The sequence below is a fragment of the Shewanella sp. A32 genome (assembly GCF_029167175.1).
In the GTDB taxonomy this organism is placed as follows: domain Bacteria; phylum Pseudomonadota; class Gammaproteobacteria; order Enterobacterales; family Shewanellaceae; genus Shewanella; species Shewanella yunxiaonensis.
In genome coordinates, this window is the sequence record NZ_JARFTS010000025.1 from 1 (window position 1) to 56,484 (window position 56,484).

Consider the following 56,484-nt stretch of genomic DNA (forward strand, 5'->3'; position numbering starts at 1 on the left):
TCAGTGAGTTTTAAATCGTTTTGCGATTCGTTCACTGCGAGTGCCCACACAGATTGCTTGATATTTTGTTAAAGAGCATGCCTCTGAACACTACTTCAAAGGCGCCGACTTCATCGGCTCAGGGCTGCGTATTCTACACATCCCGATTTTAGCGTCAAGCCATTTTTTCTGATGTTTTCTGCAATTGATGAATTGGCAGACAACACTTGATACATAAGGCTTTTTGCCCGCTGTGTTTACCCATTTCAATTCTGCTTACAGCACTGAATGGCGACACAACGAGGGCGCATTATAGGGAGCTAAAAAGATAGCGCAAGGGCTTTTTTATCGAAAGATCGATCTTTTTCGATCATTACAGGTTAAGCACATAACACTCACTGATTATCCCCAGTTTTATCCACAACCAATGCAGGAATGAGAATATTTGCCTTGGGGAATCCACCAAAAAAAAGAGGCGACTTAACGTCGCCTCTTAGAATCGCCCACTTGCAGTATCAGTTACGATAACTTGCCGTGGCAGTGCTTATATTTTTTTCCTGAACCACATGGGCAGGGATCGTTACGGCCAATCTTATCGCCATGACGGATGACAGGTGCTTGGGGCATACCCGCTGGTGGTTGGTCATCTGCGGTCAATGATTCAGATTCAGCGTGCTGATATTCATGACGGATGCGCGCTTGTTCTTCACGACGGCGAGCTTCCATTTCATCAACGTCTTCCTGCGCCTGTACCTGTACTTTGGACAGAATGCTGATCACGTCATGTTTCAGTTGATCGAGCATCTGCTGGAACAACTCGAAGGATTCCCGCTTGTATTCCTGTTTCGGGTTTTTCTGTGCGTAACCACGCAGGTGGATCCCCTGACGCAGATAATCCATCGCAGACAGATGCTCTTTCCACAGGCCATCCAGTGTCTGCAACATAATAGCTTTTTCAAACTGGCGCAGTACCGCTGGGCCTACCATCTGCTCTTTGGCGTTATATGCATCCTGCCATTTCTCGACAATACGCTCACGCAGTGTCTCTTCGTGCAGTTCATCTTCCTGATCCAGCCATTCCTGAATCGGTAACTTGAGCGCAAATTCCTGTTCCAAGCGTTGTTCCAGACCAGCAATATCCCACAACTCTTCTACTGATTGTGGTGGAATATATTGATCGACAATGCCATTAATCACATCCGCACAGATCGCTTCGATAGATTCCTGAATACTTTCAGCGTCCATCAACGCATTACGTTGTGCATAAACCACTTGGCGCTGGTCATTGGCAACATCGTCATATTCGAGCAACTGCTTACGAATATCGAAGTTGCGCGCTTCAACTTTACGTTGGGCATTTTCAATAGCCCGAGAAACCCAAGGATGTTCGATGGCTTCGCCCTCTTCCATCCCCAGCTTCTTCATCATTCCGGCCATACGGTCTGAAGCGAAAATACGCATCAGTGTATCTTCCAGCGACAGATAGAAACGGGAAGAACCTGGGTCACCCTGACGGCCTGAACGACCACGCAATTGGTTATCGATACGGCGGGATTCGTGACGTTCGGTACCCAGAATATGTAGGCCACCGGCGGCAACAACTTCGTCGTGACGTTTCTGCCAGTCTTCACGAATGCGGCTGATTTCTTCCTCGGAAGGATTTTCCAGTGCTTCGATCTCAGACTTCCAGTTACCACCCAGTACGATATCGGTACCACGACCCGCCATGTTAGTCGCAACGGTTACCGTACCGGAGCGCCCGGCCTGAGCCACAATCTCCGCTTCATGTTCGTGGAACTTGGCATTCAATACCTGATGCGGAATTTTTTCCTGTTTCAGCAGGTGTGACAGCAGTTCTGACTGTTCAATCGAAACCGTACCAACCAGCACGGGCTGGCCACGCTCACGGCAACCTTTGATGTCATCAATAATTGCCGCATATTTTTCTTTCGCTGTGAGGTAAACCAAATCGGCCATGTCTTTACGGATCATGGGACGGTTGGTTGGCACCACGACGGTATCCAGGCCATAAATATGCTGGAATTCGAACGCCTCGGTGTCAGCAGTACCGGTCATCCCCGCCAGTTTTTCATAAATACGGAAATAGTTCTGGAAGGTAATGGATGCCAGCGTCTGGTTTTCATTCTGGATCTTGGCACCTTCTTTCGCTTCGACCGCCTGATGCAGACCTTCGGACCAACGACGCCCTGGCATCGTACGACCAGTATGCTCGTCCACAATAATGACTTCGCCATCCTGCACGACATAGTCCACGTCTTTTTCGAACAGGTTATGTGCCCGCAAAGCGGCATGAACATGGTGCAATAACGAAATGTTAGCAGCTGAATAAAGCGAGTCACCTTCAGTGAGCAGACCCGAGGTAATCAACAGCTGTTCGATTTTTTCCTGACCACGTTCGGTTAGGTTGACTTGCTTGGCTTTTTCATCGACAGAAAAATCACCGGTACCGGTATATTCTTCGGAGTCTTCTTTGTCTTGCTTGATCAGGTTCGGGATCAGCTTATCGACTTTAACGTAAAGCTCTGAACTGTCTTCTGCGGCACCGGAGATGATCAGTGGGGTACGCGCTTCATCGATCAGGATCGAGTCCACTTCGTCAATTAGTGCGTAGTGCAGTGGACGCTGTACACGTTCCTGAGGCGAAAACGCCATGTTGTCACGCAGGTAATCGAAACCAAATTCGTTGTTGGTACCGTAGGTAATATCTGCACCATAAGCCGCCACTTTTTCCTGATGTCCCAGTCCAGCAACGTTGATGCCGACAGTCATGCCCAGGAATTCAAACAATGGACGGTTAGTTTCAGCGTCACGACGGGCCAAGTAATCGTTAACGGTAATGACATGCACGCCCTTACCGCTGATAGCATTGAGATAAGCCGGTAACGTTGCTGTCAGGGTTTTACCTTCACCGGTACGCATTTCAGCGATGCGGTTACTGTCGAGTACTAACCCCCCTAACAACTGCACATCGAAATGACGCATTTCGAAAATACGTTTGGAGGCTTCACGGACGGTAGCAAAGGCTTCGGGAGTGATCTGTTCGAGCGTTTCACCGTTGGCGAGACGTTCGCGGAATTCTGCGGTTTTGGCCTTCAGTTGCTCATCACTGAGCTTTTCATATTCCGCTTCGAGCGCATTGACTTTCGCAACAACTTTGCCGAGCGCTTTAAGGGTACGTTGGTTACGGCTACCAAATATTTTTGTCAGTAATTTACCTAACATCTGAATCACTTTTTAGTTGTAGGCCAGCTCTCAGCTGAGTCTGGCGGCCAATTCCGATTAGCCTGCGTGGCGATAAACAAACTTCTGAGGGTCAATCTGCTGACCGTTACGCAGTACTTCGTAATGTACATGGGGTCCGGTTGAACGCCCTGTACTTCCCATCACGGCGATCTTCTCGCCTTTGGCAACCACATCACCTACAGTTACTGACAAAGCTTCGTTATGGCCATAACGGGTACGGTACCCGTCACCGTGGTCGATTTCCACCAGATTGCCATAGCCAAACATCTTTCCGGCCCATGTCACTACACCAGCGGCAGTAGCGACAACATCCGAACCCTCCGTACCAGCAAAGTCGATGCCTTTGTGCATCGCGCGTCGGCCAGTGAAAGGATCATTGCGTAAACCGTAGGGCGAGGATAACCAGCCTTTATCGACTGGGCGCCCTGATATATAACGCTCCTCATTGATATTGAGGTTGGAAGTCACCGTTTCAAGTAGTGACAGCTTAGCGTTATTTTTATCAATTCCTGCTGCCAACCGATCCATATCTGCAATCAGTTGGTCTAATTCTATCGTGGAGCCAATATCACTCCCACCACCGACACCTACTTCGGCATTAAAATCGAACTGGTCTTCAAGTTGATTATTCTCAGCGAGTTGCTGGCCTAGAGCTTCAAGACGGGTCAGCTTGGCTTGCATACGAGCAACATGCGCCACGAGGGTAGCTAATTGAGATTCGGTGGCTTGTTTGAGTTGTTTGACTTGTTTTTGTTGCTGTTCGCGGGCTTGCCGCTCTTGGTCAACATTGGCCTGCTGAGATTCAAAGCGCTGATGATTGTATTGATAGAGTCCTGTGCCTGCCGCAATAAGCAGCATAGGCAGCAACAGCCAGTACTTCCCCGGCTGCCAGCGTGTCACGCCATTTCGACCCTGAATAAAAACTGTTACACTCATAGCCTCAGTAAGCCATCTTATTATCATAATGAAAAAGCTCCCCCAAGACCTTAGTCAGTTGGTACACCAGTCAGGCTCAATGCCGAGTCTGGCCGAGAGAGCAGAGCTTTTGTTATATCTGGACAAGTACGTCAAACAACTTTTGACGGGTCCAGTCAGCGCACAGCTAACAGTTGCCAATTTGCGCCAGAATGTCTTGGTGATCGAAACACCGACATCGGCCTGGGCTGCCAGAATCAACTTTCAGAAAGCGAAACTGTTACAACAGCTCCAGCAAGAGGCGCTCCCAATGCTTACCGCTATTGAGGTGAAAGTCAACCCGGCACTTGCGTCTATCGATACAAAACCCAAGGTGACTCACAGGGCATTGAGTGAAACCGCAGCGGCACACATCAATGCATTAGCCGAGCATACGGACGGTACACTAGGCCAAAAATTAAAACGGCTGGCTGCACTAGCCAGCCGTCAGGGCTCAAAAGACTAACCTATGCCATTACCACACCGGTCGGCATACTAAAGCTGACCGGAGCATCGGTTTCATTATCGAAGCTTACCACTTCCCAGGCTTCCTGGTTGGCAAGCAGGGCTCGCACCAAACGGTTATTTAATGCATGACCCGTTTTGAACGCACGGAATTCGCCAACAATCGCATGACCCGCTACATACAGGTCACCGAATGCATCGAGAATTTTGTGCTTAACAAATTCATCCTCATAACGCAGGCCATCGGGGTTGAGGACGCGGTATTCATCAAGCACAACGGCATTTTCCATACTTGCACCCAAGCCAAGATTATTGGCTCGCAGATATTCAACATCGCGCATAAAACCAAAGGTTCTGGCGCGACTGATATCCTTAATAAAGGCTGCAGATGAAAAATCCATCACGATATGCTGTTGACTACGAGCAATTTCGGGATGTGCAAAGTCGATTTCAAAGTCTACTTTGAAACCTTTATAAGGTCGCAACTCTGCCCACTTATCGCCGTCTTCCACACGTACGGTTTGCTTGATTCTAAGATACTTTTTAGCGACTGATTGCTGCTTGATCCCCGCGCTTTGCAGCAGGAATACGAAAGGACTAGCACTACCGTCCATCACCGGAATTTCCGGTGCATTTACTTCAATCACAGCATTATCAATGCCCAGACCCGCTAAAGCAGCAAATAAATGTTCAATCGTCGCAATACGGACGCCTTCGTCGTTCACCAATGCGGTACACATGGTAGTCTCACGCACCATTTCCGCTTTGGCCGGAATGGTGACATGCGGCTGCAGATCCGTACGGACTAGCAGGATCCCTGTATTCACTGGTGCGGGTCTCAGGGTCAAAGTTACCTTTTTGCCAGAATGTAATCCGACACCGGTCGCTTTTACCGTATTTTCAAGTGTTCTTTGAAAAATCATTTAGTTACCCGTAAAAATTGCAACAATAAAACATTATATTCGACACTAAAAGCCGGACCACGGTCGCAGCTGGTCGGATATCCTAGCATAATCAAACCATTTCACAAAAAAAATCCTGTCGCTGCAATAATCATCGGTACTTGGCCAACGATTAATCAGATCCAGTTCACAAACTGTTAGTCCGCCTGCTTACGCAAAAATGCCGGGATATCCAAGTAATCCAGTTCATTCTTGTGGCTAGGTGCAGGTTGTGGTGCAGTCACAACATTACTCTTAGTCGATTGCGCGGCAACAGGTTCTTCGGGCTGAACATAGGTTTCGACACGAGGTTCAACCACAGGTTCAGTTCTAACTTGCTTGGAAACCAACTGAATATCTGGCTTTCTGTCGGCACCAATACCGGTAGCCACTACAGTCACGCGCAGCTCATCGCTCATTTCTGGGTCGATTACCGCACCAACCACGACGGTTGCAGTATCGGAAGCATAAGCTTTGACGTGGTTACCCACGGTTTCGAACTCTTCGATACTCATGTCCATGCCAGCGGTGATGTTAACCAACACCCCACGCGCACCGGCCAAATCGATATCTTCCAGCAATGGGCTGGCAACGGCGGCTTCAGCCGCTTCCTCGGCGCGATCTTCGCCACGAGCGACACCCGTTCCCATCATGGCATTACCCATTTCAGACATCACGGTACGTACGTCAGCAAAGTCCACGTTGATCAGGCCTGGGCGAGTGATCAGTTCAGCAATACCCTGCACCGCACCTAACAATACGTTGTTAGCCGCAGCAAAAGCGTCCAGCAACGTTGTACCACGGCCCAAGACTTTTAACAGTTTTTCGTTAGGGATGGTGATCAGCGAATCCACGTGTTTAGCCAGCTCGGAAATGCCCTGCTCGGCATAAGCCATACGCTTTTTGCCTTCGAACGGGAACGGTTTAGTCACCACTGCGACCGTCAGAATGCCTTCCTGACGTGCAATCTCTGCCACCACCGGCGCCGCACCAGTACCTGTACCACCCCCCATACCGGCAGCGATAAAAATCATATCGGCACCTTTGATAGCTGCGCGGATGCTTTCTTTATCTTCCTCAGCAGCAGCACGGCCCACTTCTGGATTGGCGCCAGCACCAAGACCTTTGGTGACATCGCGACCGATCTGAATAGTGGTGCCCGCCGCGGATTTTCGCAGCGCCTGTGCGTCGGTGTTGGTTACCATGAACTCAACACCTTCAATATTATGCTTCACCATATGTTCGATAGCGTTACCACCGCCACCGCCGACACCGATGACTTTGAGCACTGCATCGCTCAACGCATCATTTTGAGTATCCATAATCTCAAACATGACCTTATTCTCCATCTACCTGCGTTAATGCGAGTTAAAACTCGCCTTTAAACCAACTCTGGACCCGATTCCATAAGCTGGTTACCCCTGGGCGCTCCGGACGTTCGAACTGACGTTCAATCACCCGCCGAGCACCGTAATGGAGCAGCCCGACACCTGTCGAATAAATTGGCTGATCCACATATTCATACAACCCTTTTACCGGTAAAGGTGATGCCACCCGCACCGGCATGCCGAAGGTTGCCTCGGCAATATCCACCGCACCTTCAATAGAAGCGGTACCGCCGGTGATCACAATCCCGGCGGCAATCTGATCTTCAAGACCACTGTCTTTCAGTTGCTTGAACACCAGCTCAAATAATTCCTGATAACGCGGTTCAACGACTTCGGCCAAAGTGTGACGAGACATGGTACGCGACGGCCGCCCGCCAACAGAGGGTACTTCAATGCTATCTTCACGACTTACGGTGGCACTACGCGCACTAGCGTACTGCACTTTAATCTGCTCCGCATGCGACAGCGGCGTACGGAAGATTTTGGCAATATCGTTGGTTACCTGATTACCGGCCACCGGAACGACTGCACAATGGCGTAAGGCGCCATTGGTATAAACGGTAATATCGGTAGTACCACCGCCGATATCGACCAGACAGACACCCAGATCTTTCTCATCGGCAGTCAGCACGGCGTCAGCAGAGGCAATACCGGAGAACACCAAATCGTCTACCTTCAGACCGCAACGCTCGACACTCTTGGTGATGTTCTTGGCCATGTCGTTAGCGCAGGTCACGATATGTACTTTGGCTTCCATCCGCATGCCAGACATGCCAATCGGGCTTTTAATCCCTTCCTGCACGTCAATGGCATATTCCTGTGGCAACACATGCAAAATGCGCCGCTCAGTGGGGATTTTTACCGACCGGGCGGTGTGGATAACATTTTCCACATCTTCCTGGGTCACTTCTTCGTCGTTGATCGACACCATGCCGTTTTCATTCTGACAGGCGATATGCTTGCCGGAGATACTCAGATACACCGACGATACCTGACAATCTGCCATGAGTTCAGCCTGGTCCAACGCCCGCTGCACACTGCGGACGATGGAATCCAGATCGTTAACGCCGCCCTTGTCCATACCGCGGGAAGGATGGTTGCCGAGTCCCACTATGCTGATCTCGCCATCAGGCAGCACTTCACCAATGATCACTGCGACCTTGGAGGTACCGATATCCAATCCGACGATCAAATTTCTATCTTGGTTCTTGGTCATCAATCACCGACTCTCTTGTTGTGACTCTTGCCAGCCTACCGCCAATCCCGTGTCATAACGCAAATCCACTCTGGCGACAGTTTTATCCTGCTTCAATAACTCCGGATACACGTTGATAAACCGTTGTACCCGCGACATCCTATCTTCCCGCCCCAGCTCCAGCACGATGCCGTTGCCAAGCACAGCTTCCCACGCCAACCGTGGTGTCAAACTCAATTTTTCCAACCGGAAGCTATTGATACGCAACAGTTCGTCCAGTTGCTGAAAAGCCTTCAATACTTCGGCACCGCGTTTTTCAGGCCCGGACAACCACGGCAACGCCTCAAGTCCTGGCCGGGATGGAGCCTGAAACACTTCACCGTGTTCATTCAACCATGCGTCCTGGTTCCAATGCGCTACAGGCACCTGCTCCTGCAGATAAACCTTTAGCTTGGCTGGCCAATCTCGGCGCACCGAAGCCCGGTAAACCCAGGGCAGATTTTCTAATGCTTGCTGCACCTGTGTCACATCTGCACTAAAAAAACTGCGTTTCATTAAATCCTGCAGCGCAGCGCGAATATCGCTGTCACTGGTGTACTGCCGGTCACCCTTGATCGCTACTGCATCTATCGGTAACGCATCAGCATCGTTCAGTAACAGATTTAACTTCCAGCCCGCCAATAGCAGACCAAATATCACTATCAGCAAAAAGGCGACACCGCTGCACAAGTACCAGTTGACCTGTGCGAGCTGCGATGTTTTTTTCTGCCATTTTTGCTTCAGTGTCATCGACTTATCTCATGTCACTGCAGCGCAAAAGCGGCCCTATTATGCAACGCCGTCATCAGTCTCATCTTTCGCAAATCCCAGGCAAGTACGCGCCAGCTCGCGGGAAACCGCACCAATATTGCCGGCGCCCTGAGTCAACAGCAGATCACCGTCTTTGACGACTGACTGCAGAATTTCCGCTAACTGCTCAGGAGATGCCACATAAATCGGATCGACCTGTCCCCGCAGACGAATGCTGCGACACAAAGCCCGACTATCTACCCCGGCAATAGGCGCTTCACCCGCCGGATAGACCTCCAGCATCAACAGACAATCCACCTGTGACAGCACATCCACGAAATCTTCATAGAGATCCCGGGTACGCGTATAGCGGTGCGGCTGAAACACCATGACCAAACGCTCATCCGGCCAGCCAGCACGCGCAGCACGAATAGTGGCAGCGACTTCACTGGGGTGATGCCCATAATCGTCCACCAGCATCACCTTGCCATTAGGAGTTTCGTAATCCCCCAAGTGCTGGAAGCGGCGGCCAATCCCCTGAAACTCGGCTAACGCCTTGATGATGGCTTCATCTTCAATATCATCTTCTGTCGTGACTGAAATTGCCGCCAACGCATTCAGTACATTGTGTCGGCCCGGCAAATTCAACAACAGTGGCAGATCATCCTTACCCTTACGTCTCACGGTAAAGCGGCATTGACCACCTTGTTGACTGAAGTCCAGCGCCTGGACATCGGCTTCGCTGTTAAAGCCGTAGGTCACCATGTGACGGCCAATCCGCGGTAAAATGTCACGAATAGTTGGGTCATCTGTACACAGCACTGCCACACCGTAAAATGGCAAGTTGTGGAGAAAATCCACAAACGTGCTTTTCAGCTTTTCAAAATCGCCGCCATAGGTGTCCATATGATCGGCTTCGATATTGGTCACTACTGACACCATCGGCTGCAAATGCAGAAACGATGCGTCACTCTCATCGGCTTCGGCAATCAGATAGCGGCTATGCCCCAATCGGGCATTGGTACCGGCACTGTTGAGCAAACCACCGATGACAAATGTCGGGTCACGACCCGCCTGGGCATAAATACTGGCAATCAAACTGGTTGTTGTGGTCTTGCCATGAGTGCCCGCAATGGCGACGCCGTGACGATAGCGCATCAACTCGGCCAGCATCTCAGCGCGGCGCACTACAGGTGTACGGTTAGCTTTGGCTGCCAATAATTCAGGGTTATCCTGATGAATCGCACTGGAAACCACGACTACATCAACGTTCATTACGGCTTCGGCACTGTGACCTATCACCACCCGCGCCCCAAGCGCAGATAAACGGTCGGTCACCGCGTTGTGTGCAATATCAGAGCCGCTGATCTGATAGCCTTCATTCAGTAATACTTCGGCTATGCCGCCCATACCGGCACCACCAATACCCACGAAATGAATACGCCTTACCCGGCGCATTTCCGGGATAGTGGCTCTCACCTGAGCGTATTTTTCTGCAATAGTTGTCATTTTGATCCTTTCTCTGCCAGTGCACTGCACACGGCTGCCACCTTATCGGTAGCATCCAGAACTGCAACAGTCCTGGCCTTCTGGCCCATCTGGACCAATTGTTCTCTGTCTTCTGCCAGCGCTAACACCGCCGCTGACAAGCTCTCTATATTCAACTGTGATTGCGGTAACAACTTAGCTGCACCGGCATCTACCAATACTTGGGCGTTGCGGGTCTGATGATCGTCCACCGCGTGTGGTAATGGTACAAAAATCGCTGGCAATCCCACGGTTGCCAGTTCAGATACGGTCAACGCCCCGGCACGACAAATCACCAGATCTGCCCAACGATAGGCCGCTTCCATATCATCAATAAAATCTGCGACTTTAACCCGGTCATCCTGACCCCAATGTTTGTACTGTGCCTGTACTGCGGCTTGATTACCTTTTCCCGCGTGATGCCAGACAGTTACTGACAAGGACTGGCTGACTCGGGCAATCGTCTCTGGCAACAGCTCATTAAATACCTTGGCACCCAAACTGCCACCAACCACTAACACCTTTACCGCTTCAGTACTGACCGCTTTGGGCGATTCACCTAGCGCCACCAATTCTGCCCGGATCGGGTTGCCCACGACCTGGGCCTTAACCTTGGTAAAGGTGTTGGCAAACGCACACAGCACCTGTGTGGCAATGCGAGACAACAGTTTGTTGGTCAGCCCCGGCACGGCATTCTGCTCATGAAGCACTAACGGTATACGCGCGATTTTCGCCGCTACACCGCCGGGACCGCTGGCAAAGCCGCCCATGCCGAGCACCACATCCGGCTTAAATTCATGGATCACTTTCAATGCCTGCAAAATCGAATGCAGCACTTTAAACGGCGCCGACAATTTACGAAACAGGCCATTTCCCCGCACGCCTTTGATATCAATAAAATCAATATCAAAGCCATGCTGCGGTACCAGTCGAGCTTCCATGCGGTCAGCGGTGCCCAGCCAGCGGATCTGCCAGCCTTGCTGCGCCAGTCGCCGGGCAACCGCCAGCGCCGGAAAAACATGTCCTCCGGTTCCACCAGCCATTACCAATAAGCGTTTGCCGCTCGCCGCTACCGTCATTACTTCACTCTCCCCTGTACCGCCTGAATCAAACTTAAACGTCGCTCATAATCGATACGCAACAACACCATAGCTGCAGCGGTCATCACCCATAAACTACTGCCACCGTAACTAATAAACGGCAGTGTCAGCCCTTTCGTGGGCAACATGCCGATACTGGCGCCAACGTTCACTACGGTCTGGAAACAGATCCAGATCCCAATGGCATAGGCCAGATAGCCTTCAAAAGGCCGCTCCATTGCTAGGCACTGATGCCCCAAGCGCAGCGCCCGTAATGACACGAATAACAAGACTGCCAATACCGCAATAATGCCGACGAAGCCCAGTTCTTCACCTATGATGGCGAAGATGAAATCCGTATGCGCTTCCGGCAGGTATTCCAGTTTCTGGATACTGTTACCCAGTCCTTGTCCCAACCAGTCGCCACGGCCATAGGCCATCAATGACTGTGTCAACTGATAACCGCTGCCAAATGGATCCTGCCAGGGGTCCAGAAACGACGTCACGCGGCGCATGCGGTACGGTTCCAGCAACACCAGCAGAACAAACGCCATGGTGCCTGCGAGGATCAACGCAAAGAAGTCCAGCAAACGTGCCCCGGCAAGAAACAGCAACCCCACGGTCACCACAAACAACACGACCACAGTGCCTAGATCCGGCTGCATCAGGATCAACACTGCGTATACTGCAAATACCGCGATCGGCTTGTAAAAGCCCTTGGCGTTCTCGCGCACTTCCTGATGGCGACGCACCAAATAGCCCGCCATATATACCGAGAACACAAATTTCGCGACTTCGGCTACCTGGATGCGGATGGGGCCCAGCGATAACCAACGGGTAGCACCATTCACTGAGGTTCCCACCAGCAACACGGCAACCAGCATCAAGCCAACGACCAGCAACATTAACGGACTTAACTGCTGCCAGCGTTGCATCTCCACTTGCAGCACCACTGCCGCTATCACTACACAACCGGCAAGATAACCGACATGCCGTTCTACAAAATAGAACGGATTGCCGGTGAGGCTTTGAGCTTCCGGCATTGACGCCGACATCACCATCACAAAACCAAATCCGATTAACGACAACACGGCGAACAACAGCCTCCGGTCATACAACTGCATGCCCGGAGCACTGCGATCAGCAAACCAGCCCGACCATGGCCATTTAATGCCACCGCCGAACAGGTTAAGCTGGCGTTCGTCAGTCTTGCTGCTCATCCAGCGCCTCCACCAGATGGCGGAAATCATCGCCTCTGGCCATAAAGTTGCTGTACATATCGAGACTGGCACACGCCGGTGATAACAACACAATGTCGCCAGAGTTTGCCAGTTCATGGGCTTTCGCTACCGCGTCAGCCATCGTTTTGACTTTGATTGCGCCCTCTTTCTGTGCCGCAATCTTGTCGCCGTCGCGGCCCAAGGTGATCAAGGTACTTACGCCTTTCAACGCCGCTTTCATCGCAGTGAAATCGGCGCCTTTGCCGTCGCCGCCGGCAATCAAAATAATGTCGCCGAGATAATCACTGAACCCCTGCAACGCGGCCAAGGTAGCACCGACGTTGGTAGCTTTGGAATCATTGACCCAGGTCACACCTTCTTTTACTGCCACCAATTCGCACCGATGCGACAGCCCTTTAAACTCTTCAGCGACTTTCGCCATGACCGTCTTATCAACACCGGCGGCATCTGCCAGCGCCATGGCCGCCAGCATATTGGCCTGGTTATGCGTTCCCAACAGTGCTACATCCATCACATTCATGATTTCGCTGCTGCCGTGAACAATTTTGCCATCGGTAATTCCCCACTCATCACCGTCGGGGTTATCGAGTCCGAAGCTATTGTTATTCATCGGATTCAATGGTTTGGTCAATTCATCATCGCGGTTGTAGATCGCGAGTCGGCTCTGATCGAACAACCGCAGTTTGGCGCGGCGATAGGCTTCGAGATCGCTATACCGATCCATATGATCTTCGCTGATGTTCAGACAGGTCGAGGCCAGACAATCGAGACTATTGGTGGTTTCCAACTGAAAACTGGACAGCTCCAACACGTAATGAGTCGCCGGATGTTGCAACAACTCCAGTGCCGGTACGCCGATATTGCCGCCGACAGCAACCTGTATGCCTGCCTGCTGGAGCATTTCGCCTACCAGAGTGGTGACCGTAGACTTACCGTTGGAGCCAGTAATCGCTAGTACACAAGGAGGACGATCAGCGATAGCGCGGGCAAACAGCTCCACATCGCCAATAACTTCGATGCCCATATCCAGTGCCACACGCACTTCCGGGGTATCCAGCGGAATTCCGGGACTGATAATGATCTGTTTGGCTTGCACTAACGCGCGGCAATCAAAACCACCGAAATTACATTCCAGTTGTGGATATTCGGCTTTGATTTCATCGCCACCGGGTGGATTCCGGCGGCTGTCCATCACCAATGGCAAAATTCCCTGTGACATCAGATAACGCACCACTGATTTACCTGTGGCACCCAATCCCAGCACGATATGTGAATAACGCCCGTTCATACCCTTACCTCAGCTTGAGGGTCGCCAGACCCAACAGCACCAGAAACAGCGAAATAATCCAGAAGCGGACAATCACTCGCGGCTCTGGCCAGCCCTTCAATTCATAATGGTGATGGATTGGTGCCATACGGAAAATCCGCTGGCCGCGCAATTTGTAGGAACCCACCTGCAAAATGACCGAAACCGTTTCCATCACGAACACGCCACCCATGATCACTAACATGATCTCCTGGCGCACCAACACCGCCATCGCGCCTAATGCGGCGCCCAGCGATAATGAGCCCACATCGCCCATAAAAACCTGTGCCGGATAGGTGTTAAACCATAAGAAACCCAGTCCTGCACCAACAATAGCGGTACAGACAATTACCAGTTCACTGGAACCCGGCAGATGCGGGATGTTCAAGTACGCAGCAAACTGCGCATGACCAGACAAGTACGCCACTAGCGCAAATGCTGCGGCCACCATTACCGTCGGGGTAATCGCCAGGCCATCCAGACCATCGGTCAGGTTAACGGCGTTACTGGAACCCACGATGGTGAAATATGTCAGCACCACAAAGAAGATCCCCAGCTGTGGCATCATTTCTTTAAAAAATGGCACCACTAACTGTGTATCACCGGGGACTGCAGCAGAGACGTATAAGTAAATACCCACTATCAGTGCAGCAACCGACTGCCAGAAATACTTCCAACGCGCCGCCAATCCTTTGGGATCTTTACGGATCACCTTGCGGTAGTCATCCATAAAGCCAATTAGCCCGTAAGCGGCCAGCACAAATAACATCACCCACACATAACGGTTATCCAGGTCACCCCACAGCAGGACACTGATAAAAATGCCTGCCAAAATCAGTAAGCCACCCATAGTAGGCGTGCCGCGTTTACTAAAGTGCGACTCTGGACCGTCATTTCGCACGACCTGCCCAATTTGTAATAACTGCAGTTTGCGGATCAGCTTGGGGCCCCACCACAGCGAAAAACTCAAGGCCGTCAATAGCCCAAGAATGGCCCTGAAGGTGACATAAGAAAACACATTAAACCCGGTATAAAACTGGGTCAGATATTCCGCCAGATAAACCAGCATTTACACTAACTCCCCGCGCCCGAAGGCTACTACAAGGGCTTCTACCACCCGCTCCATACGCGAGCTACGAGACCCTTTAACCAACACGGTGACTTTCCCTGACAGCCGGTTGAGATATGTTATTAATGCGTCTACCAATGGGCTGATCCCCTGATAATGCTCCGTGGCAAAAGCGGCACTGGTGTGTTTAGTCAGTTCACCGCAGCAAAAAAGCGCATCGATCCCGGCATCGCGGGCACGCTCTCCAAGCTCTCGGTGTAAAAGCGCAGCATTGTCGCCTAATTCCCCCAAATCGCCCAGTACCAAAATGCAATTTCCGTCAATTTCTTTCAGCCAATTTATCGCCGCATTTACAGAATTGGGATTAGCGTTATAACTGTCATCCACCAGCGTGATACGTCCTAGCTGCCTTGGCAGCATTCGCCCCTTCACAGGCTTCATAGCTGCCAGCCCGGTCGCGATATCCGCCAGGGTCAACCCAAGTCCGAGACACAATCCGGTTGCCGCCAACGCGTTAAGCACCTGATGGCGGCCTGCCAAGGGTAACACCACCGGCTGAACCTGAGCTTGCCAGTGCATATCAAAGCGGTAACAGCCATTACCATCATGCTGCAGATTAACCGCCCGCAGCGCTGCCGGCGCATCAATCCCAAACTCAATCTGCTGGTGACCAGCAGCCGCTGTACGCATGACTGCTGCATAGTGATCGTCGGCGTTAATAACGGCGATTCCTTGCGGCTGTAGATGCAGAAAAATCTCAGATTTGGCTTTGGCGACTCCAGCCTCAGAGCCGAAGCCCGCCAGATGGGCGCTGCCGACATTATTCACTAACGCCACGTCAGGACGCACAATCGCCGAAGTGTAATCAATTTCCCCCGGATGGTTGGCACCTAATTCAAACACGGCATATTGATGTTGCGGTTCCAAGCGCAGCGCGGTTAACGGCACGCCGATATCATTGTTGAAATTGCCCGAGGTATAGAGCACTGATGCGTGTTGTGACAGGATGGTCGCCACCATCTCTTTGACGCTGGTTTTACCATTAGAACCAGTCAGCGCCACACAGCGAGGATTGAGCCGATCACGCACCAAGGCACCCAGCTGGCCGAGCGCCTTATGAGTATCCGGTACCAGAATTTGTGGCAGATCTAACGGTAACAAGCGACTCACCAATAACGCGCCCGCCCCTGAATTGACGGCTGTCTGCGCATAATCGTGACCGTCAAATCGCTCACCCTTCAGCGCAATAAACAAACCGCCCGCGGCTATGTCACGACTATCAGTACTGACACTACCTATCGGCACATCTGCCGATGTCTGGGATAACAGTTGTCCCTGTAACGCGGTTGCGATGTCACCTAAGGTCAGCGAGATCATTGTTGGCCCCCGCACAGTTCCCGGGCAAGAGCCCGTTCATCGTAATGATGTTTCACTCCGGCAATTTCCTGATATGTTTCATGCCCTTTACCTGCCAGCACGATTAAATCTCCGGCTTGCGCCTGGCTGACAACCTGATGAATGGCTTGAACGCGATCCACTTCAGTCAGCACCTGTTGCGGATGCGTCAGACCCGCTATGATGTCATTAATAATTTGTTGAGGGTCTTCACTGCGGATGTTATCGCTGGTGATCATCACGCGATCAGCCAACCGCTCAGCGATTGCCGCCATCTGCGGCCGCTTGCCTGTATCACGGTCACCACCGCAACCAAAAACACACCACAGCCGCCCGGTGCAGTGCTCACGGGCCGCAACTAACGCTTTTTCCAAGCCATCAGGGGTGTGAGCGTAATCCACAACTATCGAAAATCCGGTGGGCGCTACGAAACATTCCATACGCCCCGGCACAGGTTGCAGCTTTGGCGCTAAAGCCAACATTTGTTGCAAAGGATAACCAAGCGCATATAACGCCGATAACGCCGCCAACAGATTTGACAGGTTGAACTCACCCAACAAAGGTGTTTGCAGTTGGCCTTCCCCCTCTGGCCATTTGATGCGAGCCTGGATCCCTGCATGATGATAATCCGCCTCCAAAGCAAGCAAGCTGGCACGCGGATCATCATGAATACTGAATCCCAGCAGTCGTTGCCGGTCCATGCTGTCAAACCAAGTGGAGCCAGTGTGGTCGTCGAGATTGAGCGCCGCTTTTTTCACTGTTGGGAACCGTAATAAACGCTGCTTTGCCGCTGCGTACGCTTCCATACTCTTATGAAAATCCAGGTGATCGCGACTGAGGTTGGTGAACACGGCAATTTCAAATGGCACCGCATCGACCCGCCCCTGCACCAACCCATGGCTCGACACTTCCATGGCACAGACATCCACGCCGGCTTCACCCATCTGTTTGAACTGTGACATCAAGGTAATGGCATCAGCCGTGGTGTTGCCGGTGTCTTGTAACTGCCCGGGGCGACCGTTGCCCAAGGTGCCCATGACGCCAGCTTGCTGACCATATAATTCCACCCACTGCGCAATCAGCTGTGTTACCGAGGTTTTACCATTAGTGCCAGTCACCCCAACAATGCGCGGCTTACCGGCTATCAAACCGTAATATTGTGCGGCGATTGCCGATACCTGCCGATTCAGGCGGAAGAATTCGATCACCAGCCCATCAGCAGTACCGACTTTCCCATGGTCATCCGGGTTATCGGTATGCTTTAACACCGCAGCTGCGCCGTTTTTGAAGGCCGCCGCGATATACTCGCGACCATCCGTCTTAAATCCAGGCACCGCAATAAATAAGCCGCCATCAACAATCTTACGGCTGTCGAGTGTCGGCGCATTCACCACTTCACTGCCGGCATAATGAAACCAAGGGGCAAGAAGATCTTTAAGCAACATCACTCTTTCCTCCTGGGAGTGCCGGCTAACTGTACCTGCTGTTGCGGCGTGACAGGTTCAACGTTCAGCATTTGTAAAGCCCCTGACATCACTTTGCCAAAGACCGGGCCAGACACATCACCACCATAGTAGTGATCGCCTTTGGGATCGTTGACGACGACTACCATCGCCAGACGTGGGTCATTTGCGGGCGCAACACCGGCAAATAGTGCTACGTAATCATCACCATACCCACCAGCGACGGCTTTACGGCTGGTGCCTGACTTACCGGCCACAGGATAACCGTCAATATGCGCTTTGGTACCGGTACCGCCTGCTTCAGTGACACCCACCAGCATTTTCAATACTTCCTTCGCCGATGTTTCAGACAGCACCCGAACGCCTTCAGGTGCCTGTTTCAGTTTCAGCACCGAAGCCGGACGTAAAATACCGCCGCTGCCAAGCGTGGCATACATGCGGGCCAACTGCAGCGGCGTGACAGTCAGGCCATAGCCGAAGGCCAAGGTCGCCCGTTCAAAATCAGACCAACGATGACGATCAGGTATCAGCCCGGTGCTTTCGCCGGTGAGATTCACGCCGGTGTAATTGCCAAGCCCCAGCGACTGGTATGTTCCCAGCAACTGCTGAATCGGCATTTCCAGCGCCAATTTACTAATCCCCATGTTGCTGGATTTGATCAGAATGGTAGCCAGTGAAATATCGCCGAGATTGTGGCCATCACGCACAATTGAGCCACCGATACGCATCCAACCCGGAGAGGTATCAACCAAATCACCCGGTTTGACAATTCCGGCTTCCAGCGCCGCCGCCATCACAAAGGGCTTAACCGTGGAGCCTGGTTCATATGCGTCGGTTACCGCCCGGTTACGCATGCGGAAACTTTCGAGATCATCTCGGGCATTCGGGTTGTAGGACGGAGTATTCGCCATTGCCAGAATTTCGCCGGTACGCACATCAATCATCACCAACGATGCCGATGCGGCCTGATACATTTCTGTGGCGCGCTTCAGCTCCCGATAGGCCAGTTGCTGAATGCGCTGATCCAGACTTAACACCAGATCATTAGAACGTTCACCCTGCTGGATGATGCCGAGGCGTTCCACCACCTGACCATCGCGAGATTTACGCACTTGCTCTTTGGCGGGCGTACCGGTCAGCCAGTTATCATAGGTATTTTCCAGACCTTCAATGCCGACATCGTCAATATTGGTAATACCCACTAACTGCGCAGTAATTTCACCGGTGGGATAGTAACGACGGGATTCAGACTTCAGGTAAATACCGGGGAGTTTCAGTTGCTTAATATAATCAGCGACGGTGGGCGTAACCTGCCGTTGAATATAGATAAAACGTTTAGTGGCGTTAGATTTAACCCTATCAACCAGTTCAGTTTCCGGTTGGTGCAGGACATCAGCTAACGCCTGCCAACGGCGCATATCAGCGAAGCCGTTTTCATCGCTAACCACTTTGGGATCCGCATAAATCGCTTTTACCGGCACGCTTACGGCCAGCATTTCACCATTGCGGTCTGTGATAAGGCCACGCTGAACTTCTGAAGAAGTCGTGCGCAGTGTACGCATATCGCTTTCATGACGCAGCATTTCCGGCTGCAGGACCTGGATATACGCAGCTCGACCGACCAGAGAAACAAACAACAGGCACACCGTTACTACCACCGCCTTGAGTCGCCAGTGTATAGGTTGAGGCTTGAAAATCCTTTTTGCCTGTTTTCTCATGGAAGTCTCACTATGACCTCTTCATTGGGTAACGGACGTACCATATCCAGTTCTTTGGTCGCGATACGGGTCACGCGACTGTGTTCCGCCAGCGACTGCTCTTCCAACAGTAAATTGCGCCATTCAATATCCAGTTGGTCGCGTTCCTGCTGCAATTTACTCAGCTGACTGGTCTGATAGCGGCTGATATGACTGGTGTAAACAACAGCGACAGCGTTACCAATGACCAGACATGACAACAGCATCAGCCATTTGTGATGCCAGATGTCGGCCACCACAATGCGCGCTAGATTAGGCTGTTGCTTGGAGGCCTCCATCTCAATCCCCTAAGCGTTCCGCGACGCGCAACACCGAACTGCGAGCACGGGCGTTCACATCAAGTTCTGCATCTGAAGGTTTGATGGCTTTGCCAAGCGTTTTCAGTTTGCGATTCTGTTGCAACTGCTCTTCTGTTACGGGCAAACCATAAGGAACTTCTGCCGCCTGACTGTGGTGGCGCATAAAGCGTTTGACTAACCGATCTTCCAGCGAATGAAAGCTAATCACTGATAAGCGGCCTGCGGGTGCCAATACGGCTAAAGCACCATCCAGCGCCTGCTGGATTTGATCCAGTTCGCTATTGATGTAAATACGGATCGCCTGAAACACCCTGGTAGCGGGATGTTTGTTGCGTTCACGCTGCTTAGTAATGCGTTCAATGAGTGAGGCCAGATCTTTGGTGCGTAAAAAAGGCGTGGTGTCACGATCAGCCGCGATACAACGGGCGATATGCCGGGCATTTTTCTCTTCGCCATAGGTTTTAAATACCCAGGCCATGTCTTCAACATCAGCGCGAGCCAACCACTCTGCCGCAGTTTCACCCTTACTGTTGTCCATGCGCATGTCTAATGGGCCATCACGCAAGAAACTGAAACCACGGTCCGCATCATCAAGTTGTGGAGAAGAAACGCCAAGGTCTAACAGTACCCCGTCGATCTTGCCGGTCAATCCTAAGTCATCGATGTAGCCTGCCAGCCCACCAAAACCACCGTGAATAATAGAGAAACGCGTATCATCAGCCAGCGCCTCAGCCGCAGCAATGGCTTGCGGGTCACGGTCGATAGCGATTAAGCGGCCATTGGGTCCAAGCCGACTAAGAATTTGACGCGAGTGACCACCACGACCAAAAGTACCGTCGACATAAATGCCATCAGGGCGGATATTCAAACCGTCGATTGCTTCCTGCAGCAAAACCGACTGGTGCGCGTAATTCTGACTCATCAATCTCTTCTTTAGTTATATCGCTGCTTCAGAGTGAAAAATCCGCCAACCGCTCACTGGCTTCCAGTCCATCGCTTTGGATCAAATTCAGACTATCGGCCAGCTGCTGCTGCCATGTCTGCTCATCCCACAACTCAAATTTGTTCAACTGACCGACTAACATCGCCTTTTTATCGAGTGCGGCATATTGCCGCAGTGGCGGGGTCAGCAAAATACGGCCATTACTGTCCAGTTCGCAGTCTTGGGCATAACCTAACAACAGCCGCTTTATTGCTCGCTCTTGAGGTTGGAGATCAGAAAGTTTCAGCAACTTTGCCAGCACTTTGGCCCATTCTTCGGCGGGGTAAATCAACAGACATGGTGACTGAATATCAACGGTCACGACGAGCTTGCCTTGTTCTTGGGCGCGCAAATCTTCGCGGAATCGCGTTGGCATCGCGATCCGTCCTTTGGCATCCAAATTCAGCGCACTGGCCCCGGAAAACACTCGTCAGTCCCCTTTGATCCTTTTTGATCCACTATTTTCCACAAATTCCCACAAGTGCTAAGTGTAGGGATAGTCAATAAAGCTTGTCAAGGGACGGGATCCCGTTTAAAGCCAGTCTCCAAGCGGGTTAGACTGGCATGATTCAAAGTTTGGGATCTGCGTAAAAAAGTGGATTTTTGTGGATGTACACAACTATTTCTTGCTAATTAACGTGATAGATACACTGGTCGATGAAAAAGCTAACCACGATTGTGGAGAAAACAGCGCTGTAAGTGGCCAGACTGAGACACTTGAGGAATCATTTTGAGCGAGATTAAAGAACAAATTATGCACAACAAATGGACAAAAAAGACTAAAATGTGATCAGGATCGGTCGATAATAAATTTATAGGGACATTTTAACCCATTTTTATCATCGCCGTTAAGAGGAACCGGTATGGGATTAGACAGTATCTACGCCATGGTAGCGCAACCGGCTAAAGCCACCTATGAACCGCAGAAAGATGTTCAGCAGGTGAGTACAGCTACGGCTATCGCCGCGTATAACCCGGATGATCCGCAATTCCAACAACCGGTGAATAATGATCGCAGACTCCGCTACGATCGCCGTAAAGAGCAAAAGCCATTCGCCCGTGAACGTCGTAAATCCAGTCGTAGACAGGCGGACCAACCACCACCAGCAAAAGCGGTCGAAGAAGGCAAAGGGACTTTTATTGATATTGATGTTTAAAGCAAAACCTTAGACATCAACAATAAAAAAACCCCGCTATGCGGGGTTTTTGCTGAATATGCAGCGATTAAATCTTGTAAGATACCTGCAAACCTGCCAGCCATACATGGCCTGTAGATTCACCATTAAACGTCACTTGAGCTAAACCTAGCATATTCTGGGTTTCGTTAATGGGAGCAGAACCATGAGTACGCAGATAACTGACGCCCAAATCGATATTCAGATTTTTGGTAGCAGCGTAACCCACCCCAACACTGACCCAGTGACGATCACTATCCGGAATTGTGATGGTACGATTTTCATCACTTACAGCGGTCTTATCCAAGGCGACACCGGCACGCAATAACCAGGATTCATTGATGTGATACATAGTACCGAGCGCAAAGCGCCAGTTATCTTTGAAGTGTTCTTCTTTAACAACATCACTGGTGATATTGCCCAATGGCTTTTGCTCACCTGGGAAGTAGGCCACTAACTCGTCAAACACACTCCAATCGGTCCAGTTGACACTGGCTTGCATTGACCAGTTATCAGTCAACTGATGGAAAGATGACAGTTCGGCAAAGGCAGGCAGTTCCAGTGGCAGGTAACCGTCTACTTGGCTGGAGCCACCGGTGTACAGTAAGCCACTGGCATGGCCACTGAGGGTCAGATCGACTTTGCTGTGATAAGAAACCCCGATACGGTTGTTAGGATCAATTTGCCAGCTGGCACCCACCTGGTAACCGTAGCCGTAATCATCACCTTTCAGATACTTCAGTTCAGTACCAGCTGGTGGCAAACTGGACGCCAATGATGGCACATAAGCCCCCACAGCACTGATCCATCCAGGCGTGGATGCACCAATTTCCCCTTTGCCATAGACGTAACGCAAACCGCCGCCGACGGTGAAGCGTTGGTCGATGCGATAGGCAATGTTTGGATTCACTTCAACCGTAGTGACCGACGTTTTGTTGCCGAAAATAGCCGCTGCTGCAGTGCTATCAAGCTCGGTGGATAAACCATAGTTGGAGTTAATTGCCAGACCCCATGTCCAACGGTCATTCAATTGGCTGGAATAATAGAAATTTGGCACTAATGCGTTATTGGCCACATCGTCCACATCCGCATTCATGGAAATTGACTGTGGCAATAATGCTGAATCAATAGTAAGAGTGCCGGGAGTGCTTACAGAAGGCATAACGTAAACAGCACCAACCGACATTTGTCGACCTTCTAAGTAACTCAGCATGGCTGGATTACGCGCCTGAACGGAAGCATTTTCAGCTGAAGCACCTTCACCGGCAAACGCGCGGCCGAGTCCGGTCGCGGAGGATTCTGCTAATTGGAAACCTGCCGCCTGAACCTGAGTCTGAGCTGCGATCCCCAAAATCGCTATTGATATGGCTAAAGTAATCTTTTGTTTCTTCATTGTTATTCTCGTCTAGTCTGTTGAGTATAATTGTTGAAATACTTGTTATTATTTTGGCGATGCAGTTTACCGCGACAGAAGATCTTTGCAAGCATTGCCAATAATTCAGAGTTTTATTCTGCTTTAGTGAAAATATAAGTGATAAATTTTTATCAAACACTCGTTTTAAACAATTAAATTTCAAAAAATCAGGAACAACAATACTCTTAAATATCTTTATAAATTTTCAATATTTTTATTAATATATTGTTTTTATTTATTTTTTATTTGAATTATAAATAAACAAATGTTCTCAATTTTTAAATTAATTCTTCAGTATAAATCACTGCCATTAATTGCTGCCGATAAAAAACTTAGCAAGGCACGTAGTTAATATATTGAAATATTTAGATATTTATTGCATTCATAATAAAAAGAAGACAACTCGAGTAACTTTACTTCAAGCTTATATGAGTAACATCGGATTATTGGTAGTACAGGTGTACGCTGAAAATAAAAAAGAGCCCGCAGGCTCTTTTTTATTGCTGATTAACTTACCCGCGCCAAGCAGGTAGTTTTCCTTCATATTCAGCAATTTGGGCTTCATGTCCCAAGGTCAAGCCGATGGCATCCAAGCCATTCAACAAATTGTGACGTGCAGACGGTGCAAGTGTATAGGCAAAACGCTTACCACTCGGCGCAATAACCTCTAAGGCCTGTAAATCCACCGTCACTTTGGCGCCAACCTTCGCAGTCACTTCCTCAAACAGCTGATCGACCTCATCAGCGGCCAATTTAACTGGTAACAAGCCATTGTTAATCGCATTACCATAAAAGATATCAGCGAAACTCGGGGCAATAATCGCACGCAGTCCATAGTCAGCCAGAGCCCATGGTGCATGCTCACGGCTGGAGCCACAACCGAAGTTTTCCCGCGCCAATAAGATAGAAGCCCCTTGGTAACGTGCCTGATTCATTACAAAATCAGGATTTGCCTGAGTTCCTGCATCGTCCAGATAGCGCCAATCATGAAACAGATGCACCCCAAAGCCATCTTTAGTGACTTTAGACAGAAACTGCTTAGGAATAATTTGGTCGGTATCTACGTTGGCATTGTCCAGAGGCACGGCAATCCCGGTATGAACAGTAAAAGCCTGCATCTTATTTCTCCTCTGCACTCTGGCGAATATCAACGAAATGACCCGCAATTGCGGCGGCGGCGGCCATTGCCGGGCTTACCAGATGGGTGCGGCTTCCGCGTCCCTGACGGCCCTCAAAATTACGGTTACTGGTAGATGCACAACGATCACCAGGGGCCAAGCGGTCATCATTCATTGCCAGACACATTGAACAGCCAGGCAAGCGCCATTCAAAACCGGCATCAGTGAAAATCTTATCCAAACCTTCTGCTTCTGCCTGAGCTTTCACTTGACCAGATCCTGGTACCACAATCGCATTCACACTAGCGGCGACTTTACGGCCGCGGATTTGCGCTGCCGCACTGCGCAGATCTTCAATGCGCGAATTAGTACAGGAACCAATGAAAACTTTATTAACCGCCACATCTGTCATCAAGGTACCGGGGATCAACCCAATATACTGCAGTGCCTTTTCCATGCTGCCACGCACTACAGGATCGGCTTCATCGGCCGGATTTGGCACAGGTTGGTCAATAGCGGTGACTTGTCCAGGATTTGTCCCCCAGGTCAGTTGCGGTGCTATGTCAGCGGCTTCCAACACTACTGTCACATCAAATTTGGCATCTGCGTCGCTGTGCAGCTGCTTCCAAGCAGCTACCGCCTGTTCCCAGGCTTCACCTTTAGGTGCAAATTCTCGACCCTGCAAGTAATCAAACGTGGTTTGATCTGGCGCAACCATGCCAGCTTTAGCGCCCATTTCGATAGCCATGTTGCACAGTGTCATGCGGCCTTCCATCGATAACGCGCGGATGGCGTCACCACAGAATTCGACAACATGACCGGTACCGCCATCCATGCCAATCTTACCGATAATGGCCAGGACGATATCTTTGGCAGTAATGCCTTCACCGACCTGTCCACGGACTTCGATTTTCATGGTTTTGGCTTTCAGCTGCCGCAGTGTCTGGGTTGCCAGCACATGCTCCACTTCAGAGGTACCAATACCAAAGGCCAAGGCCCCAAACGCACCGTGAGTAGCGGTATGCGAATCGCCGCAGACGATGACAGTACCGGGCAAAGTGATCCCTAACTCCGGCCCCATCACATGCACAATCCCTTGTCTGGGATTATGAATGTCGTAAAGGCGGACGCCGAAGTCCTGGCAATTCTGTTGCAGGGTTTCCACCTGAGTCCGAGCCATCGGACTCAGGGCGTCCAGACTGGCACTGCGAGTAGAGGTGTTGTGATCCATCGTGGCAAAAGTCTTTTCGGGGGCGCGCAGTTTACGACCCGCCATTTTTAAGCCACTAAATGCTTGCGGTGAAGTCACTTCATGAACCAGGTGCCGATCAACATAGATGATTGGCGCTTCGCCTTCAGGAGTGGCCACCACATGGGTATCCCACACTTTTTCGTACAATGTTTTTCCCATGTCACACACCTTCCCGGATCGCATTGGCGATAAAGTCGCCCATCTGCTTGGTTGTTTTTGCCTGGTCACGTTGTGCAGCGGGTAACAGCTCACCAGTAAGGAAACCCTCGGCCAAGGCTTTGCCGACTGCTCGCTCAATAGCACAAGCCGCATCTTCCTGTTGCAGAGAATAACGCAGCATCAGTGCGGCAGAGAGGATCTGCGCTACCGGATTAGCAATCCCTTTGCCGGCAATATCCGGGGCGCTGCCGCCAGCAGGCTCATATAAACCGAAGCCGCTGCCATTAATGGAGGCAGAGGACAGCAGCCCCATGGAACCCGTCAACATGGCAATTTCATCAGACAGAATGTCACCAAACAGGTTAGAGCACAGCACCACATCAAAATCAAATGGGCGCCGCAGCAATTGCATGGTGGCATTATCGATGTACATATGCTCCAGCGTGACATCGGGGTAATCTTTTGCCACTTCTTCGACAACTTCACGCCACAGTACGGAACAGGCAAGTACGTTGGCTTTATCAATTGAGGTGACTTTTTGCTTGCGCAGCCGGGCGGTTTCAAAGGCAATCTTCGCGATGCGGCGAATTTCACGACGACTGTAGCGCATGGTGTCAAACGCTTCTTCAGTTTCGCCTTCGCCCTGACGACCTTTGGGTTTGCCAAAGTAGATACCGCCAGTCAATTCGCGCACACACACGACATCAAAGCCTTGGGAAGAGATATCGGCACGCAGTGGCGACAATGCCTCCAAGCCATCATGTAATTTTGCCGGACGCAGGTTACAGAACAGCTGAAAATGACCACGCAGTGGCAATAAGGCTCCACGCTCAGGCTGACTGTCGGGTGGCAAATGCTGCCATTTGGGGCCTCCCACAGAACCAAACAATATGGCATCGGCCTGGTCGCAACCTTTCAGTGTTGCTTCGGGTAACGGACATCCATGGTTATCAATAGCCGCGCCACCAACATCATATTCACTATATTCAATGTCCAGACCGAAACGCTTTTCTACCTCTACCAGCACTTTGCGAGCCTCGGCCATCACTTCCGGGCCAATACCGTCGCCCGCCAATACGGCTACTTTGTAACTCATACGCCACCCAATTCCTTCTTTTCCATAATTTTCTGTTTTTGATCGGCAACCTGGTCCGCGCGGTGGATCAGGTTCATCACATATACCAGTGCGGATGCAGATGCTTCAACCACATCTGTGGCTAAGCCCACGCCGTGGAAATTCTGCCCGCGGTAACGCGCGGTAATATCCACCTGTCCCAGCGCATCCTGGCCTTCACCTTTAGCACTCAGCTTGTAACTGTTGATATTTACTTCAGTGCCGCTGGCCTTGGCAATCGCATGATAAGCGGCATCCACCGGGCCGTTACCGCTGGCGGTAGCGTTGACACTTTCACCACCAATATTCAATTGTACAGTGGCAGATGCTTCACCCTTGATAGAGTCCGACGCAATCGCCAACTGCTCCATCTGATAATATTCATCGCCCTCAATCTTACCTTCCATGAACACCAGCGCTTCCAGGTCATAATCAAATACCTGACCTTTTTTATCGGCTAATTTCAGGAATTTGTCGTACAGCACATCCAGTGAGTAATCATTTTCGCCATAACCCATCTCCTGCATCCGGTGTTTAATCACATGGCGGCCAGAACGAGAGGTCATGTTCAGATTGTTACGATTCAGCCCGATGCTTTCCGGCGTCATGATTTCATAGGTATTTTTCGCCTTCAACATGCCGTCCTGATGAATACCAGAGGAGTGGGTAAAGGCATTGGAGCCGACAATCGCTTTGTTAGGCTGCACCGGCATATTGCATATCTGGCTCACTAACGCGGAAGTCCGATAAATTTCTTTGGCATTAATACTGGTTTCCAAGCCCAGGAAATCTTTACGGGTGGCCAGGATCATCGCAATCTCTTCCAGAGAACAGTTACCGGCACGCTCACCAATACCATTGACGGTACATTCGATTTGGCGAGCGCCCTGCTGCACTGCAGCAATAGAGTTTGCCACGGACAACCCCAGATCGTCATGGCAGTGTACGGAAATCACCGCCTGATCGATATTGGGGACCCGATTAAACAACGTCTGGATTATGCCACCAAACTCGTTGGGAATAGTGTAACCCACGGTATCGGGAATATTGATGGTACGCGCCCCGGCAGTAATTGCGGCTTCAACCATGCGGCACAGATTATCGATTGGCGTACGACCAGCATCTTCGCAAGAAAACTCGACATCATCGGTGAAACGACGGGCATATTTAACGGCGCCAACGGCCATTTCCAATACCTGGTCAAAAGAGCGTTTCAGCTTGCTTTCAACGTGAATGTTGGACGTGGAGATAAACGTATGAATACGGAACTGCTCTGCCACCGCCAGCGCCTGGGCTGCCGCATCAATATCTTTTTCCAGTGCGCGAGACAAAGCACAAACACGACTGTTTTTGATAGTACGAGCAATGGTTTGCACCGATTCAAAATCACCGGGAGAAGACACCGGGAAGCCCACCTCCATGATGTCTACCCCCAGGCGTTCAAGTGCCAGGGCGATCTGCAATTTGTCTTTTACGGACAGACTGGCTGCCAACGCCTGTTCACCGTCACGCAATGTGGTATCAAAAATAAATACTTTGTCAGACATCTGATTTCTCCATCGGTAGATATCGGTCATATCAATACATTAATGCTGAAAACAAAAAACCCCGCGTATTCGGCGCGGGGTTTTGAGTTTTCCTTTCACTATCTGGTAGACAGCATCAACTCCTCCGCGCAGCGCTTGCGAGAGTAAGGAGGAGGAGAGAGAGTGATTTGCTGTAGTTTTTCATACCAAATATACTAAAAATTCGTCTGTCATTTGTCACTGTGCCACCGGAACTATTCAACGGTGCGGTCCAATAATTAACCGGCTTAAGCGCTGCTGTCAACCCAATTTTCATTTCTGAGACAATTTCATTTAGTCATCTGCCAAATCTATTAAATTTGCAGCGTTATCGGCACCAGATAACAATAAAATCGTTAAAAATGTCATACCATTGATTTCCTGTGCAACAAAACCGTTAAAACACGTTATAATCGCCGCTCGATTTTTCACCACTGGATTGCAAAGAAAAAACGGAGAGTAAATGGACTTTCGCATTTTGGTATTGAGTTTGCTGTTTGTTATCACACCAGCGCTCGCCGATACCAATGAAGCTCTGGATGAACTGGTTTCTTTGGTCTATCAATATCCCAGTCAAGCTAACCAACAGTTAGATTCACTGAAAAAGCAATCTCTTACTGATAAACAGCTATTGCGGCTACAACTGCTTAAATGTCATGTATTGCTTCAACTAGGAGAACATGAGGCAGCAATTAAGTTAGCCCAGGAAGCACAAAAAAAAGCACGATTTCTAAAATTGGAACCAGCCATAGCTTACTTTCAGCAGTGTGAAGCTGATGGATATGGCTATACAGACGATTTAAAAAACGCATTTCCTCTGTTAGACGCGGCTATCGAAGATGCTAAAAGCCGTTATCAACCTCAAGCAATGGTTAGTGCATTGCGGCTAAAAGGACAATTTGAGATTGGTGTTGGCAACTACACTTCGGCTATAGAAAGTTTGCGTCTCTCCTTAGACGTCTATCCGGACCTACATAATCAAAAAGATAACTGGGCTTGGCCGCCCCTAGCATATATATATGCCGATATGGCCAGTGTAATGCACGCGACTGGGGATCTTCCACAAGCCAATTACTACATTGAGTTAGCACTACATGATCCGCAGAGTAAAGGAAAAGTGCGTCAATCTCTATTAGTTATGAGCTCCAGAATAGCGCTGGACTCCGGCGATAAAGAAAAAAGCTTAACCGCACTACAACAAGCCATAGATTTACTACCAGAAATTAGCTCATCTCAAGAGTATGCCGTTAGTCAAATTCAAATCGGTGCTATCGAATTTAAGTTAGGCAATATCGAGGCCGCTGAAAAATTTTTGGACGATGCCACTAAGACTCTCATTGAGCATAATAACTTCTATCAACTACTCAGAGTCCAAAGAGTACTGGCCCTAATTCGGATGAAACAAGCAAGACCAAAGGAAGCATTAGAACTACTGCACTCATCGGCTAATTTTGCCCAAAAGCTAGCTCAGTATGATGATCTCGCCAGTGCTTATACACTGCAAGCCAAAATTCACGCTCAAAATAAAGACTACAGCGATGCCTACCAAGCTATGCAACTTGCCGTTGAGGCAAATCAAAAGGCGCAAGAAAAACTCAATAATACCCAGTTTATGCAGTACAAAGCCAAGTTGGAGCTACAAGAACAACAACAAACTCAGGCGCAACAGCAAATTCGCGAAGCGACGCTCAATCAGCAGCAACAACTTGATCGTATTTATGCATTGGTTATCTTTCTGTTGTTGGTAATTGCCGGCATGGCCTTATGGGTATTCAGTAAAAGTCGTGGCTGGACGCTAGTCACCAACTTAGCTCAACGTAATGATGAACAGTTGGCAGAAAGCATGTTGGCTAACGCCAAAAAGACCGGCCAACCGCTCAGCTTGCTGCTGGTTGATATTCGTCATGTGCGCCAGATTGATTTGCCAGCGTTACAGGACGAGATTGAAAAAAAATTAAGAGAGCAGGATAAGCTGATCCAGCATTCTGCGGAGGAACTACTCGTCATCCTGCCCTATACGTCAAACGCCGGTTCGGAACGTGTCGTTGAGCAACTTGATCCTGTATTACAGCGCTGGCATACCAGTAAATCACATGTCGGAATCGCCTCACTGAAGCAGCCCGACACATTACAAACACTGCTCAAAAGGGCGAGTATCAGCCAACTCAGTCGCAGCCGTAATGAGGAGAGTTTTCAGTCTCCGGCCAAGTAAGCCGTGATTTCATCCAAAAAGGGATTGCCAAACCGCGCCAGTTTGCGTTCTCCGACGCCATTGATAGCGAGCAGTTCTCTTTCGCTGGTGGGTAATATCGCTGCCATTTCAGCTAGGGTGGCGTCGTTGAAAACCAGATACGGTGGTACATCTAAATCCTCCGCCACACTGCGACGTAACATTTTCAATCTGGCGAATAGCTTTCGATCATAATTTAACGGTGCCTGATGTCCGTGACGACGTCTGGTCACCGGTATTGTCAGTCGCGGTTCGGCCAACATCAGCGCCACATTTCCCTTAAGGACCGGTCTGGCTGCATCATTGAGTGTGAGACATGAGCCGCGAGTGATGTCTTGGTTAATCAGCCCCAGATGGATCAGTTGACGAATAACACTTAACCAATGTTCATGGGATTTATCTTTACCAATCCCCCATGTAGATAATTTATCGTGGCCTCGTTCAACCACGGCCGCAACACTTGCTCCACGCAGCACCTCAATAACATGATTGATACCAAAACGCTGTTTTAAGCGATAGACGCATGACAGTACCTTCTGAGCATCTTCAGTACCGTTATAACGTTTAGGAGGATCTAGGCAGATATCACAGTTGCCGCACGGCTTATCCGCCGTTTCACCGAAATAATGCAGTAGTACCTGTCGACGACAAGTCTGGGCTTCAGCAAACGCCGCCATGGTATTTAACTTATGTAATTCCACATCCTGTTGCGGTCCGGGCGAACCTTGATCAATCAGATGGCGTACACGGCCAATATCCGCCGGTTCAAATAATAATAAAGCCTCGGCTTCCAACCCATCCCGACCGGCTCGTCCCGTTTCTTGATAGTAGGACTCGATGCTTTTAGGCAAATCATAATGCACCACATAACGCACATTGGATTTGTTGATCCCCATACCAAAGGCCACCGTTGCCACCACGATATCCAGTTGATCTTTCAGAAACCGCTCTTGCACACTACTGCGCGCTTCCTGAGTCATACCAGCATGATATGCCTCAGCAGAAAACCCTTGTTGCCGCAGCCGTTCAGCCACCTCATCCACGCGACGACGACTAGAGCAATACACAATACCTGAGGCCCCTTGCTGCGTTGTAATAAATTGCCGTAGCTGATTAGCCGCATTTAATTTTTCTGCAACGGTATAGCGAATGTTGGGACGGTCAAAACTGGAGAGCAATTCGTATGGATGGATCTGTAGTCGCTGACAAATATCCAACCGCGTAGTTTGATCAGCGGTTGCCGTCAGCGCCATTACCGGGATATGAGGAAATGACTGTTTTAAAATACCGAGCTGAGCGTATTCAGGGCGAAAATCATGACCCCATTGACTGATACAATGGGCTTCATCAATGGCAAACATCGACACTGACAAATGCTGCAGCCGCTCTAAGAAGGTTGGCTGCAATAGCCGCTCGGGTGAGATATAAAGCAGTTGCAGCTCTCGCTCATGCAGTTGTCGCAATATCTGTAGTTGCTGTTCCCGCGGCAAAGATGAATTGAGGTAAGCCGCATTAACCCCCGATTGCAATAAGCTATCGACTTGATCCTTCATTAAGGAGATCAAAGGCGATACCACAATCGTCAATCCCGGCATCAGCAATGCAGGCAACTGGTAACACAGGCTTTTGCCGCCACCGGTGGGCATAACGACCAAGCAATCCTGCCCGCTCAGTATCTGGTCCATCACCTCGCGTTGTCCGAGACGAAAACTTTGATAGCCGAATACTTGACGCAGCATCAGTTCCAATGGCGCTGTTGCTGTTTGTGAAAGCATTGCTGAATGCGAAGTAAGAGCGTGTTCCATCATCAATTATTATGGCAAAATTCAGTACTATTTTAACGGACAATTCAACCAGAGCACCAGCCACAATCAGCGTTTTCCGGTGTTGAGATTATTCACTTCTTAAGTGTGCTTGCGTATTCAGTGGCTTGCCCCATACAATCCAGTTCCTAAGTTCTTTTCAAATACTTTCCATGGCTGAATCTGAATACCGTAAAGGCATTATTCTGGCACTTTGTGCCTATATTTTTTGGGGATTTGCCCCACTCTATTTTAAATTGCTACATCAGGTATCTCCGATTGAGATCCTTATTCATCGCATCATTTGGTCGTTCCTACTGATGGGGATCATGATGAGTTTTATGGGCGGATTTGGTCAGCTCAGAGCACTATTACGTCGGCCGAAACAGCTGTCAGTACTCCTGGTAACATCAGTTCTGATTGCGGGCAACTGGCTGTTGTTTATCTGGGCAGTCAACAATGATCACCTGTTGGATGCCAGTCTCGGCTATTTTATCAATCCGTTGTTCAACGTGATGCTCGGCCTAATATTTTTGTCTGAAAAGCTCAATCGCTGGCAATGGCTGGCAGTGTTGTTAGCTGCGTCAGGAGTAGCTATTCAATTAATCTCCTTTGGATCTATACCGCTGGTATCTTTAGGCTTGGCGGCCACGTTCGGTTTTTATGCCTTACTGCGCAAAAAGGTCAACATTGACGCTGCCACTGGGCTGTTAGTGGAAACAGCCGTACTGGTGCCACCCGCGATCCTTTATGTGATATTGGGTGATGCACCAACAACCAGCCACATGTTCGCCAATGGCTGGCATTTAAATCTGTTACTGATTGCCGCCGGGGTCATCACGACCATTCCTTTACTATGTTTTGCTGGTGCGGCGGTCCGTATTCCTTTAAGTACGCTTGGGTTCTTTCAATATGTCGGTCCCAGTATCATGTTCATTATGGCCATTACCTGGTTCCACGAACGTTTTGATATGGAAAAAAGCGTGACTTTTGGCTTTATCTGGGCAGCGCTGGCGGTCTTCACTAGTAACATGCTGTTAAGGCGTAGACGCCGCTTTTAATGCCCGCAAAAGCGATGAGGGATCGACGGTACTCAGTAACAAGGTGTAGCCTAAATCTGTAGGCACCATTATCACATTATGACTATCGGTGACGGCAGCAAACGCTTTGCTGCCAGAATCCAGTCGAAACCAACCTAAACTATACCCAGGTAATCCAACGCCATTAGTTCGCCACGATAAAGCCGGGGTTGCCTTGTCGGCGAGATTAATTGTTTGCGCCTGCTGTAACTGTAGATGGGATAACGCAATACTTTGGCTATATAAAGGCACCTTGATATCCAGTGTTTTCGCGGAAAGCGATAATCCTGCGTTATTGGTTTGCCAGTATATCCAGGTGAAAAAACCTATCGTCGCTAGTAACAGGCCAGCGGAGGCGGCTTTAGCAGTTGCAGGCATTGGTTTGAATAATAAAAACATGAGCAGTGCCAGCAGCACTAATAACAAGAGCATGAAGCTGACATGTGCAGTTTTCCCTAGCGGTGCGAGTATAAACCATTGGCTTTCCATGATAAGTACCCGATATCCTGAAGTGTTTGAGACTTATTTTTAGCCGGCCGACATAATATGTCAACTTTTCATTCTTGCATTAAAAAAGCCCTGCGTTGCAGGGCTTTAAGATTAGAGTTCAAGACGTAAAATTTTTGAACGTCGTTGATAGTTGTATAACTGCTTTTTCTTCTGCGGTAAGGCTTCGACTTCCACCATCTCAAAACCATGCTCTAGGAACCAATGAATACTGCGGGTTGTTAGGGCAAACAGATGTGCATACCCTCGCACCTTGGCCTGGTTGATGATGTTTTTCAGCAGCAAACTGCCACGGTCAGCATCACGATAGTCTGGATGAACGACCAGACACGCAAATTCACCGGCATTGTCTTCTTCAAATGGATACAACGCCGCACAACCGATCACTAAACCATCACGTTCGATCACCATGAACTGTTCGATTTCACGTTCCAGTTGCTCACGAGAACGTCTAACCAAAACACCCTGCTCTTCTAACGGCCGGATCAAGTTCAAAATACCGCCGATATCAGTGATAGATGCCCGGCGTAACCGTTCAGCACTTTCAGTGACAATCTGGGTCCCAATCCCTTCACGGGTAAAGAGTTCCTGCAGTAACGCGCCGTCTTCCTGATAACTCACCAGATGGCAACGTGGGACACCGGCGCGACTGGCGTCGATACTGGCTTTCAGGAATGCCAGAGTGCCGCGATCAATGTCTTCCTGATCCGCTAGGCTGGTGAGCAGCTTTTGTGCATCATTTGGCATCAATTCAGCGACCACTTCACCGAATTCATCTTCAATGCCGTGGCGTGATGAAAAGCCGATAATTTTGTCTGCTTTCAGTTTAATCGCAACCTGGGTTGCGACCTCTTCTGCAGTTAAGTTAAAGCTTTCGCCAGTAACAGACGCTGCAATCGGCCCCATCAGGACGATACCACCGGTATCAAGCATATGCTTCAGACCTTGAGTATCGATACGGCGAACTTTGCCTGACAGGCAAAAGTCCACGCCGTTATCCACCCCTAGTGGCTGAGCAATGACAAAATTACCGCTGACAACGTTAATTTGTGCGCCCTGCATTGGTGTATTGGACAGGCTCATGGATAACCTGGCGGTAATATCAAACTGTAGTGAACCGGCTACCTGCTTAATCACCTTGAGCGTACTTTCGTCAGTGATACGCACGCCATTATGATACGCAGGTTCGATATCGTTCTGTGCCAATGCTGCATCAATTTGTGGTCTGGCACCATATACCAACACCACTTTGATCCCCAAGCTGTGCAACAGCGCAACATCATTGATAATTGAACGGAACATTCCGTGGGCAACGGCTTCGCCGCCCAGCATTACCACAAATGTCTTGCCGCGATGAGCATTGACATAGGGAGCTGAGTGACGAAAGGAGTCAACCAATTCAGTGGTACGCACCTTGTGTTTTGCCTCTTACAATAGCGATAAAAAGAAAAACATGCCGATAGCATGTATTGCGCGTCATGCTAATGCATTTTAATTCACTTTAAAAGCATTTATTTTCACACCAAATCTGTTGAGTTCTGTTATACCTGCAATAAATGACAACAGTTCGACAGACTTGGCGATCCTATAACAGCCGACGACATTTTGCGCGTTTTCTATCCCATAACAAAAAAGCCCTTCAACATAAGTCAAAGGGCTTTTCAGCATTCGGCATAAAAGCAATTACTTGATTTTAGCTTCTTTGTAGATAACGTGCTGACGGATCACGGGATCAAATTTTTTGATCTCCATTTTCTCTGGCATGTTGCGCTTGTTTTTGTCAGTAGTGTAGAAGTGACCTGTCTTAGCGCTGGATACCAGTTTGATCTTTTCGCGGTTGCCTTTACCTTTAGCCATTTTCTATTACACCTTTTCGCCACGGGCACGAAGTTCAGCTACAACAACTTCGATACCTTTCTTGTCGATAATGCGCATACCTTTGGTAGAAACGCGCAATTGAACAAAACGCTTTTCGTCTTCTAACCAGAAACGATGGTTCTGCAGGTTAGGCAAGAAACGACGACGCGTTGCGTTTTTCGCGTGCGAACGGTTGTTACCAACCATTGGACGCTTGCCAGTAACTTGGCATACTCTAGACATGTCAATCTTCTCCAAAAACAATTTCTAACGCTCGAGCATTCATGTACCCCGTATGGCCGTCGCCCGAGGCACAAAGAGGGCGCATGTTATACTAGATAATTGAATAAAGATCAAGCCAATGATCATTCCAACCACCCGCGCTCAGCGAACGAAACTATCTCACAATCGCCCACAACCATATGATCCAGCAAAGGAACATCAATAGTTGTCAGCGCGTTTTTCAATCGCTCGGTAATTCGCCGATCCGCCAGACTGGGCTCTGCCACGCCAGACGGATGATTATGGCAAACAATGACCGCTGCAGCCTGCTTTTCCAACACCAAACGCACGACTTCTCGCGGATAAACGGAAGCGGCATCCAATGTTCCCCGAAACAGTTCAACGAACTGAATCACCCTGTGCTGGCTGTCCAGCAATAGTACGGCAAACACTTCGTAGGCTCGGTCTGCCAATTGTCTCATTAAATAGTCGCGAGTTAAATCAGGATTTGTCAAAACCGTCCCTCTTTGCAGCTTTTCTCGCGAAATTCTGCGAGAAATCTCTGCTGCCGCCTGCAACTGGGCAAATTTTACCGGTCCAACCCCAGGCAAACGGCAAACCTGTTCAACCGGTGCCGCTAATAATTGTCGCAATGAGCCAAACGTCAGCAGCATATCGCGCGCCATATCCACGGCATTCTGCCCAGGTAAGCCACTGCGTAACAGCACAGCCAATAACTCTGCGTCACTCAGACCACCCGCCCCTTGTTGTAACATTTTTTCCCGAGGCCCTTCACCATCTGGCCAGTCTCTGATTGCCATTGCAGACTCCTTTCCACCGTTCCCACTAAATCCTTAGCAGTTAAGTATGGCCTAACTTTTACCACCTGTGACTGCGACACACCGTATGCTTTATGGTATGTTTAGCGCCAGTTACTCCACCAAGTCGAATCTTCCTATGAGCTTGATGCACAAAAAAATCCTGTTGGGTATTGGCGGTGGTATCGCTGCTTACAAAAGTGCTGATCTGGTGCGCCGATTGAAAGAGCGAGGGGCAGACGTTAGAGTAGTGATGAGTGCCAGTGCCACACAATTCATCACACCGTTGACCTTACAGGCAGTGTCCGGCCATCCCGTTGCAACCGAGTTGCTCGATCCGACTGCTGAAGCGGGAATGAGCCATATTGAGCTGGCACGTTGGGCGGATCTATACATCGTCGCCCCAGCCACCGCTAACCTGCTGGCGCGCTTCAGAGCGGGAATGGCAGATGAATTGATTACGACAATTGCACTTGCCACCGCAGCGCCGCTGGTCGTTTGTCCGGCAATGAACCAACAGATGTATCAGCATCCAGCAACACAAGATAATCTCACGGTATTGGCGGACCGAGGAGTTACCCTTTGGGGACCAGGCGTCGGCAGCCAAGCCTGCGGTGAAATCGGCCCCGGCCGTATGTTGGAACCGTTAGAGATTGCAGAATTAGCGAGTCAATTTTTTACTGCGCCGTTATTACAAGGGCAACGATTACTACTGACCGCGGGCCCGACTCGGGAAGCTATCGATCCGGTGCGTTATATCTCCAATCACAGCTCTGGGAAGATGGGGTTCGCGCTGGCAACCGCAGCGGCGGCGATGGGGGCCGAGGTGACACTGGTAACGGGGCCAGTCAACCTGCCTACGCCGGCTGGGGTAAAGCGCATAGATGTCGAATCGGCAGAACAGATGCTGGCCGCGGTGATGGCTAACATTGCAGAACAACAGATCTTTATCGGCTGCGCGGCAGTCGCAGACTACCGCGTGGCAAATCCGGCTGAAAATAAACTCAAAAAAACCAATGACACCATGCAACTGCAACTGGTCAAAAACCCGGATATTCTGGCTACCGTTGCAGCGCAAACGCCACGCCCATTTACCGTCGGTTTTGCGGCTGAAACCCATAATTTAGCACAATATGCGCTGGATAAGCTCCACCGTAAACAGCTGGATATGATTGCCGCCAATGATGTATCTGTCGCCGGACAAGGGTTTAATGCAGATAACAACGCCCTGAAAGTTTTTACAAAAGATGGCTGTCACGATCTGCCTGCGACAGATAAACTTAACTTGGCAAAACAATTACTGAATCTCATCGTTAACTATAAAAGCAAACCATGAAAACACCGATTGAACTAAAAATTCTTGATGGCCGTATCGGCAGTGAATTTCCGTTGCCAGCTTACGCCACCCCTGGCAGTGCCGGGATGGATCTGCGAGCGATGATCCAGGCGCCGCTGACCGTTGAACCGGGACAAACTGTGCTGATCCCAACGGGCGTCGCTATCCATGTGGCCGATCCGGCGTTAGCTGCCGTTATTCTGCCACGTTCTGGCCTTGGCCATAAAAATGGCATCGTGCTCGGCAATCTTGTCGGCCTTATCGATTCTGATTATCAGGGTCCCTTAATGGTATCCTGCTGGAACCGTGGCAATACACCGTTCAAACTGGAAATTGGTGATCGTTTGGCGCAACTTGTGTTTGTCCCTGTGGTACAAGCGCAATTTGAAGTGGTCGACGAATTTGCAACCTCTGACCGCGGCGAAGGCGGCTTTGGCCATTCTGGTACCAAGTGAGTCTTAGCGCGACCATGACAAAAGAAAAAATCAATCGGCGGGACCATATCCTGCAGAGTCTGGCGCAAATGCTGGAAACTAATCCTGGTCAAAGGATCACTACCGCAAAGCTAGCCTCTGAAGTGGGCGTTTCTGAAGCGGCGCTGTACCGCCATTTCCCCAGCAAGGCACGGATGTTTGAAGGTCTTATCGAATTTATCGAAGAGTCTTTGCTGTCTCGCGCCAATCTGATTATGACGGAAGAAAAGGATACCATGCGACGTTGCCAACTCATGCTGCAACTATTGCTGGTATTTGCCGAGAGAAACCCCGGGATTTCACGCCTACTCAACGGTGATGCGTTGCTCGGCGAACACGAGCGTTTGCGAGAGCGCGTCAATCAAATTTTCGCAAAATTCGAAACTAACTTAAAACAGATACTGCGTGAAAAGTCTTTAAGAGAAGGTCAAAAATTCCATTTAGATGAAGGCATTCTCGCCAATATGTTGTTAGCCGTGGCAGAGGGACGGATTGCACAATTTGTGCGCAGCGAATTCCACCAGAAGCCTACCAAACACTTTGAAGAACAGTGGTTATTTATTCAGAAACAACTGCTGCAAAGTTAAAATTCGCAGACTACAAACAGTAAAAACTGCTTAAGAGGCTTTGATTCAAGATGTTCTCTTACCCAGAACATCTTGAATTGGTGGCTCTCACCCTGGCAATACGCCGACATAGTTATGACAGGCCACCTAAACTATAAAATCGAGCTCGGATTGGGCGTTACACCATCAGACAGTACAATCCAAACTGGAATAAGGTTGTAAATAATCTCATGAGCAATCTGCGCTGTTAACATAAAAAGATGGCTCATTTCTTTACGATATGAGCCATCTTCCACAATTACTTCATAAGTGAACGCTTATTTCACTTTCCACTCTACTTTTTCACCACCACGAATCGGCACGATGACATTGCTACCAAACGGCAAAGTAGCAGGAACGTCCCAGCTTTCTTTGACCAGTGTGACGGTATCCTGGTTACGAGTTAAGCCATAAAAGTCAGGACCGTTGAAGCTAGCAAAAGCTTCAAGTGATTCCAGCTTACCCGCTTTATCAAACACTTCTGCATAAAGCTCCAAAGCTGCATGAGCGGTATAAGATCCTGCACAACCACAAGAGGACTCTTTGCGGTCTTTTGCATGCGGCGCGGAATCAGTTCCCAGAAAAAACTTTTTACAGCCCGATGTTGCGGCGCCAATAAGTGCTTCCTGATGGGTTGCGCGTTTCAAAATTGGTAAACAGTAAAAATGGGGGCGAATACCCCCCGCTAACATGTGGTTGCGGTTAAACAACAGATGATGCGCAGTGATCGTCGCGGCGACGTTGTCTCCGGCGTTCTTAACGAAATTAACGGCATCCACTGTCGTGATATGTTCCAAAACGATTTTCAACTTCGGAAAATCATTTACAACGGGTGCCAGAACGTTTTCCAGAAACGCCTTTTCCCGATCAAAAATATCCACGTCTTTGGTGGTAACTTCACCATGAACAAGCAGCAGCAGTCCCTCTTCCTGCATGGCGTTGAGTACGGGGTAGATATTCTTGACAGACGTTACGCCGGAATCCGAGTTGGTAGTCGCTCCCGCTGGATAAAGTTTGCAGGCGACAACAATGCCAGAGGCTTTAGCCGTACGAATTTCTTCAGGAGAAGTGTTATCTGTCAGATAAAGAGTCATTAATGGCTGGAACTGAGAAGCATGGGGTTGAGCCATAATGCGTTCACGATACTGTTTGGCCAGTTCAGTGGTTGTCACTGGCGGAACAGTGTTAGGCATCACCACCCCGCGTCCATTATAGCGACTGATATCACGCACAGTGTCCGTTAACACTTCACCATCGCGAAGGTGAACATGCCAGTCATCTGGACGAATGATTGTGAGTGTTGTCATAGTGGCTCCCACCAAAAATAGTCAAAGTTTAACGGGCTCTCAGTAAGCTTTACCTTTATGACAAAGACACTTACGTTGAAGCAACAAGATGTATCGCGGAAGTGCTATACAATTTTGTCGCTACCCTAGCAGAAATTTGCAGTTATCGCGTCAGAATATACCAAAAACTAACAGACTTTTTTAGGGCAACGCCTGAAATAGACGCATGGCATGTAACGCCATAACTCGTCAATATGATGCTAAAGAGTGTGCATTTATATAGATTCGCGCTATGATCCATCCCCCCGATAGAATGTGAGACATATCACAACTGCCGTGATGTGCAGTCGGCCTTTTAGTAGTACCTGCACAGGAGAATCGAAAATGGCGTTATCTGAAGCCGCAAAAACAGTACAAGCCACACTGATAGAAAAAGGGTTAGAAACACCCATGGTGCCTTGTGACTTATCCAATGGTGAACGCAAAGCCAAAATCGAAGGACATGTGCGCGAAATTCTGCAGTTGATGTCGTTGGATCTTACCGATGATAGCCTGGCAGATACACCTAAGCGTATTGCCAAAATGTACGTCGATGAGATTTTCTCCGGTTTGGATTATAAGAATTTTCCGAAAATCACGCTTATCGACAATAAGATGGGCTTCGATGAAATGGTACGCGTGCAGGATATTAGCCTGACCAGTACCTGTGAGCACCACTTGGTAACGATTGATGGCACCGCGACTATTGCCTATCTGCCACGCAAAAAGATCATTGGCCTATCGAAAATTAACCGTATTGTGCGCTTTTTTGCTCAACGGCCGCAGGTGCAAGAACGGTTAACCCAGCAGGTATTAGTGGCACTGCAAGCCTTGCTTGAAACAAAAGATGTGGCCGTCAAAATTGATGCGGTGCATTACTGTGTCAAAGCACGCGGCGTTATGGATTCGACCAGTTCGACTACCACAACGGCACTGGGGGGTATTTTTAAATCCAATCCCGCAACCCGCGCAGAATTTTTACATCCATTACGTTAACACCCAACGGATGCTGTAACAAAAAAGCCTGGTATATCACCAGGCTTTTTCAATGCGCAGCGAGTAGCTTTAAATACCGTACTGCTCGCGATAGGCTTTTACAGCCGCCAGTTCGCTTTCCATACCTGGCTTTTCACTCAGATAGGCAATCAAATCAGCCAATTTGATAATCGCTACAATGTGGCAACCAAAATCACGCTCAACTTCCTGGATTGCTGATAGCTCTCCGCGGCCCTTTTCTTGACGATCCAGCGCGATCAATACCCCCGCGAGTGATGCCCCATTCGCTTGGATAATCTCCATCGATTCGCGGATTGCGGTACCTGCGGTGATCACGTCGTCAACCAGCATCACCTTACCTTTGAGCTCGCTACCAACCAAGCTACCGCCTTCGCCGTGGTCTTTTTTCTCTTTACGGTTAAAGCAATAGGGAATATCGATATTATGGTGCTCTGCCAACGCTACGGCGGTAGTGGTAGCGATTGGGATGCCTTTATAGGCAGGACCAAATAGCAGGTCATAATCAATCGCGGCATCGACAAGCGCGGCAGCATAGAAGCGTCCCAATCGCGCTAAATCACCACCGGTGTTGAACAGTCCGGCGTTGAAGAAATAAGGGCTTTTGCGACCAGATTTAAGGGTAAATTCGCCAAAACGTAATACGTTACGTTGTAAGGCGAATTCGATAAATTCTCGCTGGTAAGGTTTCACATCAATTCCTGTTATTAAGGGGATATCTTGGCGCAGTAGCTTAATTGATTAACTCAACGCCGCTTTTTGCACATCAACGATTTCGCGAATACCGTGTTTGGCCAATTCGAGCAGGCTGGCCAGCTCTTCATGGCTGAACGGCTCACCTTCTGCGGTTCCCTGAATCTCAACGATTTTACCAGTTTCGGTCATGACCACATTCATATCTGTTTCAGCAGCACTATCTTCTACGTACTCCAAATCACATACCGGCTCACCATCAAAAATGCCGACACTGACAGCTGCAATCAAGAATTTCAACGGATTAGTTTTGATAATACCTTTTGCGCGGGCCCAATTGAGCGCATCAACCAATGCCACACAACCACCAGTGATCGCTGCTGTACGGGTACCGCCGTCAGCTTGAATAACGTCACAGTCGATGACAATGGTGTTTTCACCCAGCAACTTCATATCAACTGCGGCACGTAAAGAACGACCAATCAAACGTTGGATCTCTTGCGTTCTTCCAGACTGCTTACCGCGTGCTGCTTCACGGTCCATACGACTATGAGTTGAACGCGGCAACATGCCGTATTCTGCAGTCACCCAGCCCTGCCCTTGCCCTTTAAGAAAACGTGGTACACCTTCTTCAAAACTAGCTGTACACAGTACCTTAGTATTGCCAAACTCCACTAACACTGAGCCTTCAGCATGAGCGGTATATTGACGGGTAATGGTAACCGGGCGGTTTTGAGCCGGTGTTCTAGAGCTGGGGCGCATAACAACTTCCTGAATCGAATAAATGTGGCGCTATTATAAGACCTCACTCACACGAGTGCTACGGCGGATGGCCAATACCGGGCTAATGACAGCGATTTCCTTTAACCATAACCGCCAGACGTTTATAATCTTGTACTTATCATGAAATCTGACCTACGGGATATTGATATGATCCACAGCATGACAGCCTATGCCCGCGTTGAGCATAAAGCCACCTGGGGCACCGCGTCTTGGGAAATACGTTCCGTTAACCAGCGTTACCTTGAAACCTATTTAAGATTGCCTGAGCAATTACGTAGCCTTGAACCCATTTTACGCGACAAATTGCGTCAACGGTTAAACCGAGGCAAGGTAGAAGTTAACCTGCGTTATGAACTTAAGGGCGATCAGCAAAACCAACTAACACTCAACGAGGACTTGGCGCGGCAACTGCTAAAAGCTGCACAGTGGGTCAAAGACGAAGCGAGTGAGGGTCGTTTGGAGTTATTGGATATTCTGCGCTGGCCTGGCGTGATGTCGGCACAAGAGCAGGACATGGATGCGATTGGCGTGGAACTGTTAGCAGCATTCGATAGCGCTATTGACCAATTCCTCGAAGCCAGAGCACGCGAAGGACAGGCAATTAACACTATGTTGCTCAGTCGATTGGAAGGTGTAGAGCAGCAAATTGCTATCGTTCGACAACAGATGCCCAAAGTTATCGAATGGCAACGGGAAAAGATGACAAGCCGCTTAAGTGAGGTTAAGGGAGAATTAGACCCTACCCGCATCGAACAAGAGATGGTACTTACCGCGCAAAAGCTCGATGTCGCAGAGGAGATGGACCGCTTGGAAGCGCACGTGAAAGAAGCTCGGCGTATTCTAAAAAAAGGTGGTGCAGAAGGCCGCAGACTGGATTTCATGATGCAAGAATTCAATCGTGAATCGAACACCCTAGCGTCTAAATCCATCAGTACAGAAACCACTGCCGCCGCGGTCGAATTAAAAGTATTGATTGAACAGATGCGCGAGCAGATCCAGAACGTTGAATGATCGACATCTTCTTTTAAGTAACAAAAAGCCGGGCCTAAGCCCGGCTTTTTTCATCCTGAAGTTCGCTTATTCAGCGGCAGCTTCAACTTCTACAGCTTCAGCAGCTTCTGGACGACCTACTAACTCGATGTAAGCCATAGGGGCTTTATCACCGGTACGCAGACCGCATTTCAGGATACGGGTGTAACCACCCTGACGTTCCAGGTAGCGAGGACCCAGTTCGTTAAACAATTTACCTACAACGTCTTCGTCGCGGGTGCGGGCAAACGCCAGTCGACGATTTGCAACGCTGTCACTCTTAGCAAGTGTAATCAAAGGTTCAACTACGCGACGCAGTTCCTTTGCCTTCACCAGAGTCGTCACGATAACTTCGTGACGAACCAGTGAACTTGCCATGTTACGGAACATGGCCTGGCGGTGGCTGCTGTTGCGGTTAAGTTGACGACCACTCTTACGATGGCGCATGACTTAATCCTTATAACCTAAATCTGTACAAGTCAGAGACTTAAAGGTCATCTGCTAAACTGGCAGGTGGCCAGTTTTCCAGACGCATACCTAATGAAAGTCCACGAGAAGCTAAGACGTCCTTGATCTCGGTAAGAGACTTCTTACCCAGGTTAGGCGTTTTGAGCAACTCTACTTCTGTACGTTGTACCAGATCACCGATGTAATGAATCGCTTCGGCTTTCAGACAGTTAGCCGAACGTACAGTGAGCTCTAAATCGTCGACAGGACGCAACAATATCGGATCGAATTCCGGTTTCTCTTCTTTTTTCTCTGGCTCAGAAACATCACGCAGTTCTACAAAGGCATCCAGCTGTTCAGCCAGAATGGTTGCAGAGCGGCGAATGGCTTCTTCAGGGTCGATAGTACCGTTAGTGGTCATATCGATAACCAGTTTGTCCAGGTCTGTACGCTGTTCAACACGGGCCGCTTCTACATTGTAGGCGATGCGTTCAACAGGTGAAAAAGAAGCATCGACCAGCAAACGGCCGATAGGACGATCGTCTTCCTCGGTCTGCGCGCGAGCTGAAGCAGGCACATAACCACGGCCACGTTCAACACGGATACGCATACTGATACCGTGATTACCTGTCAAATGACAGATAACGTGATCAGGATTTACGATAGTCACATCACCATCATGGGTGATGTCTGCAGCGGTAACAGGGCCTGCGCCGGTTTTGCTCAGGGTGAGCAAAGCCTCGTCTTTACCCTCAATGATGACCGCCAACCCTTTGAGGTTCAGCAATATCTCGAGGATATCTTCTTGTACGCCTTCCTTACTGCTGTATTCGTGCAGTACACCGTCGATCTCGACTTCGGTAACCGCGCAGCCGGGCATAGACGACAATAGGATGCGACGCAACGCGTTACCCAGAGTATGACCAAAACCACGCTCCAGCGGCTCCAGTGTTACCTTGGCACGAGTTGGGTTAACCTGCTCGATATCTACGAGACGCGGTTTAAGAAATTCTGTAACAGAACCCTGCATTGTGTCCTCTCTTGTTAGTTAGCCTTACTTAGAGTAAAGCTCGACGATCAGCTGTTCGTTAATTTCCGCAGACAAATCGCTACGTTCTGGAATGCGCTTGAAAGCACCTTCCATTTTGGCGCTGTCGACTTCAATCCAGGTAGGCTTTTCGCGTTGACCAGCCACTTCCAGAGCAGCTTTAATACGAGCTTGCTTCTGTGACTTTTCACGCACGCTTACCACATCATTCGCAGACACTTTGAATGACGGAATGTTAACAACACGACCGTTTACCATAATTGATTTATGGCTAACCAGCTGACGTGCTTCTGCACGAGTCGCACCGAACCCCATACGATAAACAACGTTATCCAGGCGGGTTTCCAAAAGTTGCAACAGGTTTTCACCAGTGTTGCCTTTCAGACGTGCAGCTTCTTTGTAATAGTTACGGAATTGCTTTTCCAACACACCGTAAATACGACGAACTTTTTGTTTTTCACGTAGCTGTAAACCATAATCTGACAGACGTGGCTTGCGAGCGCCATGCTGTCCAGGTGCTGTTTCCAGCTTACACTTCGAATCGATTGCTCTCACACCGCTTTTCAGGAACAGGTCTGTACCTTCCCTACGGCTGAGCTTGAGCTTGGGACCCAAGTATCTTGCCATGATCTTTCTCCAACTATCCTAATGAATCGCCGATTACACGCGGCGTTTTTTAGGAGGACGACAACCGTTATGAGGGATAGGCGTCACATCAGTGATGTTGGTAATTTTATAACCAACAGCGTTCAGCGCACGGATGGCTGATTCACGACCTGGACCTGGACCCTTCACGAAAACTTCAAGATGTTTAACACCGTAATCCTGAGCTGCAGTACCTGCGCGCTCAGCAGCGACCTGGGCTGCAAACGGAGTAGATTTACGTGAACCACGGAAACCTGAACCACCGGCAGTTGCCCAAGCCAAGGCGTTACCTTGACGGTCTGTGATAGTTACAATTGTGTTGTTGAAAGAAGCATGGATATGGGCCATGCCATCCGCAACCTGTTTACGTACGCGCTTGCGCGGAGAACGTGACGGAACTTTAGCCATTGTCTACCTTCCCGTTACTTCTTAATTGGTTTACGTGGACCTTTGCGGGTACGCGCATTGGTCTTAGTACGTTGCCCACGAACAGGCAGGCTACGACGATGGCGAAGACCACGATAACAACCAAGGTCCATCAGACGCTTGATGTTCATAGAAACTTCACGTCGCAAGTCACCTTCTACTGAGTATTTGGCAACTTCTTCGCGTAGGGTATCGATTTGAGCGTCGCTCAATTCCTTGATCTTTGCATCTTCAGCAATAGAAGTAGCCGCGCAGATTGCTTTAGCGCGGGTACGACCGATGCCGTAGATAGCAGTCAAAGCGATGACTGCATGCTTCTGATCAGGAATGTTAATGCCAGCGATACGGGCCACTATGCACTCCTTAAGTTAAAGGCCATCTGTGAAAAGCCCGATAGGATACTCAACAGACGACTAATTTGCAAACAAATTTTAATGGCCAGTCCCAAAAGGACTGGCCGGGGTTTCATCAGCCTTGACGCTGCTTGTGTTTTGGTTCAACACAGATTACGCGTACAACGCCGTTACGTTTGACGATCTTGCAGTTACGGCAGATCTTCTTCACGGAAGTTCGAACTTTCATTTCATCACTCCGTAAAGCTAACTTAACGACCGAAGCGATCGAAATTCGCTTTGGTCACCAGATTAGCTTTCTTCATCACAGACTCATATTGATGAGACATCATATGGGTCTGAACCTGAGCCATGAAGTCCATGATCACTACCACCATAATCAGAAGTGAAGTACCACCGAAGTAGAACTGCACTTTCCAGGTGATTAACATGAACTCCGGAATTAAACAGATAAAGGTGATATACAACGCACCGGCCAAGGTCAGGCGGGTCATCACTTTATCTATGTATCGCGAAGTCTGTTCGCCGGGACGGATCCCTGGAATGAACGCACCACTCTTCTTCAAGTTATCTGCTGTCTCACGTGGATTGAAAACCAACGCAGTATAGAAGAAACAGAAGAAGATAATCGCTGCCGCATACAACAATGAGTACAACGGCTGTCCAGGAGACACTGCTAGGGAGAAATCACTCAACCATGACAATGCTGGATTTTGTCCGAACCACTGTGCCAGTGTACCCGGGAACAAAATAATACTGGACGCGAAAATCGGTGGAATTACCCCAGCCATGTTCACTTTCAGTGGCAAGTGTGTAGATTGCGCAGCAAACACCTTACGGCCTTGCTGACGCTTCGCGTAGTTAACAACGATACGACGTTGACCACGCTCTACAAACACCACGAAATAAGTGACGGCGAAGACAATCACACCAATCAACAGCAACACCAATACGTTCAAGTCGCCTTGACGAGCCTGTTCAGCAGTTTTTCCGATTGCATTAGGCAATCCAGCCACGATACCTGAAAAAATCAGGATAGAGATACCGTTACCGATGCCACGCTCAGTGATTTGTTCACCAAGCCACATCAGGAACATAGTACCTGTAACCAAACTGGTAACTGCAACAAAGTAAAAACCAAAACCTGGATTTACTACCAAGCCTTGAACCAAATTTGGTAACCCTGTTGCAATACCAATGGACTGGAACGTGGCCAGAACCAACGTGCCCCATCGGGTGTACTGACTGATTTTTTTACGTCCTGACTCACCTTCCTTTTTCAGTTCAGCGAGCGCAGGATGCACCACAGTCAGCAACTGCATAATGATCGATGCCGAGATGTAAGGCATGATCCCCAATGCAAAAACGGACGCACGGGAAAGAGCACCACCAGAGAACATGTTAAACATGCCTAAGATGGTACCCTTCTGCTGAGCAAAAAGCTCTGCCAATACAGCGGCATCAATACCAGGAATTGGCACAAAGGAACCGGCACGGAACACAATAATTGCACCAATCACGAACAGGAGGCGAGCTTTCAGTTCAGAGAGTCCACCTTTCGCGCTTTTTAAATCAAGTCCTGGTTTTGCCATCGACGTATTATTCCTCGATCTTTCCACCGGCAGCTTCAATTGCTGCACGTGCACCTTTGGTAACCTTGAGACCGCGAACGGTCACTGGGCGCTCAATGGTACCTGAAAGAACAATTTTCGCAAACTGGATGTTGCGAGTTATGAGATTCGCATCTTTCAGTGCGTTCAGGTCGACAACATCACCGTTAACTTGTGCCAGTTCGCCGATGCGAACTTCAGCAGTTACCATAGCGATACGCGAGGTAAAGCCAAATTTAGGCAAACGGATTTTCAACGGCATCTGACCGCCTTCAAAACCGATGCGAACCTTGCCGCCACTGCGTGACTTAAGACCTTTATGGCCACGGCCAGCAGTTTTACCTAAACCAGAACCAATACCACGGCCTACGCGCTTACCAGAGGCTTTAGAGCCTGCTGCTGGAGATAAAGTATTCAGACGCATTGATTAGTCCTCCACCTTTACCATGTAGTAGACCTTACTGATCATACCGCGGATTGCTGGAGTATCTTCCAGTTCTACAGTGTGACCAATACGACGCAGACCGAGACCAGTTAAGGTCGCTTTGTGCTTCGGCAGACGACCGATTGCACTTTTAGTCTGGGTTACTTTAATTGTTTTAGTAGCCATCGTGCATTACCCCCGAATTTCGTCAACATTCAGGCCACGCTTAGCTGCGATCTGAGCAGGTGATTTCATATTCACCAGCGCATCTACAGTTGCACGAACGATGTTGATCGGGTTAGTAGAGCCGTATGCTTTTGACAGAACGTTATGAACGCCTGCTACTTCCAATACAGCACGCATCGCGCCACCGGCGATAATACCGGTACCCTCTGAAGCTGGTTGCATATAAACACGTGAACCTGAATGACGTCCCTTCACCGGATGGTGCAGAGTGCCTTCGTGCAGTTCAACGTTAACCATGCTGCGACGGGCTTTTTCCATTGCTTTTTGAATAGCAGCTGGAACTTCGCGCGCTTTACCGTAGCCGAAGCCGACCTTACCGTTACCGTCACCCACGACTGTCAGTGCGGTAAAACTGAAGATACGACCACCTTTAACTACTTTAGAAACACGATTGACTGCAATCAGCTTTTCTTGCAGATCGTCTTTCTGCTGAGTTTCTACTTTAGCCATTGTGTTAACCCCTTAGAACTGGAGGCCAGCTTCACGAGCGGCTTCTGCTAACGCAGCAACACGACCGTGATACTTGAAACCAGAACGATCGAAAGCCACCACAGTGACACCTTTCTCGATCGCGCGTTCAGCAATAGCTTTGCCTACTGCCTTTGCCGCATCTACGTTGCCGGTATATTTCAGCTGCTCTTTTACCGCACTTTCGACGGTAGACGCAGCAGCAACCACCTGAGCTTCAGGGTTGATTACCTGAGCGTAAATGTGACGCGGTGTACGATGTACAACCAGACGGTTAACGCCCAGCTCTTGGATCTTCTTGCGGGTGCGAGTGGCACGGCGCAAGCGAGAAGTTTTCTTATCCATATCGCGTTACCTTACTTCTTCTTAGCCTCTTTACGGCGTACGTTTTCGTCATCGTAGCGAACACCCTTGCCTTTATAAGGCTCTGGTGGACGATAACCACGAATTTCAGCCGCAACCTGACCTACCAGTTCTTTGTCGATACTTTTCAGTACGATGTCAGTCTGGCTTGGGCATTCAGCTGTAACGCCTGCTGGCAATTTGTGAACCAGTGGATGAGAGAAACCTAAAGTCAGGTCCAGGTCGCTGCCAGTTACTTTGGCACGATAACCTACACCTACCAGTTTCAGTTTCTTTTCAAAACCTTGAGTTACACCAACAACCATGTTGTTGACCAAGGCGCGGGCTGTACCAGCCTGTGCCCAAGCGTTTTCGTAACCTTCTACAGGGCCAAATGTCACATGGCCATTGTCAACAGTTACGTTAACAGCGCTGTTGATTACTCGAGTCAGACTGCCTTTACCGCCTTTCACGGTAATGCTGTGATCTTTTAAAGTCACCTCTACGCCGGCAGGAATAGAGACTGGTGCTTTTGCTACACGAGACATTCCTAGCTCCTTATGCTACGTAGCAGATAACCTCACCACCCATGCCTGCGAGGCGGGCGGCACGATCAGTCATCAGGCCTTTAGAAGTGGACACAATTGCGACACCCAGTCCGCCCATCACTTTTGGCAATTCGTCTTTACCTTTGTAAATACGAAGACCAGGACGGCTTACGCGCTGGATAGTCTCAACAACGGGTTTGCCCTGGAAATACTTCAGAGTGATTTCCAGTTCAGGCTTATTGCCTTCGTCTGCTACGGCGTAGTCAGTGATATAACCTTCTTCCTTCAGCACTTTTGCAATCGCAACTTTCAGCTTAGCGGAAGGCATCTTCACAGATACTTTGTTAGCAGCTTGGCCGTTACGGATACGGGTTAACATATCCGCAATAGGATCTTGCATGCTCATATTAGCTTACTCCGTGACTAGGGCTTACCAGCTGGCCTTACGCAGACCAGGAACTTCACCGCGCATGGTGGCTTCACGCAGTTTGATACGGCTCAGGCCGAACTTGCGCAGGTAACCATGTGGGCGACCAGTTTGATTACAACGGTTGCGTTGACGCGAACTGCTGGAATCACGTGGTAAAGCTTGCAGCTTCAGGACAGCGTCCCAACGCTCTTCGTCAGAAGTAGCTGGGCTTGCGATCAAAGCCTTCAGCGCTGCACGCTTTTCAGCGTACTTGGCCACGAGTTTGGCACGCTTTACTTCACGTGCTTTCATTGATTGTTTTGCCATTACGCTACCCCTTATTTCTTGAATGGGAAGTTAAAAGCGTTCAACAAAGCACGACCTTCTTCGTCAGTCTTCGCTGAGGTAGTGATAACAATATCCATACCGCGAATTTTATCGATTTTATCGTAATCGATTTCTGGGAAGATGATCTGCTCACGTACGCCCATAGCGTAGTTGCCGCGACCGTCAAATGACTTTGAACTCAGACCACGGAAGTCACGAATACGGGGAATAGCGATATCAATCAAACGCTCCAAGAATTCCCACATACGTTCGCCGCGCAGGGTCACTTTACAACCAATAGGGTAGCCTTCACGGATTTTAAAGCCTGCAACTGATTTGCGAGCAACAGTTACGATTGGCTTTTGACCAGCGATAGCAGTCATATCACGGACAGCATTTTCCATGATTTTTTTGTCGGCAACTGCTTCGCCTACACCCATGTTCAGGGTGATTTTTTCAATCCGAGGGACTTGCATGACACTGGAATAACTGAACTTATTAGTTAGCTCAGCGATAACAGTCTCTTTGTACTTATCATGCAGTTTCGCCATCGTTTACTCCGATTACTTAACGAGTTCACTATTCGATTTAAAGAAACGGACTTTCTTACCGTCTTCAAATCGGAAACCAACACGATCTCCCTTGCCAGTAGCAGGGTTAAAGATCGCAACATTAGATGCTTGAATCGGCGCTTCTTTTTCAACAATACCACCAGTGACACCCAACTGAGGGTTAGGCTTCTGATGTTTCTTGATGACGTTAACGCCTTCAACAATCAACTTACCAGTAGGCAGAACCTGGGTAACTTTACCGCGTTTACCCTTGTCTTTACCGGCCAGTACGACTACTTCGTCTTCACGACGGATTTTTGCTGCCATTTTGAAGCTCCTTACAGTACTTCTGGTGCCAGCGACACAATCTTCATGAATTGCTCGGAGCGCAGTTCACGTGTCACAGGTCCAAAGATACGAGTACCAATCGGCTGCAGGTTGTTGTTCAAAAGAACAGCTGCATTCCGATCGAAGCGAATGACAGAACCGTCTGGACGACGTACGCCTTTCTTAGTACGGACTACCACCGCGTTATACACATCACCTTTCTTCGCTTTAGCGCGAGGAATTGCTTCCTTTACAGAAACTTTGATGATGTCGCCGATACCGGCATAACGACGATGAGAGCCACCCAAGACCTTAATACACTGAACTCTGCGAGCGCCGCTGTTACATGCGACATCCAGAGTTGATTGCATTTGGATCATTTTAAGTGCTCCGCTATCGTTACATCACATCCCCACCATGGGGCATTTTTCACCACTTTTTTGCGAGGAATCGCTCAAAAAGGGCGCGCAAGTATAACACCATTGAATAGGAATGGATAGTACTAAAATACAAACGGCCCCGAATGGGGCCGTTTACGTTTACCTAAGAAAACTTAGGCCTTGCTCACTACTTCAACCAGTGTCCAAGACTTGGTCTTAGACAAAGGACGACATTCACGGATAGTGACGATATCGCCTTCATTGCACTGGTTGGTTTCATCATGTGCATGGATCTTAGTAGTACGTTTTACGTACTTACCGTAGATTGGGTGTTTTACCTGACGCTCAACGGCAACAGTGATGGATTTGTCCATTTTGTTGCTGGTCACTTTACCCTGCAAAGTACGGATTTTCTCAGACATTATGCACCTGCCTTAGAAGTAATAATGGTCTTAACGCGCGCAATGTTACGGCGCACCTGCTTCAGCTGGTGAGTTTGAGCCAGCTGGCCAGTGGCGTGTTGCATACGCAGGTTAAACTGCTCACGCAGCAGACCAAGCAATTCAGCGTTCAGTTCTTCAACGCTTTTTTCTCTCAGTTCGCTCGCTTTCATTACATCACCGTCTTAGTTACGAAGGTAGTCTTGATAGGCAGCTTCGCGGCAGCCAGCGAAAATGCTTCGCGGGCAAGATCTTCCGGAACGCCACCCAGTTCATAGAGAACCTTACCTGGCTGAATCTGGCATACCCAGTATTCAACGTTACCTTTACCTTTACCCATACGCACTTCAAGAGGCTTAGAGGTAATAGGTTTGTCAGGGAAAACTCGGATCCAGATTTGACCCTGACGCTTAACAGCACGTGTCATTGCACGACGCGCAGCTTCAATCTGACGAGCAGTCAGGCGTCCACGGCCTACGGCTTTCAGACCAAATGTACCGAAACTAACATCGGTACCGTTCGCCAGACCACGGTTGCGGCCTTTGAACATTTTGCGAAACTTTGTACGTTTAGGTTGCAGCATTACCGGCTCTCCTATTTACCACGAGGTTTGCGCTTAGGTTGCTGCTTCGGTTCTTCTACTGTCTGCGGTACGATGCCATCCAGAACTTCACCTTTGAAGACCCAGACTTTCACACCAATCACACCGTAAGTAGTGTGACTTTCAGAAGTAGCGTAATCGATGTCAGCACGTAGTGTATGCAAAGGTACGCGACCTTCACGATACCACTCAGAACGCGCAATCTCAGCGCCGCCCAAACGGCCGCTAACTTCAACTTTGATACCTTTAGCACCCAGACGCATTGCGTTCTGTACCGCACGCTTCATAGCGCGACGGAACATTACACGGCGTTCCAGCTGCTGAGCGATAGAGTCAGCAACCAGTTTGGCGTCCAGTTCAGGCTTACGGATCTCAGCGATGTTAATCTGCGCTGGTGCACCGGCAATTTTGGCAACTTCGGCGCGCAACACTTCAACGTCCTCACCCTTCTTACCAATCACAACACCTGGACGGGCAGTGTGAATAGTAACGCGGATGCTTTTCGCTGGGCGTTCGATAACAATCTTGGATACTGATGCAGCTTTCAGTTTCTCTTCGAGAAACTTACGCACTTCCCAGTCGCCTTGCAGATTGGCTGCATAATCAGCCTTATCAGCATACCAGGTAGAGATCCAAGGCTTAGTGATACCCAGACGGATACCATTAGGATGTACTTTCTGTCCCATTGCTCTCTCCTAGCGGTCTGATACAACCACAGTAATGTGGCTGGTACGCTTCATGATACGATCAGCGCGGCCTTTAGCACGTGGCATGATACGTTTCATTGTTGGACCTTCATCAACAAATACCTTACCGACTTTCAGTTCGTCGATATCGGCACCTTCGTTGTGTTCGGCGTTAGCAATGGCAGAATCCAATACTTTCTTGACCAGTACGGCAGCTTTCTTTGGACTGAAGGTCAGAATTTCCAACGCTTTTGCCACTGGCAAACCGCGGATCTGATCTGCAACCAGACGAGCTTTCTGAGGCGACGTACGGGCAAAGCGATGTTTAGCTAAAACTTCCATCTTATTCCTCCCGTATTAACGCTTCTTCGCTTTCTTATCTGCAGCATGGCCGCGATAAGTGCGAGTTGGTGAGAACTCACCAAGTTTGTGGCCGATCATTTCGTCAGTTACGAACACTGGTACGTGCTGACGACCATTATGGACAGCGATGGTCAACCCAATCATTTGTGGGATGATCATAGAACGGCGAGACCAAGTCTTGATAGGCTTTTTGTCACCGGCTTCCACCGCTTTCTCTACCTTCTTCAGCAAGTGCAGGTCGATAAATGGACCTTTCTTGAGAGAACGTGGCATGGCGAATCCTCTTAATTACTTGTTACGACGACGTACAATGTACTTGTCAGTGCGCTTGTTGCTACGAGTCTTGTAACCCTTGGTTGGTACGCCCCATGGTGATACTGGATGACGACCACCAGAAGAACGACCTTCACCACCACCGTGTGGGTGGTCAACAGGGTTCATTACAACACCACGTACAGTAGGACGCACGCCCAACCAGCGTTTAGCACCGGCTTTACCCAGCTGACGCAGCATGTGTTCTGCGTTGCCAACTTCACCCAGAGTTGCACGGCACTCTACGGGTACTTTACGCATTTCGCCTGAACGCAGACGCAGAGTTGCATAAGCACCATCACGGGCAACAACTTGAGCATATGCACCAGCTGAACGAGCAATCTGAGCACCTTTACCTGGCTTCATTTCTACTGCGTGAACAACAGAACCTACTGGAATGTTGATCAGTGGCAGAGCGTTACCAGTTTTGATGTCAGCAGCTGCACCAGAGACAACTTTATCGCCGGCCTGCATGCCTTTAGCAGCCAGGATGTAACGACGTTCGCCATCTGCATAGAGCACCAGCGCGATATTAGCGGTACGGTTTGGATCGTATTCCAGACGTTCTACTTTCCCAACGATACCGTCTTTGTCGCGTTTAAAGTCAACCAGACGATAGTGCTGCTTATGACCACCACCGATATGACGGGTAGTGATGCGACCAGTGTTGTTACGACCACCGGTTTTAGATTTCTTAGCCAGCAGACCAGCAAAAGGTTTGCCTTTGTGCAGGTCACTGTTAACAACCTTAACAACGCCACGACGGCCTGGAGAGGTTGGCTTACACTTAACAATTGCCATTTAAATTCTCCTTTGCTTACTCAGCGCCGCCGAGGAAATCGATATCAGCGCCCTCAGCCAGAGTCAC

At 49.4% G+C, this 56,484-nt stretch carries 65 protein-coding genes (1 of these 65 only partly in view); 9 read left to right on the forward strand and 56 right to left on the reverse strand.

Annotation, left to right across the window (positions count from 1 at the left end):
• Positions 1–498: 498 nt before the first annotated feature.
• Both secA and PY479_RS14820 read right to left on the reverse strand, forming a co-directional pair.
• A complete protein-coding gene (secA, locus tag PY479_RS14815) occupies positions 499–3,222 on the reverse strand; it encodes a preprotein translocase subunit SecA (RefSeq protein WP_212595161.1) in 2,724 nt (907 codons plus the stop codon).
• A 57-nt stretch (positions 3,223–3,279) separates the two neighbouring features.
• Positions 3,280–4,179 (reverse strand): M23 family metallopeptidase, encoded by a 900-nt coding sequence (locus tag PY479_RS14820; RefSeq protein WP_212595160.1) that lies wholly within the window; start codon positions 4,177–4,179, stop codon positions 3,280–3,282.
• A 28-nt stretch (positions 4,180–4,207) separates the two neighbouring features.
• On the opposite strand from PY479_RS14820, the gene PY479_RS14825 reads away from it, so the two are divergent.
• Complete coding sequence (locus PY479_RS14825) at positions 4,208–4,663, forward strand: DciA family protein (protein WP_212595159.1); 456 nt, start codon at positions 4,208–4,210, stop codon at positions 4,661–4,663.
• 1 nt (position 4,664) lies between these two features.
• Here PY479_RS14825 and lpxC read toward each other — a convergent pair whose 3' ends face one another.
• The 15 genes from lpxC to mraZ all read right to left on the reverse strand — a co-directional run bounded on the left by lpxC (position 4,665) and on the right by mraZ (position 21,520).
• Complete coding sequence (gene lpxC / locus PY479_RS14830) at positions 4,665–5,585, reverse strand: UDP-3-O-acyl-N-acetylglucosamine deacetylase (protein WP_212595158.1); 921 nt, start codon at positions 5,583–5,585, stop codon at positions 4,665–4,667.
• Positions 5,586–5,761: 176 nt separating this feature from the next.
• Positions 5,762–6,937, reverse strand: coding sequence for a cell division protein FtsZ (gene ftsZ, locus PY479_RS14835; protein WP_212595157.1), 1,176 nt, complete (start codon positions 6,935–6,937; stop codon positions 5,762–5,764).
• Between the two features lie 34 nt (positions 6,938–6,971).
• On the reverse strand, positions 6,972–8,207 hold the full coding sequence (gene ftsA, locus PY479_RS14840; protein WP_212595156.1) for a cell division protein FtsA: 1,236 nt from the start codon (positions 8,205–8,207) through the stop codon (positions 6,972–6,974).
• 3 nt (positions 8,208–8,210) lie between these two features.
• On the reverse strand, positions 8,211–8,975 hold the full coding sequence (locus PY479_RS14845) for a cell division protein FtsQ/DivIB (protein ID WP_212595155.1): 765 nt from the start codon (positions 8,973–8,975) through the stop codon (positions 8,211–8,213).
• A gap of 39 nt (positions 8,976–9,014) precedes the next feature.
• Positions 9,015–10,484, reverse strand: a complete 1,470-nt coding sequence (gene murC, locus PY479_RS14850; protein WP_212595154.1) for a UDP-N-acetylmuramate--L-alanine ligase — start codon at positions 10,482–10,484, stop codon at positions 9,015–9,017.
• Complete coding sequence (murG, locus tag PY479_RS14855; RefSeq protein ID WP_275484230.1) at positions 10,481–11,581, reverse strand: undecaprenyldiphospho-muramoylpentapeptide beta-N-acetylglucosaminyltransferase; 1,101 nt, start codon at positions 11,579–11,581, stop codon at positions 10,481–10,483. Before murG ends, murC begins: the two co-directional genes overlap by 4 nt.
• Positions 11,581–12,801, reverse strand: coding sequence for a cell division protein FtsW (gene ftsW, locus PY479_RS14860; RefSeq protein WP_212595152.1), 1,221 nt, complete (start codon positions 12,799–12,801; stop codon positions 11,581–11,583). The genes murG and ftsW overlap by 1 nt, the downstream gene beginning before the upstream one ends.
• Positions 12,785–14,110 carry a UDP-N-acetylmuramoyl-L-alanine--D-glutamate ligase gene (gene murD / locus PY479_RS14865; protein WP_212595151.1) on the reverse strand — a complete coding sequence of 442 codons (1,326 nt, stop codon included), beginning with the start codon at positions 14,108–14,110 and terminating at the stop codon, positions 12,785–12,787. The genes ftsW and murD overlap by 17 nt, the downstream gene beginning before the upstream one ends.
• 4 nt (positions 14,111–14,114) lie before the next feature.
• Complete coding sequence (mraY, locus tag PY479_RS14870) at positions 14,115–15,197, reverse strand: phospho-N-acetylmuramoyl-pentapeptide-transferase (RefSeq protein WP_212595150.1); 1,083 nt, start codon at positions 15,195–15,197, stop codon at positions 14,115–14,117.
• Complete coding sequence (murF, locus tag PY479_RS14875; RefSeq protein ID WP_275484231.1) at positions 15,198–16,574, reverse strand: UDP-N-acetylmuramoyl-tripeptide--D-alanyl-D-alanine ligase; 1,377 nt, start codon at positions 16,572–16,574, stop codon at positions 15,198–15,200.
• On the reverse strand, positions 16,571–18,040 hold the full coding sequence (gene murE / locus PY479_RS14880; protein ID WP_275484232.1) for a UDP-N-acetylmuramoyl-L-alanyl-D-glutamate--2,6-diaminopimelate ligase: 1,470 nt from the start codon (positions 18,038–18,040) through the stop codon (positions 16,571–16,573). Before murE ends, murF begins: the two co-directional genes overlap by 4 nt.
• A complete protein-coding gene (locus tag PY479_RS14885) occupies positions 18,037–19,773 on the reverse strand; it encodes a penicillin-binding transpeptidase domain-containing protein (RefSeq protein ID WP_275484233.1) in 1,737 nt (578 codons plus the stop codon). The genes murE and PY479_RS14885 overlap by 4 nt, the downstream gene beginning before the upstream one ends.
• Positions 19,770–20,090, reverse strand: a complete 321-nt coding sequence (gene ftsL / locus PY479_RS14890; protein ID WP_212595146.1) for a cell division protein FtsL — start codon at positions 20,088–20,090, stop codon at positions 19,770–19,772. The genes PY479_RS14885 and ftsL overlap by 4 nt, the downstream gene beginning before the upstream one ends.
• Position 20,091: 1 nt before the next feature.
• Complete coding sequence (rsmH, locus tag PY479_RS14895; protein ID WP_275484234.1) at positions 20,092–21,033, reverse strand: 16S rRNA (cytosine(1402)-N(4))-methyltransferase RsmH; 942 nt, start codon at positions 21,031–21,033, stop codon at positions 20,092–20,094.
• A 28-nt stretch (positions 21,034–21,061) separates the two neighbouring features.
• Positions 21,062–21,520 (reverse strand): division/cell wall cluster transcriptional repressor MraZ, encoded by a 459-nt coding sequence (gene mraZ, locus PY479_RS14900; RefSeq protein WP_212595144.1) that lies wholly within the window; start codon positions 21,518–21,520, stop codon positions 21,062–21,064.
• A 436-nt stretch (positions 21,521–21,956) separates the two neighbouring features.
• Here mraZ and PY479_RS14905 point away from each other — a divergent pair, with 436 nt between their 5' ends.
• Positions 21,957–22,250, forward strand: coding sequence for a hypothetical protein (locus PY479_RS14905; protein ID WP_212595143.1), 294 nt, complete (start codon positions 21,957–21,959; stop codon positions 22,248–22,250).
• A gap of 67 nt (positions 22,251–22,317) precedes the next feature.
• On the opposite strand, the gene PY479_RS14910 is transcribed toward PY479_RS14905, so the two are convergent.
• From PY479_RS14910 to leuA, 5 genes are all read right to left on the reverse strand, one after another.
• Positions 22,318–23,661, reverse strand: coding sequence for an outer membrane protein transport protein (locus PY479_RS14910; RefSeq protein WP_275484235.1), 1,344 nt, complete (start codon positions 23,659–23,661; stop codon positions 22,318–22,320).
• A 533-nt stretch (positions 23,662–24,194) separates the two neighbouring features.
• Positions 24,195–24,800: a 3-isopropylmalate dehydratase small subunit gene (leuD, locus tag PY479_RS14915; protein ID WP_275484236.1), complete on the reverse strand. Its 606-nt coding sequence runs from the start codon at positions 24,798–24,800 to the stop codon at positions 24,195–24,197.
• A gap of 1 nt (position 24,801) precedes the next feature.
• Positions 24,802–26,211 carry a 3-isopropylmalate dehydratase large subunit gene (leuC, locus tag PY479_RS14920; protein WP_275484237.1) on the reverse strand — a complete coding sequence of 470 codons (1,410 nt, stop codon included), beginning with the start codon at positions 26,209–26,211 and terminating at the stop codon, positions 24,802–24,804.
• A gap of 1 nt (position 26,212) precedes the next feature.
• Entirely contained in the window at positions 26,213–27,307 is a 1,095-nt protein-coding gene (gene leuB / locus PY479_RS14925) for a 3-isopropylmalate dehydrogenase (RefSeq protein ID WP_212595139.1), read from the reverse strand.
• Positions 27,304–28,872, reverse strand: a complete 1,569-nt coding sequence (gene leuA, locus PY479_RS14930; protein ID WP_275484238.1) for a 2-isopropylmalate synthase — start codon at positions 28,870–28,872, stop codon at positions 27,304–27,306. Before leuA ends, leuB begins: the two co-directional genes overlap by 4 nt.
• A 481-nt stretch (positions 28,873–29,353) precedes the next feature.
• On the opposite strand from leuA, the gene PY479_RS14935 reads away from it, so the two are divergent.
• Positions 29,354–31,102, forward strand: a complete 1,749-nt coding sequence (locus tag PY479_RS14935) for a hypothetical protein (protein WP_275484239.1) — start codon at positions 29,354–29,356, stop codon at positions 31,100–31,102.
• Here PY479_RS14935 and recQ read toward each other — a convergent pair.
• Positions 31,084–32,895 (reverse strand): DNA helicase RecQ, encoded by a 1,812-nt coding sequence (gene recQ, locus PY479_RS14940; protein WP_275484240.1) that lies wholly within the window; start codon positions 32,893–32,895, stop codon positions 31,084–31,086. The genes PY479_RS14935 and recQ overlap by 19 nt on opposite strands.
• 200 nt (positions 32,896–33,095) lie before the next feature.
• Between recQ and rarD the strand changes: the two genes are divergently transcribed.
• Positions 33,096–33,983 carry an EamA family transporter RarD gene (gene rarD, locus PY479_RS14945; RefSeq protein WP_275484241.1) on the forward strand — a complete coding sequence of 296 codons (888 nt, stop codon included), beginning with the start codon at positions 33,096–33,098 and terminating at the stop codon, positions 33,981–33,983.
• Here the strand turns inward: rarD and PY479_RS14950 are convergent.
• From PY479_RS14950 to radC, 5 genes are all read right to left on the reverse strand, one after another.
• Positions 33,960–34,490: a PH domain-containing protein gene (locus PY479_RS14950; RefSeq protein ID WP_275484242.1), complete on the reverse strand. Its 531-nt coding sequence runs from the start codon at positions 34,488–34,490 to the stop codon at positions 33,960–33,962. The genes rarD and PY479_RS14950 overlap by 24 nt on opposite strands.
• A 111-nt stretch (positions 34,491–34,601) precedes the next feature.
• Positions 34,602–35,921, reverse strand: coding sequence for an amino-acid N-acetyltransferase (gene argA / locus PY479_RS14955; protein WP_212595134.1), 1,320 nt, complete (start codon positions 35,919–35,921; stop codon positions 34,602–34,604).
• A gap of 270 nt (positions 35,922–36,191) precedes the next feature.
• On the reverse strand, positions 36,192–36,365 hold the full coding sequence (gene rpmG / locus PY479_RS14960) for a 50S ribosomal protein L33 (protein WP_133040119.1): 174 nt from the start codon (positions 36,363–36,365) through the stop codon (positions 36,192–36,194).
• 6 nt (positions 36,366–36,371) lie between these two features.
• Complete coding sequence (gene rpmB / locus PY479_RS14965; protein WP_028769274.1) at positions 36,372–36,608, reverse strand: 50S ribosomal protein L28; 237 nt, start codon at positions 36,606–36,608, stop codon at positions 36,372–36,374.
• A gap of 122 nt (positions 36,609–36,730) precedes the next feature.
• Positions 36,731–37,408, reverse strand: a complete 678-nt coding sequence (gene radC, locus PY479_RS14970) for a DNA repair protein RadC (RefSeq protein WP_212595133.1) — start codon at positions 37,406–37,408, stop codon at positions 36,731–36,733.
• A 136-nt stretch (positions 37,409–37,544) separates the two neighbouring features.
• On the opposite strand from radC, the gene coaBC reads away from it, so the two are divergent.
• Genes coaBC through slmA form a run of 3 tightly spaced genes read left to right on the forward strand, consistent with a single transcriptional unit; the run spans position 37,545 to position 39,801 of the window.
• Positions 37,545–38,741, forward strand: a complete 1,197-nt coding sequence (gene coaBC, locus PY479_RS14975) for a bifunctional phosphopantothenoylcysteine decarboxylase/phosphopantothenate--cysteine ligase CoaBC (protein ID WP_212595132.1) — start codon at positions 37,545–37,547, stop codon at positions 38,739–38,741.
• Complete coding sequence (gene dut, locus PY479_RS14980) at positions 38,738–39,196, forward strand: dUTP diphosphatase (RefSeq protein WP_212595131.1); 459 nt, start codon at positions 38,738–38,740, stop codon at positions 39,194–39,196. Before coaBC ends, dut begins: the two co-directional genes overlap by 4 nt.
• Positions 39,197–39,210: 14 nt before the next feature.
• Entirely contained in the window at positions 39,211–39,801 is a 591-nt protein-coding gene (gene slmA, locus PY479_RS14985) for a nucleoid occlusion factor SlmA (RefSeq protein ID WP_212595130.1), read from the forward strand.
• A gap of 296 nt (positions 39,802–40,097) precedes the next feature.
• Here the strand turns inward: slmA and pyrC are convergent, their stop codons facing one another.
• Positions 40,098–41,126 carry a dihydroorotase gene (gene pyrC / locus PY479_RS14990; protein ID WP_275484243.1) on the reverse strand — a complete coding sequence of 343 codons (1,029 nt, stop codon included), beginning with the start codon at positions 41,124–41,126 and terminating at the stop codon, positions 40,098–40,100.
• A 363-nt stretch (positions 41,127–41,489) separates the two neighbouring features.
• Here pyrC and folE point away from each other — a divergent pair, with 363 nt between their 5' ends.
• The gene (folE, locus tag PY479_RS14995) at positions 41,490–42,140 is read left to right on the forward strand and encodes a GTP cyclohydrolase I FolE (protein ID WP_275484244.1); all 651 of its coding nucleotides are present in this window, start codon (positions 41,490–41,492) and stop codon (positions 42,138–42,140) included.
• 69 nt (positions 42,141–42,209) lie between these two features.
• Here the strand turns inward: folE and pyrE are convergent, their stop codons facing one another.
• A complete protein-coding gene (pyrE, locus tag PY479_RS15000) occupies positions 42,210–42,851 on the reverse strand; it encodes an orotate phosphoribosyltransferase (RefSeq protein WP_212595127.1) in 642 nt (213 codons plus the stop codon).
• Between the two features lie 48 nt (positions 42,852–42,899).
• Positions 42,900–43,613, reverse strand: coding sequence for a ribonuclease PH (gene rph, locus PY479_RS15005; protein WP_212595126.1), 714 nt, complete (start codon positions 43,611–43,613; stop codon positions 42,900–42,902).
• 168 nt (positions 43,614–43,781) lie between these two features.
• On the opposite strand from rph, the gene PY479_RS15010 reads away from it, so the two are divergent.
• On the forward strand, positions 43,782–44,645 hold the full coding sequence (locus PY479_RS15010; protein WP_212596475.1) for a YicC/YloC family endoribonuclease: 864 nt from the start codon (positions 43,782–43,784) through the stop codon (positions 44,643–44,645).
• Between the two features lie 66 nt (positions 44,646–44,711).
• Here PY479_RS15010 and rplQ read toward each other — a convergent pair whose 3' ends face one another.
• From rplQ to rplW, 25 genes are all read right to left on the reverse strand, one after another.
• Positions 44,712–45,110: a 50S ribosomal protein L17 gene (gene rplQ, locus PY479_RS15015; RefSeq protein ID WP_275484245.1), complete on the reverse strand. Its 399-nt coding sequence runs from the start codon at positions 45,108–45,110 to the stop codon at positions 44,712–44,714.
• 40 nt (positions 45,111–45,150) lie between these two features.
• On the reverse strand, positions 45,151–46,140 hold the full coding sequence (gene rpoA / locus PY479_RS15020) for a DNA-directed RNA polymerase subunit alpha (RefSeq protein WP_212595124.1): 990 nt from the start codon (positions 46,138–46,140) through the stop codon (positions 45,151–45,153).
• A gap of 24 nt (positions 46,141–46,164) precedes the next feature.
• A complete protein-coding gene (rpsD, locus tag PY479_RS15025) occupies positions 46,165–46,785 on the reverse strand; it encodes a 30S ribosomal protein S4 (RefSeq protein WP_212595123.1) in 621 nt (206 codons plus the stop codon).
• Between the two features lie 33 nt (positions 46,786–46,818).
• Complete coding sequence (gene rpsK / locus PY479_RS15030) at positions 46,819–47,211, reverse strand: 30S ribosomal protein S11 (protein WP_133040253.1); 393 nt, start codon at positions 47,209–47,211, stop codon at positions 46,819–46,821.
• A 14-nt stretch (positions 47,212–47,225) separates the two neighbouring features.
• A complete protein-coding gene (gene rpsM / locus PY479_RS15035; protein WP_212595122.1) occupies positions 47,226–47,582 on the reverse strand; it encodes a 30S ribosomal protein S13 in 357 nt (118 codons plus the stop codon).
• Between the two features lie 115 nt (positions 47,583–47,697).
• Positions 47,698–47,811 (reverse strand): 50S ribosomal protein L36, encoded by a 114-nt coding sequence (gene rpmJ / locus PY479_RS15040; protein ID WP_212595121.1) that lies wholly within the window; start codon positions 47,809–47,811, stop codon positions 47,698–47,700.
• A gap of 22 nt (positions 47,812–47,833) precedes the next feature.
• On the reverse strand, positions 47,834–49,174 hold the full coding sequence (secY, locus tag PY479_RS15045) for a preprotein translocase subunit SecY (RefSeq protein WP_212595120.1): 1,341 nt from the start codon (positions 49,172–49,174) through the stop codon (positions 47,834–47,836).
• Between the two features lie 7 nt (positions 49,175–49,181).
• Positions 49,182–49,616: a 50S ribosomal protein L15 gene (gene rplO / locus PY479_RS15050; RefSeq protein ID WP_212595119.1), complete on the reverse strand. Its 435-nt coding sequence runs from the start codon at positions 49,614–49,616 to the stop codon at positions 49,182–49,184.
• A gap of 3 nt (positions 49,617–49,619) precedes the next feature.
• A complete protein-coding gene (rpmD, locus tag PY479_RS15055) occupies positions 49,620–49,802 on the reverse strand; it encodes a 50S ribosomal protein L30 (RefSeq protein ID WP_212595118.1) in 183 nt (60 codons plus the stop codon).
• A 6-nt stretch (positions 49,803–49,808) separates the two neighbouring features.
• The gene (rpsE, locus tag PY479_RS15060; RefSeq protein ID WP_212595117.1) at positions 49,809–50,312 is read right to left on the reverse strand and encodes a 30S ribosomal protein S5; all 504 of its coding nucleotides are present in this window, start codon (positions 50,310–50,312) and stop codon (positions 49,809–49,811) included.
• Positions 50,313–50,324: 12 nt separating this feature from the next.
• Positions 50,325–50,675: a 50S ribosomal protein L18 gene (gene rplR / locus PY479_RS15065; RefSeq protein WP_212595116.1), complete on the reverse strand. Its 351-nt coding sequence runs from the start codon at positions 50,673–50,675 to the stop codon at positions 50,325–50,327.
• Between the two features lie 11 nt (positions 50,676–50,686).
• On the reverse strand, positions 50,687–51,220 hold the full coding sequence (gene rplF, locus PY479_RS15070) for a 50S ribosomal protein L6 (RefSeq protein WP_212595115.1): 534 nt from the start codon (positions 51,218–51,220) through the stop codon (positions 50,687–50,689).
• Positions 51,221–51,230: 10 nt separating this feature from the next.
• Complete coding sequence (gene rpsH / locus PY479_RS15075) at positions 51,231–51,626, reverse strand: 30S ribosomal protein S8 (protein ID WP_212595114.1); 396 nt, start codon at positions 51,624–51,626, stop codon at positions 51,231–51,233.
• Positions 51,627–51,650: 24 nt separating this feature from the next.
• Positions 51,651–51,956, reverse strand: a complete 306-nt coding sequence (rpsN, locus tag PY479_RS15080; RefSeq protein ID WP_212595113.1) for a 30S ribosomal protein S14 — start codon at positions 51,954–51,956, stop codon at positions 51,651–51,653.
• Between the two features lie 11 nt (positions 51,957–51,967).
• A complete protein-coding gene (gene rplE, locus PY479_RS15085; RefSeq protein WP_212595112.1) occupies positions 51,968–52,507 on the reverse strand; it encodes a 50S ribosomal protein L5 in 540 nt (179 codons plus the stop codon).
• Between the two features lie 12 nt (positions 52,508–52,519).
• Positions 52,520–52,834, reverse strand: coding sequence for a 50S ribosomal protein L24 (gene rplX / locus PY479_RS15090; protein WP_275484246.1), 315 nt, complete (start codon positions 52,832–52,834; stop codon positions 52,520–52,522).
• An 11-nt stretch (positions 52,835–52,845) separates the two neighbouring features.
• The gene (gene rplN / locus PY479_RS15095) at positions 52,846–53,214 is read right to left on the reverse strand and encodes a 50S ribosomal protein L14 (protein WP_011715463.1); all 369 of its coding nucleotides are present in this window, start codon (positions 53,212–53,214) and stop codon (positions 52,846–52,848) included.
• 173 nt (positions 53,215–53,387) lie between these two features.
• The gene (rpsQ, locus tag PY479_RS15100) at positions 53,388–53,636 is read right to left on the reverse strand and encodes a 30S ribosomal protein S17 (protein WP_212595110.1); all 249 of its coding nucleotides are present in this window, start codon (positions 53,634–53,636) and stop codon (positions 53,388–53,390) included.
• Positions 53,636–53,827 (reverse strand): 50S ribosomal protein L29, encoded by a 192-nt coding sequence (gene rpmC, locus PY479_RS15105; protein ID WP_011758342.1) that lies wholly within the window; start codon positions 53,825–53,827, stop codon positions 53,636–53,638. Before rpmC ends, rpsQ begins: the two co-directional genes overlap by 1 nt.
• Positions 53,827–54,237: a 50S ribosomal protein L16 gene (gene rplP, locus PY479_RS15110; protein WP_212595109.1), complete on the reverse strand. Its 411-nt coding sequence runs from the start codon at positions 54,235–54,237 to the stop codon at positions 53,827–53,829. Before rplP ends, rpmC begins: the two co-directional genes overlap by 1 nt.
• Before the next feature lie 11 nt (positions 54,238–54,248).
• Positions 54,249–54,941: a 30S ribosomal protein S3 gene (rpsC, locus tag PY479_RS15115; RefSeq protein ID WP_212595108.1), complete on the reverse strand. Its 693-nt coding sequence runs from the start codon at positions 54,939–54,941 to the stop codon at positions 54,249–54,251.
• Positions 54,942–54,950: 9 nt separating this feature from the next.
• Positions 54,951–55,283 carry a 50S ribosomal protein L22 gene (gene rplV / locus PY479_RS15120; RefSeq protein WP_212595107.1) on the reverse strand — a complete coding sequence of 111 codons (333 nt, stop codon included), beginning with the start codon at positions 55,281–55,283 and terminating at the stop codon, positions 54,951–54,953.
• Positions 55,284–55,298: 15 nt separating this feature from the next.
• Positions 55,299–55,577, reverse strand: coding sequence for a 30S ribosomal protein S19 (gene rpsS, locus PY479_RS15125; RefSeq protein ID WP_011758338.1), 279 nt, complete (start codon positions 55,575–55,577; stop codon positions 55,299–55,301).
• A 15-nt stretch (positions 55,578–55,592) separates the two neighbouring features.
• Positions 55,593–56,417 (reverse strand): 50S ribosomal protein L2, encoded by an 825-nt coding sequence (gene rplB, locus PY479_RS15130; protein WP_275484247.1) that lies wholly within the window; start codon positions 56,415–56,417, stop codon positions 55,593–55,595.
• A gap of 16 nt (positions 56,418–56,433) precedes the next feature.
• Positions 56,434–56,484 carry the end of a 50S ribosomal protein L23 gene (gene rplW, locus PY479_RS15135; RefSeq protein WP_212595105.1) on the reverse strand. Its footprint extends 252 nt past the window's final position, so only the last 51 of its 303 coding nucleotides appear in the window; its start codon lies off the right edge, out of view — the gene reads right to left on this strand; it ends in the stop codon at positions 56,434–56,436.

What these genes read in the sequence shown, in the direction of transcription:
- secA (WP_212595161.1), bottom strand. Translation starts at nt 3,222, where the DNA reads ATGTTAGGTAAATTACTGACAAAAATATTTGGTAGCCGTAACCAACGT.
- PY479_RS14820 (WP_212595160.1), bottom strand. Translation starts at nt 4,179, where the DNA reads ATGAGTGTAACAGTTTTTATTCAGGGTCGAAATGGCGTGACACGCTGG.
- PY479_RS14825 (WP_212595159.1), top strand. Translation starts at nt 4,208, where the DNA reads ATGAAAAAGCTCCCCCAAGACCTTAGTCAGTTGGTACACCAGTCAGGC.
- lpxC (WP_212595158.1), bottom strand. Translation starts at nt 5,585, where the DNA reads ATGATTTTTCAAAGAACACTTGAAAATACGGTAAAAGCGACCGGTGTC.
- ftsZ (WP_212595157.1), bottom strand. Translation starts at nt 6,937, where the DNA reads ATGTTTGAGATTATGGATACTCAAAATGATGCGTTGAGCGATGCAGTG.
- ftsA (WP_212595156.1), bottom strand. Translation starts at nt 8,207, where the DNA reads ATGACCAAGAACCAAGATAGAAATTTGATCGTCGGATTGGATATCGGT.
- PY479_RS14845 (WP_212595155.1), bottom strand. Translation starts at nt 8,975, where the DNA reads ATGACACTGAAGCAAAAATGGCAGAAAAAAACATCGCAGCTCGCACAG.
- murC (WP_212595154.1), bottom strand. Translation starts at nt 10,484, where the DNA reads ATGACAACTATTGCAGAAAAATACGCTCAGGTGAGAGCCACTATCCCG.
- murG (WP_275484230.1), bottom strand. Translation starts at nt 11,581, where the DNA reads ATGACGGTAGCGGCGAGCGGCAAACGCTTATTGGTAATGGCTGGTGGA.
- ftsW (WP_212595152.1), bottom strand. Translation starts at nt 12,801, where the DNA reads ATGAGCAGCAAGACTGACGAACGCCAGCTTAACCTGTTCGGCGGTGGC.
- murD (WP_212595151.1), bottom strand. Translation starts at nt 14,110, where the DNA reads ATGAACGGGCGTTATTCACATATCGTGCTGGGATTGGGTGCCACAGGT.
- mraY (WP_212595150.1), bottom strand. Translation starts at nt 15,197, where the DNA reads ATGCTGGTTTATCTGGCGGAATATCTGACCCAGTTTTATACCGGGTTT.
- murF (WP_275484231.1), bottom strand. Translation starts at nt 16,574, where the DNA reads ATGATCTCGCTGACCTTAGGTGACATCGCAACCGCGTTACAGGGACAA.
- PY479_RS14885 (WP_275484233.1), bottom strand. Translation starts at nt 19,773, where the DNA reads ATGAGAAAACAGGCAAAAAGGATTTTCAAGCCTCAACCTATACACTGG.
- ftsL (WP_212595146.1), bottom strand. Translation starts at nt 20,090, where the DNA reads ATGGAGGCCTCCAAGCAACAGCCTAATCTAGCGCGCATTGTGGTGGCC.
- rsmH (WP_275484234.1), bottom strand. Translation starts at nt 21,033, where the DNA reads ATGAGTCAGAATTACGCGCACCAGTCGGTTTTGCTGCAGGAAGCAATC.
- PY479_RS14905 (WP_212595143.1), top strand. Translation starts at nt 21,957, where the DNA reads ATGGGATTAGACAGTATCTACGCCATGGTAGCGCAACCGGCTAAAGCC.
- PY479_RS14910 (WP_275484235.1), bottom strand. Translation starts at nt 23,661, where the DNA reads ATGAAGAAACAAAAGATTACTTTAGCCATATCAATAGCGATTTTGGGG.
- leuD (WP_275484236.1), bottom strand. Translation starts at nt 24,800, where the DNA reads ATGCAGGCTTTTACTGTTCATACCGGGATTGCCGTGCCTCTGGACAAT.
- leuC (WP_275484237.1), bottom strand. Translation starts at nt 26,211, where the DNA reads ATGGGAAAAACATTGTACGAAAAAGTGTGGGATACCCATGTGGTGGCC.
- leuB (WP_212595139.1), bottom strand. Translation starts at nt 27,307, where the DNA reads ATGAGTTACAAAGTAGCCGTATTGGCGGGCGACGGTATTGGCCCGGAA.
- leuA (WP_275484238.1), bottom strand. Translation starts at nt 28,872, where the DNA reads ATGTCTGACAAAGTATTTATTTTTGATACCACATTGCGTGACGGTGAA.
- PY479_RS14935 (WP_275484239.1), top strand. Translation starts at nt 29,354, where the DNA reads ATGGACTTTCGCATTTTGGTATTGAGTTTGCTGTTTGTTATCACACCA.
- recQ (WP_275484240.1), bottom strand. Translation starts at nt 32,895, where the DNA reads ATGCTTTCACAAACAGCAACAGCGCCATTGGAACTGATGCTGCGTCAA.
- rarD (WP_275484241.1), top strand. Translation starts at nt 33,096, where the DNA reads ATGGCTGAATCTGAATACCGTAAAGGCATTATTCTGGCACTTTGTGCC.
- PY479_RS14950 (WP_275484242.1), bottom strand. Translation starts at nt 34,490, where the DNA reads ATGGAAAGCCAATGGTTTATACTCGCACCGCTAGGGAAAACTGCACAT.
- rpmG (WP_133040119.1), bottom strand. Translation starts at nt 36,365, where the DNA reads ATGGCTAAAGGTAAAGGCAACCGCGAAAAGATCAAACTGGTATCCAGC.
- rpmB (WP_028769274.1), bottom strand. Translation starts at nt 36,608, where the DNA reads ATGTCTAGAGTATGCCAAGTTACTGGCAAGCGTCCAATGGTTGGTAAC.
- radC (WP_212595133.1), bottom strand. Translation starts at nt 37,408, where the DNA reads ATGGCAATCAGAGACTGGCCAGATGGTGAAGGGCCTCGGGAAAAAATG.
- coaBC (WP_212595132.1), top strand. Translation starts at nt 37,545, where the DNA reads ATGAGCTTGATGCACAAAAAAATCCTGTTGGGTATTGGCGGTGGTATC.
- dut (WP_212595131.1), top strand. Translation starts at nt 38,738, where the DNA reads ATGAAAACACCGATTGAACTAAAAATTCTTGATGGCCGTATCGGCAGT.
- slmA (WP_212595130.1), top strand. Translation starts at nt 39,211, where the DNA reads ATGACAAAAGAAAAAATCAATCGGCGGGACCATATCCTGCAGAGTCTG.
- pyrC (WP_275484243.1), bottom strand. Translation starts at nt 41,126, where the DNA reads ATGACAACACTCACAATCATTCGTCCAGATGACTGGCATGTTCACCTT.
- folE (WP_275484244.1), top strand. Translation starts at nt 41,490, where the DNA reads ATGGCGTTATCTGAAGCCGCAAAAACAGTACAAGCCACACTGATAGAA.
- rph (WP_212595126.1), bottom strand. Translation starts at nt 43,613, where the DNA reads ATGCGCCCCAGCTCTAGAACACCGGCTCAAAACCGCCCGGTTACCATT.
- PY479_RS15010 (WP_212596475.1), top strand. Translation starts at nt 43,782, where the DNA reads ATGATCCACAGCATGACAGCCTATGCCCGCGTTGAGCATAAAGCCACC.
- rplQ (WP_275484245.1), bottom strand. Translation starts at nt 45,110, where the DNA reads ATGCGCCATCGTAAGAGTGGTCGTCAACTTAACCGCAACAGCAGCCAC.
- rpoA (WP_212595124.1), bottom strand. Translation starts at nt 46,140, where the DNA reads ATGCAGGGTTCTGTTACAGAATTTCTTAAACCGCGTCTCGTAGATATC.
- rpsD (WP_212595123.1), bottom strand. Translation starts at nt 46,785, where the DNA reads ATGGCAAGATACTTGGGTCCCAAGCTCAAGCTCAGCCGTAGGGAAGGT.
- rpsK (WP_133040253.1), bottom strand. Translation starts at nt 47,211, where the DNA reads ATGGCTAAAGTTCCGTCACGTTCTCCGCGCAAGCGCGTACGTAAACAG.
- rpmJ (WP_212595121.1), bottom strand. Translation starts at nt 47,811, where the DNA reads ATGAAAGTTCGAACTTCCGTGAAGAAGATCTGCCGTAACTGCAAGATC.
- secY (WP_212595120.1), bottom strand. Translation starts at nt 49,174, where the DNA reads ATGGCAAAACCAGGACTTGATTTAAAAAGCGCGAAAGGTGGACTCTCT.
- rplO (WP_212595119.1), bottom strand. Translation starts at nt 49,616, where the DNA reads ATGCGTCTGAATACTTTATCTCCAGCAGCAGGCTCTAAAGCCTCTGGT.
- rpmD (WP_212595118.1), bottom strand. Translation starts at nt 49,802, where the DNA reads ATGGCTACTAAAACAATTAAAGTAACCCAGACTAAAAGTGCAATCGGT.
- rpsE (WP_212595117.1), bottom strand. Translation starts at nt 50,312, where the DNA reads ATGGCTAAAGTAGAAACTCAGCAGAAAGACGATCTGCAAGAAAAGCTG.
- rplR (WP_212595116.1), bottom strand. Translation starts at nt 50,675, where the DNA reads ATGGATAAGAAAACTTCTCGCTTGCGCCGTGCCACTCGCACCCGCAAG.
- rplF (WP_212595115.1), bottom strand. Translation starts at nt 51,220, where the DNA reads ATGTCTCGTGTAGCAAAAGCACCAGTCTCTATTCCTGCCGGCGTAGAG.
- rpsH (WP_212595114.1), bottom strand. Translation starts at nt 51,626, where the DNA reads ATGAGCATGCAAGATCCTATTGCGGATATGTTAACCCGTATCCGTAAC.
- rpsN (WP_212595113.1), bottom strand. Translation starts at nt 51,956, where the DNA reads ATGGCAAAACAATCAATGAAAGCACGTGAAGTAAAGCGTGCCAAACTC.
- rplE (WP_212595112.1), bottom strand. Translation starts at nt 52,507, where the DNA reads ATGGCGAAACTGCATGATAAGTACAAAGAGACTGTTATCGCTGAGCTA.
- rplX (WP_275484246.1), bottom strand. Translation starts at nt 52,834, where the DNA reads ATGGCAGCAAAAATCCGTCGTGAAGACGAAGTAGTCGTACTGGCCGGT.
- rplN (WP_011715463.1), bottom strand. Translation starts at nt 53,214, where the DNA reads ATGATCCAAATGCAATCAACTCTGGATGTCGCATGTAACAGCGGCGCT.
- rpsQ (WP_212595110.1), bottom strand. Translation starts at nt 53,636, where the DNA reads ATGTCTGAGAAAATCCGTACTTTGCAGGGTAAAGTGACCAGCAACAAA.
- rpmC (WP_011758342.1), bottom strand. Translation starts at nt 53,827, where the DNA reads ATGAAAGCGAGCGAACTGAGAGAAAAAAGCGTTGAAGAACTGAACGCT.
- rplP (WP_212595109.1), bottom strand. Translation starts at nt 54,237, where the DNA reads ATGCTGCAACCTAAACGTACAAAGTTTCGCAAAATGTTCAAAGGCCGC.
- rpsC (WP_212595108.1), bottom strand. Translation starts at nt 54,941, where the DNA reads ATGGGACAGAAAGTACATCCTAATGGTATCCGTCTGGGTATCACTAAG.
- rplV (WP_212595107.1), bottom strand. Translation starts at nt 55,283, where the DNA reads ATGGAAGTTTTAGCTAAACATCGCTTTGCCCGTACGTCGCCTCAGAAA.
- rpsS (WP_011758338.1), bottom strand. Translation starts at nt 55,577, where the DNA reads ATGCCACGTTCTCTCAAGAAAGGTCCATTTATCGACCTGCACTTGCTG.
- rplB (WP_275484247.1), bottom strand. Translation starts at nt 56,417, where the DNA reads ATGGCAATTGTTAAGTGTAAGCCAACCTCTCCAGGCCGTCGTGGCGTT.